The 57671-nt window shown below is 47.9% G+C and carries 57 protein-coding genes, 1 rRNA gene and 1 pseudogene (2 of these 59 running past the window's edge); 45 read left to right on the top strand and 14 right to left on the bottom strand.

Going from position 1 to position 57671, the window contains the following annotated elements; translation table 11 throughout:
- The 18 genes from CXL14_RS20680 to cyoE form a co-directional block, all read left to right on the top strand.
- Positions 1–76, top strand: the 3' portion of a protein-coding gene (locus CXL14_RS20680; protein WP_198555341.1) for a class III lanthipeptide. It extends 89 nt beyond the left edge of the window; the window shows 76 of its 165 coding nt (coding positions 90–165); the start codon falls outside the window, past its left edge; the stop codon is at positions 74–76.
- A 32-nt stretch (positions 77–108) separates the two neighbouring features.
- On the top strand, positions 109–390 hold the full coding sequence (locus CXL14_RS19350; protein ID WP_089072480.1) for a YfzA family protein: 282 nt from the start codon (positions 109–111) through the stop codon (positions 388–390).
- 885 nt (positions 391–1275) lie between these two features.
- Positions 1276–2259 carry a tRNA dihydrouridine synthase gene (locus tag CXL14_RS19340; RefSeq protein WP_007408522.1) on the top strand — a complete coding sequence of 328 codons (984 nt, stop codon included), beginning with the start codon at positions 1276–1278 and terminating at the stop codon, positions 2257–2259.
- A gap of 156 nt (positions 2260–2415) precedes the next feature.
- Positions 2416–2895 (top strand): DUF6884 domain-containing protein, encoded by a 480-nt coding sequence (locus CXL14_RS19335; RefSeq protein WP_101287905.1) that lies wholly within the window; start codon positions 2416–2418, stop codon positions 2893–2895.
- Positions 2896–3171: 276 nt separating this feature from the next.
- Positions 3172–4173 carry an acetoin:2,6-dichlorophenolindophenol oxidoreductase subunit alpha gene (acoA, locus tag CXL14_RS19330; RefSeq protein WP_014417214.1) on the top strand — a complete coding sequence of 334 codons (1002 nt, stop codon included), beginning with the start codon at positions 3172–3174 and terminating at the stop codon, positions 4171–4173.
- A gap of 1 nt (position 4174) precedes the next feature.
- Positions 4175–5203 (top strand): acetoin:2,6-dichlorophenolindophenol oxidoreductase subunit beta, encoded by a 1029-nt coding sequence (gene acoB / locus CXL14_RS19325; RefSeq protein WP_007408525.1) that lies wholly within the window; start codon positions 4175–4177, stop codon positions 5201–5203.
- A 14-nt stretch (positions 5204–5217) separates the two neighbouring features.
- On the top strand, positions 5218–6417 hold the full coding sequence (locus CXL14_RS19320) for a dihydrolipoamide acetyltransferase family protein (protein WP_014417215.1): 1200 nt from the start codon (positions 5218–5220) through the stop codon (positions 6415–6417).
- Positions 6418–6431: 14 nt separating this feature from the next.
- Positions 6432–7811: a dihydrolipoyl dehydrogenase gene (gene lpdA / locus CXL14_RS19315; RefSeq protein ID WP_014417216.1), complete on the top strand. Its 1380-nt coding sequence runs from the start codon at positions 6432–6434 to the stop codon at positions 7809–7811.
- Between the two features lie 106 nt (positions 7812–7917).
- The gene (locus tag CXL14_RS19310) at positions 7918–9726 is read left to right on the top strand and encodes a sigma-54-dependent Fis family transcriptional regulator (RefSeq protein WP_014417217.1); all 1809 of its coding nucleotides are present in this window, start codon (positions 7918–7920) and stop codon (positions 9724–9726) included.
- Positions 9727–9791: 65 nt separating this feature from the next.
- Positions 9792–9974: an H-type small acid-soluble spore protein gene (locus CXL14_RS19305; RefSeq protein ID WP_003155535.1), complete on the top strand. Its 183-nt coding sequence runs from the start codon at positions 9792–9794 to the stop codon at positions 9972–9974.
- 170 nt (positions 9975–10144) lie between these two features.
- On the top strand, positions 10145–11494 hold the full coding sequence (gene glvA, locus CXL14_RS19300; protein ID WP_014417218.1) for a maltose-6'-phosphate glucosidase: 1350 nt from the start codon (positions 10145–10147) through the stop codon (positions 11492–11494).
- A 68-nt stretch (positions 11495–11562) separates the two neighbouring features.
- The gene (locus tag CXL14_RS19295) at positions 11563–12324 is read left to right on the top strand and encodes a MurR/RpiR family transcriptional regulator (protein WP_014417219.1); all 762 of its coding nucleotides are present in this window, start codon (positions 11563–11565) and stop codon (positions 12322–12324) included.
- Between the two features lie 16 nt (positions 12325–12340).
- Positions 12341–13927 (top strand): alpha-glucoside-specific PTS transporter subunit IIBC, encoded by a 1587-nt coding sequence (locus tag CXL14_RS19290; RefSeq protein ID WP_061890500.1) that lies wholly within the window; start codon positions 12341–12343, stop codon positions 13925–13927.
- Positions 13928–14064: 137 nt separating this feature from the next.
- Complete coding sequence (locus tag CXL14_RS19285; RefSeq protein WP_017419135.1) at positions 14065–15798, top strand: ABC transporter ATP-binding protein; 1734 nt, start codon at positions 14065–14067, stop codon at positions 15796–15798.
- A complete protein-coding gene (locus tag CXL14_RS19280) occupies positions 15779–17596 on the top strand; it encodes an ABC transporter ATP-binding protein (RefSeq protein ID WP_101287903.1) in 1818 nt (605 codons plus the stop codon). The genes CXL14_RS19285 and CXL14_RS19280 overlap by 20 nt, the downstream gene beginning before the upstream one ends.
- Before the next feature lie 167 nt (positions 17597–17763).
- Complete coding sequence (locus CXL14_RS19275) at positions 17764–18162, top strand: DoxX family oxidoreductase CatD (protein ID WP_101287901.1); 399 nt, start codon at positions 17764–17766, stop codon at positions 18160–18162.
- Positions 18163–18184: 22 nt separating this feature from the next.
- Positions 18185–19042, top strand: a complete 858-nt coding sequence (locus CXL14_RS19270) for a catechol 2,3-dioxygenase (protein WP_032870709.1) — start codon at positions 18185–18187, stop codon at positions 19040–19042.
- 358 nt (positions 19043–19400) lie between these two features.
- Entirely contained in the window at positions 19401–20348 is a 948-nt protein-coding gene (gene cyoE / locus CXL14_RS19260) for a heme o synthase (RefSeq protein ID WP_101287898.1), read from the top strand.
- A 37-nt stretch (positions 20349–20385) separates the two neighbouring features.
- On the opposite strand, the gene CXL14_RS19255 is transcribed toward cyoE, so the two are convergent.
- The gene (locus CXL14_RS19255) at positions 20386–20937 is read right to left on the bottom strand and encodes a PadR family transcriptional regulator (RefSeq protein ID WP_014417225.1); all 552 of its coding nucleotides are present in this window, start codon (positions 20935–20937) and stop codon (positions 20386–20388) included.
- A gap of 233 nt (positions 20938–21170) precedes the next feature.
- On the opposite strand from CXL14_RS19255, the gene CXL14_RS19250 reads away from it, so the two are divergent.
- The 5 genes from CXL14_RS19250 to bstA all read left to right on the top strand — a co-directional run bounded on the left by CXL14_RS19250 (position 21171) and on the right by bstA (position 26448).
- Positions 21171–21773: an NAD(P)H-dependent oxidoreductase gene (locus CXL14_RS19250; protein ID WP_014417226.1), complete on the top strand. Its 603-nt coding sequence runs from the start codon at positions 21171–21173 to the stop codon at positions 21771–21773.
- Positions 21764–22852, top strand: a complete 1089-nt coding sequence (locus CXL14_RS19245; RefSeq protein ID WP_014417227.1) for an acyltransferase family protein — start codon at positions 21764–21766, stop codon at positions 22850–22852. Before CXL14_RS19250 ends, CXL14_RS19245 begins: the two co-directional genes overlap by 10 nt.
- Before the next feature lie 323 nt (positions 22853–23175).
- Positions 23176–25587: a PEP/pyruvate-binding domain-containing protein gene (locus CXL14_RS19235; RefSeq protein ID WP_014417228.1), complete on the top strand. Its 2412-nt coding sequence runs from the start codon at positions 23176–23178 to the stop codon at positions 25585–25587.
- A gap of 22 nt (positions 25588–25609) precedes the next feature.
- Positions 25610–25882 (top strand): ribonuclease inhibitor Barstar, encoded by a 273-nt coding sequence (locus CXL14_RS19230; RefSeq protein WP_007408543.1) that lies wholly within the window; start codon positions 25610–25612, stop codon positions 25880–25882.
- Positions 25883–25905: 23 nt separating this feature from the next.
- Entirely contained in the window at positions 25906–26448 is a 543-nt protein-coding gene (gene bstA, locus CXL14_RS19225; protein WP_014417229.1) for a bacillithiol transferase BstA, read from the top strand.
- On the opposite strand, the gene CXL14_RS19220 is transcribed toward bstA, so the two are convergent.
- Together CXL14_RS19220 and CXL14_RS19215 are read right to left on the bottom strand one after the other, a co-directional pair.
- Positions 26408–28000, bottom strand: a complete 1593-nt coding sequence (locus CXL14_RS19220; protein WP_014417230.1) for an MFS transporter — start codon at positions 27998–28000, stop codon at positions 26408–26410. The two genes, bstA and CXL14_RS19220, sit on opposite strands and share 41 nt — an antisense overlap.
- Positions 28001–28109: 109 nt before the next feature.
- Positions 28110–28592 (bottom strand): MarR family transcriptional regulator, encoded by a 483-nt coding sequence (locus CXL14_RS19215; protein ID WP_014417231.1) that lies wholly within the window; start codon positions 28590–28592, stop codon positions 28110–28112.
- A 168-nt stretch (positions 28593–28760) separates the two neighbouring features.
- Between CXL14_RS19215 and mprF the strand changes: the two genes are divergently transcribed.
- From mprF to CXL14_RS19200, 3 genes are all read left to right on the top strand, one after another.
- Positions 28761–31331, top strand: coding sequence for a bifunctional lysylphosphatidylglycerol flippase/synthetase MprF (gene mprF, locus CXL14_RS19210; RefSeq protein ID WP_014417232.1), 2571 nt, complete (start codon positions 28761–28763; stop codon positions 31329–31331).
- Between the two features lie 94 nt (positions 31332–31425).
- Positions 31426–32310 (top strand): PhzF family phenazine biosynthesis isomerase, encoded by an 885-nt coding sequence (locus tag CXL14_RS19205; RefSeq protein ID WP_014417233.1) that lies wholly within the window; start codon positions 31426–31428, stop codon positions 32308–32310.
- 76 nt (positions 32311–32386) lie between these two features.
- Positions 32387–32971: a nitroreductase family protein gene (locus CXL14_RS19200; RefSeq protein ID WP_007408549.1), complete on the top strand. Its 585-nt coding sequence runs from the start codon at positions 32387–32389 to the stop codon at positions 32969–32971.
- A 40-nt stretch (positions 32972–33011) separates the two neighbouring features.
- On the opposite strand, the gene CXL14_RS19195 is transcribed toward CXL14_RS19200, so the two are convergent.
- The 3 genes from CXL14_RS19195 to CXL14_RS19185 form a co-directional block, all read right to left on the bottom strand.
- Entirely contained in the window at positions 33012–33203 is a 192-nt protein-coding gene (locus CXL14_RS19195; protein ID WP_003155508.1) for a YfhD family protein, read from the bottom strand.
- 70 nt (positions 33204–33273) lie between these two features.
- Positions 33274–33384 (bottom strand): YfhE family protein, encoded by a 111-nt coding sequence (locus CXL14_RS19190; RefSeq protein WP_003155504.1) that lies wholly within the window; start codon positions 33382–33384, stop codon positions 33274–33276.
- Positions 33385–33441: 57 nt separating this feature from the next.
- Positions 33442–34341 carry a TIGR01777 family oxidoreductase gene (locus tag CXL14_RS19185; RefSeq protein ID WP_088056265.1) on the bottom strand — a complete coding sequence of 300 codons (900 nt, stop codon included), beginning with the start codon at positions 34339–34341 and terminating at the stop codon, positions 33442–33444.
- Positions 34342–34432: 91 nt separating this feature from the next.
- Between CXL14_RS19185 and recX the strand changes: the two genes are divergently transcribed.
- From recX to CXL14_RS19170, 3 genes are all read left to right on the top strand, one after another.
- Positions 34433–35224 (top strand): recombination regulator RecX, encoded by a 792-nt coding sequence (gene recX, locus CXL14_RS19180; protein ID WP_053285207.1) that lies wholly within the window; start codon positions 34433–34435, stop codon positions 35222–35224.
- Positions 35225–35230: 6 nt separating this feature from the next.
- A complete protein-coding gene (locus CXL14_RS19175; RefSeq protein WP_007408553.1) occupies positions 35231–35545 on the top strand; it encodes a YfhH family protein in 315 nt (104 codons plus the stop codon).
- Between the two features lie 145 nt (positions 35546–35690).
- A complete protein-coding gene (locus tag CXL14_RS19170) occupies positions 35691–36884 on the top strand; it encodes an MFS transporter (RefSeq protein WP_025284446.1) in 1194 nt (397 codons plus the stop codon).
- Positions 36885–36923: 39 nt separating this feature from the next.
- On the opposite strand, the gene CXL14_RS19165 is transcribed toward CXL14_RS19170, so the two are convergent.
- From CXL14_RS19165 to CXL14_RS19155, 3 genes are all read right to left on the bottom strand, one after another.
- On the bottom strand, positions 36924–37313 hold the full coding sequence (locus CXL14_RS19165; protein WP_053285206.1) for a DUF2606 family protein: 390 nt from the start codon (positions 37311–37313) through the stop codon (positions 36924–36926).
- Complete coding sequence (locus CXL14_RS19160; RefSeq protein ID WP_029973980.1) at positions 37276–38187, bottom strand: trypsin-like serine peptidase; 912 nt, start codon at positions 38185–38187, stop codon at positions 37276–37278. Before CXL14_RS19160 ends, CXL14_RS19165 begins: the two co-directional genes overlap by 38 nt.
- Positions 38188–38331: 144 nt before the next feature.
- Positions 38332–38484, bottom strand: a complete 153-nt coding sequence (locus CXL14_RS19155) for a small, acid-soluble spore protein K (RefSeq protein WP_003155495.1) — start codon at positions 38482–38484, stop codon at positions 38332–38334.
- 123 nt (positions 38485–38607) lie between these two features.
- On the opposite strand from CXL14_RS19155, the gene CXL14_RS19150 reads away from it, so the two are divergent.
- The 6 genes from CXL14_RS19150 (at position 38608) to CXL14_RS19125 (ending at position 44624) form a co-directional block, all read left to right on the top strand.
- Positions 38608–38877, top strand: coding sequence for a YfhJ family protein (locus tag CXL14_RS19150; RefSeq protein WP_003155492.1), 270 nt, complete (start codon positions 38608–38610; stop codon positions 38875–38877).
- Positions 38878–39008: 131 nt separating this feature from the next.
- Positions 39009–39536 (top strand): SH3 domain-containing protein, encoded by a 528-nt coding sequence (locus tag CXL14_RS19145; protein ID WP_053285205.1) that lies wholly within the window; start codon positions 39009–39011, stop codon positions 39534–39536.
- An 85-nt stretch (positions 39537–39621) separates the two neighbouring features.
- The gene (locus CXL14_RS19140) at positions 39622–39957 is read left to right on the top strand and encodes an SdpI family protein (protein ID WP_053285204.1); all 336 of its coding nucleotides are present in this window, start codon (positions 39622–39624) and stop codon (positions 39955–39957) included.
- The gene (locus tag CXL14_RS19135; RefSeq protein ID WP_053285203.1) at positions 39950–40810 is read left to right on the top strand and encodes an alpha/beta fold hydrolase; all 861 of its coding nucleotides are present in this window, start codon (positions 39950–39952) and stop codon (positions 40808–40810) included. Before CXL14_RS19140 ends, CXL14_RS19135 begins: the two co-directional genes overlap by 8 nt.
- A gap of 211 nt (positions 40811–41021) precedes the next feature.
- Positions 41022–42002 carry a glycosyltransferase family 2 protein gene (locus tag CXL14_RS19130; RefSeq protein WP_003155484.1) on the top strand — a complete coding sequence of 327 codons (981 nt, stop codon included), beginning with the start codon at positions 41022–41024 and terminating at the stop codon, positions 42000–42002.
- Positions 42003–42038: 36 nt separating this feature from the next.
- Entirely contained in the window at positions 42039–44624 is a 2586-nt protein-coding gene (locus CXL14_RS19125) for a YfhO family protein (protein WP_022552790.1), read from the top strand.
- Here the strand turns inward: CXL14_RS19125 and CXL14_RS19120 are convergent.
- Positions 44621–45604 (bottom strand): metal-dependent hydrolase, encoded by a 984-nt coding sequence (locus CXL14_RS19120; RefSeq protein ID WP_022552791.1) that lies wholly within the window; start codon positions 45602–45604, stop codon positions 44621–44623. The two genes, CXL14_RS19125 and CXL14_RS19120, sit on opposite strands and share 4 nt — an antisense overlap.
- A 225-nt stretch (positions 45605–45829) precedes the next feature.
- On the opposite strand from CXL14_RS19120, the gene mutY reads away from it, so the two are divergent.
- The gene (mutY, locus tag CXL14_RS19115) at positions 45830–46927 is read left to right on the top strand and encodes an A/G-specific adenine glycosylase (RefSeq protein WP_022552792.1); all 1098 of its coding nucleotides are present in this window, start codon (positions 45830–45832) and stop codon (positions 46925–46927) included.
- A gap of 6 nt (positions 46928–46933) precedes the next feature.
- On the opposite strand, the gene CXL14_RS19110 is transcribed toward mutY, so the two are convergent.
- The gene (locus CXL14_RS19110; protein ID WP_013351495.1) at positions 46934–47158 is read right to left on the bottom strand and encodes a hypothetical protein; all 225 of its coding nucleotides are present in this window, start codon (positions 47156–47158) and stop codon (positions 46934–46936) included.
- 81 nt (positions 47159–47239) lie between these two features.
- On the opposite strand from CXL14_RS19110, the gene fabL reads away from it, so the two are divergent.
- The 5 genes and pseudogenes from fabL (at position 47240) to CXL14_RS19085 (ending at position 51146) form a co-directional block, all read left to right on the top strand.
- Positions 47240–47992, top strand: a complete 753-nt coding sequence (gene fabL, locus CXL14_RS19105) for an enoyl-[acyl-carrier-protein] reductase FabL (protein ID WP_017419158.1) — start codon at positions 47240–47242, stop codon at positions 47990–47992.
- Positions 47993–48075: 83 nt separating this feature from the next.
- A pseudogene (locus CXL14_RS19100) lies at positions 48076–48228 on the top strand (gamma-type small acid-soluble spore protein); the annotation flags it as partial.
- 160 nt (positions 48229–48388) lie between these two features.
- Complete coding sequence (locus CXL14_RS19095) at positions 48389–48655, top strand: YgaB family protein (RefSeq protein ID WP_003155476.1); 267 nt, start codon at positions 48389–48391, stop codon at positions 48653–48655.
- Positions 48656–48790: 135 nt separating this feature from the next.
- Positions 48791–49321 carry a nucleoside tri-diphosphate phosphatase gene (gene ntdP / locus CXL14_RS19090; protein ID WP_003155475.1) on the top strand — a complete coding sequence of 177 codons (531 nt, stop codon included), beginning with the start codon at positions 48791–48793 and terminating at the stop codon, positions 49319–49321.
- A gap of 82 nt (positions 49322–49403) precedes the next feature.
- Positions 49404–51146, top strand: coding sequence for an ABC transporter ATP-binding protein (locus tag CXL14_RS19085; protein ID WP_017419159.1), 1743 nt, complete (start codon positions 49404–49406; stop codon positions 51144–51146).
- 79 nt (positions 51147–51225) lie between these two features.
- On the opposite strand, the gene CXL14_RS19080 is transcribed toward CXL14_RS19085, so the two are convergent.
- Together CXL14_RS19080 and CXL14_RS19075 are read right to left on the bottom strand one after the other, a co-directional pair.
- Complete coding sequence (locus CXL14_RS19080; RefSeq protein WP_007610190.1) at positions 51226–52290, bottom strand: aromatic acid exporter family protein; 1065 nt, start codon at positions 52288–52290, stop codon at positions 51226–51228.
- A gap of 209 nt (positions 52291–52499) precedes the next feature.
- Complete coding sequence (locus CXL14_RS19075) at positions 52500–53789, bottom strand: glutamate-1-semialdehyde 2,1-aminomutase (protein ID WP_007408567.1); 1290 nt, start codon at positions 53787–53789, stop codon at positions 52500–52502.
- A 157-nt stretch (positions 53790–53946) separates the two neighbouring features.
- Between CXL14_RS19075 and bcp the strand changes: the two genes are divergently transcribed.
- Positions 53947–54420 (top strand): thioredoxin-dependent thiol peroxidase, encoded by a 474-nt coding sequence (bcp, locus tag CXL14_RS19070; RefSeq protein WP_003155466.1) that lies wholly within the window; start codon positions 53947–53949, stop codon positions 54418–54420.
- Between the two features lie 124 nt (positions 54421–54544).
- The gene (gene perR, locus CXL14_RS19065; RefSeq protein ID WP_003155465.1) at positions 54545–54982 is read left to right on the top strand and encodes a peroxide-responsive transcriptional repressor PerR; all 438 of its coding nucleotides are present in this window, start codon (positions 54545–54547) and stop codon (positions 54980–54982) included.
- A gap of 34 nt (positions 54983–55016) precedes the next feature.
- On the opposite strand, the gene CXL14_RS19060 is transcribed toward perR, so the two are convergent.
- Positions 55017–55370: a YgzB family protein gene (locus CXL14_RS19060; protein WP_022552794.1), complete on the bottom strand. Its 354-nt coding sequence runs from the start codon at positions 55368–55370 to the stop codon at positions 55017–55019.
- A gap of 202 nt (positions 55371–55572) precedes the next feature.
- On the opposite strand from CXL14_RS19060, the gene CXL14_RS19055 reads away from it, so the two are divergent.
- Together CXL14_RS19055 and CXL14_RS19050 are read left to right on the top strand one after the other, a co-directional pair.
- Positions 55573–56457, top strand: a complete 885-nt coding sequence (locus CXL14_RS19055; RefSeq protein ID WP_014417244.1) for a nucleotidyltransferase-like protein — start codon at positions 55573–55575, stop codon at positions 56455–56457.
- A gap of 229 nt (positions 56458–56686) precedes the next feature.
- Positions 56687–57671: ribosomal RNA gene (locus CXL14_RS19050) — 16S ribosomal RNA — on the top strand (it continues 565 nt past the right edge of the window).

Genomic DNA, 57671 nt, shown 5'->3' with positions numbered 1-57671 from the left:
GGTTATATCCTTAATAAGTAATTATCGCGACAATCATGCTTCATCATATAATGATGTTAGATTGACACTTGGCTAAAAAGTATTGCAGAAAAGGAAATGGATAATGAAATGGGTAAAGTATATAAAAAAAGTTGGTTTCTCACGGTTTTGGCATTTTTAGTTTCACAGCTTTATTTTAATTTTGCAGAATTAACGGGATGGGGTCCTAATTATAGAGAAATGAATGGATTCCCAGCAAACATAGCTGAACTGAATTTCTTTCAAACATATCTTTCATTCTATGATAATCCATGGTTTAATATTGTCACTGTTTTCTTGGGGGTTTTCACTGTTATACAAATAATCACAGGCATAACAAAGGATATTCGAAATGAAAGCAATAACTTCTGATGCCTTATTTAATGATGAAAGAAAATGAACACTTTCTTATTAATCTTATGAGTGAGGACTGCGACACTTAGTCAGCAGTCTATTTTATCGGTTCTGGATCAGGATTACCGAATCGTAATCTTATACAAACATATATAGGTGATTGTATAAAGATATTAACATAAGGGGTTTGAAAGCCAATCGACCCTTAGTACATATACTGTATAGAGCCAGAAGCCACTTGTTGCGTTGGTTATTTCTAAACCATGAGCAAATCTCAAATGGTTCAGATTGAAGTTTTGAATTCTTTTAAGTTCGAGTTTATTTTCTCTTCCCATCCCCTTACTCCATACCATCCCCAACTCATTTTGCTTAATCATATTATTTCTTGAAATTCGTTTTCCGCAAATGATATTGAGATACGGATATGGTGCAGCGTTAAATATTTTATCTTCGATAACAGGACAAATATTTTGCATTGGTAATAGGGAGAACTCATATGATATTCTATTTAGGTTGGAATCCTTTTTGTCCAAAAAGAGCAAAAGTAAGGCCGCTAAGAAAGATGAAGGTCAGCGCTACTACTAATAAACCACAATATAAAAAAATAGGTGTAGATAATCATCACACTTTTTTCTCTCTCAAATCCTTTTAAAGGTTAAGGAGTTGACTGAGTTGATCAGAAATGAACGATATGGGGATAACTATAGCGATAGTCTATTACGTTAACTCAATTAAGGTGTTCTCTTTTCACTTTTTAACGAGTAAAAAGTGAAATGTTCAAAATTTACTATCGTTTGATAAGAAGTGCTGACACATGCTATAAGTGTAAAAGAAGCATGGTCAGTTTTTAATTTTGGGATAAAGGTTTGGCTGTATCCCATCATGAAAGGATTTGGATTTGTTATGACAGATAATTTCTGGCGTGAATTACCGCGGCCATTTTTTGTACTGGCACCAATGGAAGATGTGACGGATGTCGTTTTTCGCCATGTTGTGAGTGAAGCAGGCAGACCTGATGTGTTTTTCACAGAGTTTACAAACTCAGAAAGCTATTGTCACCCGGATGGGAAGGATAGTGTGCGCGGCCGTTTGACTTTCACGGAGGATGAACAGCCGATGGTTGCCCACATATGGGGAGATAAGCCTGAAAACTTTCGCCAAATGAGTATTGGGATGGCCGAATTAGGGTTTAAGGGCCTGGATATCAATATGGGCTGTCCTGTACCTAATGTGGCGGGGAATGGAAAGGGAAGCGGCCTGATTTGCCGTCCTGAAGTTGCAGCCGAATTAATACAGGCGGCGAAAGCAGGAGGTCTGCCGGTAAGTGTGAAGACCAGACTTGGCTACACGGATATAGACGAATGGCGCGGCTGGCTGACACACATACTGAAACAAGACATTGCGAATCTTTCCATTCATCTGCGTACAAGAGCGGAAATGAGTAAAGTAGATGCGCATTGGGAGCTCATCCCGGAAATCAAGAAACTTCGTGATGAGATAGCGCCGGATACCCTTTTGACGATCAATGGGGATATTCCTGACCGTGAAACCGGCTTGAAACTCGCTGAACAATACGGTGTTGACGGGATTATGATTGGACGAGGCATTTTTACTAATCCATTCGCCTTTGAAAAGGAGCCGAGAGAGCATAGCAGTAAGGAATTGCTTGATCTTTTGAGATTGCATCTGGATCTTCATGATGAATATTCAAAAGCAGAAGCTCGAGCATATAAACCGCTCCCCCGCTTTTTCAAGATATATCTCCGCGGATTCCGGGGAGCAAGTGAATTAAGAAATCAATGCATGAATACAAAGTCAACAGATGAAGTGCGTGCATTGCTCGATGACTTTGAGAGAAAGTATCTTGATGGGATGGAGCAAGAGTGACATAAACAACCTTCATCCGGCCCGGATTTCGATTTGAATTCCGGGTCTTTTTGTGTGCAGTTTTTACCCAGACAGATCCATGGCCAGTTTCGTCATGCAGAAATAAACGAATAATGGTACATTGATAGGAGATACATCATAAAGGGGGAGAGAAAAATGAAACGACTGTGCATCATCCCCTGCGGCAAGAAAAAAATTTGGGATGTCCATTCAGATACAGGTCCGGTAAGGGCGGAAGACGCTTATCTCAGCCCGTTGCATCAGGCGTGCGAGCGATATGCGAAAGCATTTTTCGATGAGTGGGTGATTTTGTCGGCGAAGCACGGATTCCTTTGTCCGGATGATATTGTTCCCGGAAATTACGATGTCACTTTTGGAACCGGTCATCCGGAGATCATGGCAGCGGACGAGCTGCGCCGTCAATTTCATGAAAAAGGCTTCTCCGACATCGAGGAGCTTGTCATGCTTGGCGGGAAAAAATACCGAAGCGTCCTAAACGCCGTCATCGGAGAGCATCAGCATATCACCTGGCCTTTGTCATCGTATAAAGGCATTGGCTACATGCTTCAAGCGCTGAATCGGGCTGTTGAAGAAAAGAATGAACTGCAGCACGTGGATATGAAAAAAAGAGTGTAACCACTCAAACGCCACGATAGACTGTATGCAGAAGAATGAAGCAGTTAAAAGATTTCCGAGGAAATAAATACGTCGATCATTGTCAAAGACAGGGTGATGCCCGGTCTTTTTTGTATGCCATAAAACGAGACAAAGGGAACAGATCGAGACAAAATGAGACACCTGTCTCAAACTGTCTCCATTGTAAAAATAAAAACATTCATTTTACGGGCTTCAAAGGCTGGCATGCTTCTTGCATTTATAAGTGTGAACCCTAAATAGAAGGAGGCGCACAAAATGGAATTGTTAAAACGAGAAGGCTTGTCATTAACTGAGGAGAAAGCGCTGTGGATGTACCAAAAGATGCTGGAAATCAGGGGCTTTGAAGACAAAGTGCATGAACTTTTCGCACAAGGAGTGCTTCCCGGATTCGTCCATTTGTATGCCGGTGAAGAAGCGGTAGCTGCGGGGGTGTGCGCTCATTTAGATGATGGCGACAGCATTACAAGCACACACAGGGGACATGGCCATTGTATCGCCAAAGGCTGTGATCTGGACGGCATGATGGCGGAAATATTCGGAAAAGCGACCGGACTGTGTAAAGGCAAAGGCGGTTCTATGCACATTGCGGATCTTGATAAAGGCATGTTAGGCGCAAATGGAATCGTCGGGGGCGGATTCACGCTCGCATGCGGATTAGCGCTCACGGCTAAATATAAACAAACTAAAAATGTAAGCGTTTGCTTTTTTGGGGACGGAGCCAATAACCAAGGGACTTTCCATGAAGGGCTGAACTTAGCGGCAGTATGGAACCTTCCTGTCGTGTTCATCGCCGAAAACAACGGCTACGGCGAAGCCACGACATTTGAGTACGCGTCAGCCTGTGATTCAATCGCCGATCGGGCGGCTTCCTATAACATGCCGGGGGTCACGGTGGACGGAAAAGATATTTTAGCGGTTTATCAGGCAGCCGGGGAAGCGATAGAAAGAGCAAGAAACGGCGGAGGCCCGTCTTTGATTGAATGTATGACTTACAGAAACTATGGACATTTCGAAGGAGATGCCCAAACTTATAAAACAAAGGATGAAAAGGCTGAGCATCTTGAAGAAAAAGATGCCATTCAGGGCTTTAAAAACTATCTTCTAAAAGAAACAGATGCAAATAAACTGTCAGACATCGAACAGCGTGTCAGCGAATCGATTGAAAAAGCCGTCTCGTTCAGCGAAAAGAGTCCATATCCGAAAGAGTCGGAGCTGTTGACAGACGTCTACGTGTCATATGAAAAAGGGGGAATGTGAGATGGCGAGAGTCATAAGCATGTCGGACGCGATCAATGAAGCAATGAAGCTTGCGATGAGAAAAGACGACAATGTGCTTGTAATCGGTGAAGATGTCGCCGGGGGAGCGGCGGTCGATCATTTGCAAGATGATGAAGCATGGGGCGGTGTACTGGGGGTCACAAAGGGGCTCGTACAGGAATTCGGGCGCAGCCGAGTGCTGGATACACCGATTTCTGAGGCGGGCTACATGGGTGCGGCCATGGCTGCGGCATCCACGGGGCTGAGACCGATTGCAGAACTGATGTTTAACGATTTTATCGGCACGTGCTTTGATCAGGTGATCAACCAAGGGGCGAAATTCCGCTATATGTTCGGCGGTAAAGCGCAAGTGCCGATCACCGTCCGCACCACATACGGAGCCGGGTTCCGGGCAGCCGCTCAGCATTCGCAGGCGCTGTATGGCCTGTTCACCAGCATCCCGGGTCTGAAGACGGTTGTGCCGTCCAATCCATATGACGCCAAAGGTTTGCTGCTTTCGGCAATAGAAGACAATGATCCGGTATTCTTTTTTGAAGATAAAACGTCCTACAACATGAAGGGCGAGGTGCCGGAAGATTATTATACAATCCCGCTCGGAAAAGCGGATATCAAACGCGAAGGCAGCGACATCACGCTGTTTGCGGTCGGCAAGCAGGTCAATACCGCGCTTGAAGCGGCTGCACAGCTTTCTGAGAAAGGCATCGACGCCGAGGTGCTTGATCCCCGGAGTCTGTCTCCTTTAGATGAGGAAGCGATTTTCACATCGTTAGAAAAAACAAACCGGCTGATCATCATTGACGAAGCCAATCCGCGCTGCAGCATCGCCACGGATATTGCTGCGATTGTCGCCGATAAGGGCTTTGATTTGCTTGATGCGCCGATTAAGCGGATTACAGCGCCGCATACACCGGTGCCGTTTTCGCCGGTGCTTGAAGATCAATATTTGCCGACACCAGACCAAATTGTCAGCGTCACGCTTGAATTGCTTGGCGAGCCGGCAATGAATTAAAGGAGGGATATAGAATGGCTGTAAAAGTAGTAATGCCGAAGCTGGGAATGGCGATGAAGAAAGGTGAAGTATCCGTCTGGAATAAAAAAGTCGGCGACCCGGTTGAAAAGGGAGAAAGCATCGCCAGCATCAACTCGGAAAAAATAGAAATGGAAATAGAAGCGCCTGAAAGCGGCACGCTTCTTCATATTAAAGTCAAAGAGGGAGAAGGAGTCCCGCCGGGAACGGCCATCTGTTATATCGGGGAAAACGGCGAAGAAGTGCGGGAGAAGGAGGCGCCGGCTCCTGAAAATGCGGGGAAACCGCAATCTGAACCTGAATCTGAACAGATTCCTGCTCCCAAAGCCGTGCAAAAGCGTAAACACCGCGTGAAAATATCTCCTGTTGCCCGAAAAATGGCGGAGAAAGCCGGGTTGAAAGTTGATACGCTGAACGGGACGGGACCCGGAGGCAGAATCGTAAAAGCTGACGTCATCAAGGCCATGAAGACGGAAGCTGAACCGCAGTCTTCGGTTCAGACGGCACAGCCGGAGGGAAAACCGGCTTCAGCGATGAGAAAAGTGATTGCAGACCGAATGCACAAAAGCCTGCAAAACAGCGCCCAGCTGACGCTGACTATGAAAGCGGACATTACGGAGCTTGTAAAATGGCAGCAGCAGCTCGCCGACAGCGTGAAAAAGCGGAGCGGTGTTAAACTGACGGTCACACATTTCGTATCCCGGGCCGCGGTGCTTGCGCTGAAACAGCATCCTGAGCTGAACAGCTCTTATCAAGAGGAGCGGATCATCACCTATCCATATGTCCACCTCGGGATGGCGGTTTCTCTTGAAAACGGTCTCGTCGTGCCGGTGATCCGGGATGCGGAAAAGCTTTCATTCCTTGAGCTTGCGGATCACATCAGCACATCGGCACGCCGGGCGCGGGAAGGCAATGCTTCCGGAGATGATCTGCGCGGATCGACATTTTCTATTACAAATCTCGGGGGTTACGGAATTGAGCATTTCACCCCGATTCTTAATCCGCCTGAAGCCGGTATTCTCGGAGTGGGCGCAAGCTATGAAACGCCGGCGTTTAAAGGAGATGAGCTTGTCAAAAGCACCATGCTGCCGCTGAGCCTTACCTTTGATCACAGAGTATGTGACGGCGCACCGGCTGCGGACTTCCTGAAAACGGTCAAAGCGCTGCTTGAAGAGCCGGCCGGATTGATTTTATAGAGAGGGTGAAGAGATTGACACTAGCCATTATCGGCGGCGGGCCTGCCGGATATGCAGCTGCCGTGACTGCCGCGCGGAGGGGAGAAGAAGTCGTTCTGATCGACAAAGGGCCGCTCGGAGGCACTTGTCTCAATGAGGGATGCATCCCGACAAAGTCGCTTTTGGAAAGCGCGAATGTGCTCGATAAAATCAGGCATGCAAATACATTCGGCATCGAACTGCCGCAAAACATTACACTCAATTGGGCCCGCATGCAGGGGCGCAAACGGCAAATCGTCAGCCGGCTCGTGCAGGGAATTCAATACTTAATGAAAGCAAATCAGATTAAAGTCATCAGCGGGACAGCTTCATTTCTCACAGAGCAGACATTGCTTGTTGAAGGAGAAGGAGGCGCAAAAGACATTCTGGAAGCGGATCGGATATTGATTGCATCCGGATCTGAACCGGCGGAGCTGCCGTTTGCCCCATTTGACGGCGATTGGGTGATCGACAGCAAAGATGCGCTTTCTTTACAGAAAATCCCTTCTTCTCTGCTTATTGTCGGGGGAGGTGTGATCGGCTGTGAATTTGCCTCTTTATTCAGCCGGTTTAAAACGAAAGTGACGGTGATTGAATCCGCTGACCGGCTGCTCCCGGCAGAAGACGGGGAAATCGCCGCCGTTTTCGAAGACTCTTTAAGAGACAGCGGGGCTGATATTCAGACAAAAGCCGCCCTTCAACGGATTGATAAAGAAAGGAAAACTGCCGTGTGGACAAAAGATGGCAAAGAAATTGAGGCGCAGGCTGATCACGTTTTGGTTGCAATCGGGAGAAAACCGCGTTTGCAAGAGCTGAATCTGGAGCAGGCCGGCATCCGGTATTCTCCGCGCGGCATTGAAGTCAATGACCATATGCAGACCAATGTGCCTCATATATACGCATGCGGCGATGCGGCCGGAGGAATGCAGCTCGCGCATGCCGCCATTCATGAAGGAATCACAGCCGCCGCGCATGCCACGGGAAAGGACAGCAAAGTCGATATGCGGGCGGTGCCCCGCTGTATTTATACATCGCCGGAAATGGCCGCTGTCGGGCTGACGGAAACACAGGCGAGAGAAACATACGGAGATGTGAAAATCGGAGAATGTTCATTTTCTGCTAACGGAAAAGCGTTAATTAAACATCAGCATGGCGGCAAAATGAAAATCATTGCCGAACCGGAATTCGGAGAAATCGTCGGCGTGTCAATGATCGGGCCGGACGTGACGGAATTGATCGGTCAGGCGGTCATGATGATGAACGGTGAAATGACGGCGGATATGTCGGAGCACTTTATCGCGGCGCATCCGACTCTGTCAGAAACGCTTCAGGAAGCCCTGCTGAATGTCACCGGACTTGCGGTGCATTCTGTATAACCGGAATACCCTTTCTCAGATGAGAAGGGGTATTTTTCGTTGAAAGCGCTTTATTTTTCCCCTACAATATATGAAAAGATGGTCTGAACAGGGGGGAGCGAATACAATGAATGTCATTCGGAATGATTTTAAAACCTGGAAGCGCTTTGTGAAAGAAGGCGTGCTTGATGAATCCCGTATTCAGAAGCGGGTGGCCGCCTCATGGCACCGCTGCAAAAAAGCCGACGTCAATCCTTATCTCGAAAAGGGGCCGAATGTAATGCCGGCAGATCATTTAGAAAGGCAGGCCGAAAAGCATGCGTTATTTTTAGCGGCCTCAACGCCGTATGCAGAAAGAATGAAAACGGCAATGCGGGAAATGGAAATGATGGTTCTCCTGATTGATTCAGACGGCGTTGTCCATTCAGTTGACGGCCACCCGCGCACCATTCATGAAGCGAACCGCATCAATTTCTTAAAAGGCGCCCGCTGGACGGAAACGGCCGTCGGCACGAATGCGATCGGGACGGCTCTTTATACAAATGAGCCGGTCATGATACACGGCTCTGAACATTATTCGCTCGCTTCTCATCAATGGAGCTGTTCCGCCGCGCCGATCCGTTATGAAGACGGACGGCTGGCGGGTGTCATTGATATTTCCTGCCCCGCCGCCCGCGCTCAGCCTTTTATGCTCGGAATTGCCTCCTCCATCGCTTATACGGCGGAACGGGAGCTTGCCCTAAAGATCAAAATGACAGAACTTGACATGATCAGCAAATTCGCCGGGCTTACCCGGTCTCACGATCCGATCGTGCTTTGCAATGAAATGAGCCGGGTTATCGCCGCAAGCCGTCCCGTTCAGCATTTTACCGGACATACGCTGCGCGAGCTTGAGGAACAGGGCTTTCACATCAAGCAGGCGAAGCGGGAGGAGAATGGCTACACGTGCATTTACTTATCCAAACGAGAAGAAAAGCCTTCTTTTTTATTCCATGGTGCGGCAGGCAAAAGCCCGTCATCCCGACATATGCTCCAGCAGCTGGAGCTTGTCGCCCGAACGGACGCAACCGTTTGTCTTACGGGAGAAACCGGGACGGGAAAGGAGATTGCCGCCCGGGCGATTCATAACAACAGCTCCAGGAAAAACGGCCCGTTTATCGCCGTCAATTGCGGAGCGGTCCCCGAAAAGCTGATTGAAAGCGAACTGTTCGGCTACTCGGAAGGCGCCTTCACCGGGGCCAAACGGAAAGGACATAACGGCGCTTTGCAAAAAGCCGATAAAGGCACGCTTTTCCTCGATGAAATCGGAGAAATATCACACTCCATGCAGGTCGCTCTGTTACGGGTGCTGCAGGAACGGAAAGTCACCCCGGTCGGCGGGACAAAAGAGATTCCCGTCGACATCAGAATCATCACTGCCACCCACACTGATCTGAGACAGCTTGTCGAATGCAAAAAGCTGAGAGAAGATTTATTTTACCGGCTTCACGTCTGTCCGATCCATCTCCCTCCATTAAGAGAACGCACCGAAGACATTCCCGGACTCTTCCTTGAATTTCAGCGAAATCGCGGCTGGCGGGGGGAGCTTCCTGATGACTTTTTAGACCTATTAAAGAGCCGGAAATGGCCGGGGAATATCAGGGAATTGTTTAATGTATTTGAACGTCTTTCCGTCATGTTCCCGGACGGGCGGCTGTCAGGGCGCCCCATCGCAGCCCTGCTTGAAGCGTCAGGTCTTAAAGAGGCGGCCGAGTCTTATGAACAGGAAGAAGCGTCCCCCGTCTCCATCCGGGAGCACATTCAGAAAAACATCATCGTAAACGCGCTTGAATCAGCGAAGGGGAATGTCACGCTGGCCGCCAAAATGGCCGGAATCCCGCGGAGCACGTTTTACAAACGCCTCAAAAAATTCAAACTCACCGCCGGACAATTGTAAGAAACAAGCATACTTCTCTTGGCTGCCGGACACGTTATGTGTGAGGCCTAAAGGAGGTTTGAAACGTGAATACACAGCGTGCGAAAGACATTTCGGAATCCGCCGCCATGGCGTATGTGACGTATGAAGGAGTCCCGATTTATATTCAGCATGTCAACGAAGACAAGGAAACAGCCAGAATTTTTCCGATCGGAAATCCGCAATTTGAGCAGGAAGTGCTGCTTTCTGATTTACAAGAGCATTTTTGAGAATGGGTCTGCTGATGACAGCAGGCCTCTTTCGTACCTGTGGGAACTTTCCCGCTTTTTGAGAAAAATAACTAAAAATGATTAAATGATCTAACTCCTCCAAACCCGGTACAGATCGGACCTTCTCATGATATAAATAAAATGTAAACGTTATCAGAGGAGGGCTTCACATGACAGACAAATCATTCTCAATCGTTATTGCAGGCGGCGGCAGCACATTTACCCCCGGAATTGTATTAATGCTTTTGAATCACCTGGAAGAGTTTCCGATCAGAAAGCTGAAACTTTATGACAATGATAAAGAAAGGCAGGAGCGGATTGCGGGTGCGTGTGAGGTATTCATAAAAGAAAAAGCGCCGGACATTGAATTTTTGGCGACTGATGACCCAGAGACGGCTTTTACGGATGTTGACTTCGTCATGGCGCATATCCGCGTCGGAAAATATGCGATGCGCGCGCTCGATGAACAAATCCCGCTGAAGTACGGCGTGGTCGGCCAGGAAACATGCGGGCCGGGCGGAATCGCATACGGCATGCGCTCTATCGGCGGTGTTCTGGAGATTCTTGATTATATGGAAACGTACTCGCCTGAGGCATGGATGCTGAATTACTCCAATCCGGCGGCGATTGTGGCTGAAGCTACACGGCGCCTCAGACCGAATTCAAAAATATTGAACATCTGCGACATGCCGGTCGGAATTGAGGATCGCATGGCGAACATCCTCGGATTATCTTCACGGAAAGAAATGAACGTCCGTTACTACGGCTTGAACCACTTTGGCTGGTGGACGTCCATCACAGACCGGCATGGCAATGATTTAATGCCGAAGCTGAAAGAGCATGTCCGTGAATACGGCTACGTTCCGAAGATGGAGGCCGAACAGACTGAAGCAAGCTGGAATGACACATTCAAAAAAGCGCGCGACGTTCAGGCGGCTGATCCGGATACGCTTCCGAACACATATCTGCAATATTACTTATTCCCGGATGATATGGTGAAAAAATCAAACCCGAACCATACGAGAGCCAACGAAGTCATGGAAGGGCGCGAAGCTTTCATTTTCAGCCAATGCGATATGATTACGCGCGAACAATCATCGGAGAACAGTGAAATTAAAATTGATGATCATGCTTCCTATATCGTCGACCTTGCCCGGGCCATCGCTTACAACACAGGGGAGAGAATGCTGTTAATCGTTGAAAATAACGGCGCGATCGCAAACTTTGATCCGTCAGCCATGGTTGAGATTCCTTGTCTCGTAGGTTCAAACGGACCTGAACCGCTCTCAATCGGGAGCATACCGCAATTTCAAAAAGGCCTGATGGAACAGCAGGTGTCTGTCGAAAAACTGACGGCTGAAGCGTGGGAAGAGCGGTCATTTCAAAAGCTGTGGCAGGCGCTGATTCTGTCAAAAACAGTGCCGAACGCCCGTGTGGCAAAACTGATTCTTGAAGATCTGATGGAGGCTAATAAGGACTACTGGCCTGAACTTGATGTAAGTCCGTCTCATATTTCTTGATGACAATCGTCCCCGTTTTCTTTATCTGTTATTCTATATAATAGAAAGAAAACGGGGGGATTTTTGGGATGAGTCTTGAAGAACTGGTTAACCAGCATTACGCGAAATTAAATGACAACGATTTTTATATTTTAAAATATATATTGAATCATAAACATACGTGCTACCATCTCGGTATCAATGACATGGCGAAAGCCTGCAATGTCTCTCGGTCTTCCATCCTGCGGCTCGCCCAAAAACTGGGCTTCAGCGGCTATAGTGAATTCCGGGTTTTTCTGAAATGGGAGGATCAGCCTGAAGAGGGCGAGAATATGACGTTTGAAAAGCTGCTGGATGATATTGAAGCCAATGTAAAATACGTGAAGTCAAAAGATATGACGGAGATGTGCCGGCTGATAGATGAAGCAAAACGGATTTTCGTTTACGGATCGGGGACGGCTCAGAGGGTGTGCGCCCGTGAGCTGCAGCGGATGTTTGTATCCCGGCGGAAGTATCTGATTTTAATTCAGGACATTATAGAGTTTGATATCATGTGTGATGATTTTAAGGTTGATGACGTATTCATCATTATTTCTTTATCCGGTGAAACACCCGAATTAATTCCGCAGGTAAGGACCCTGTCCGCAAAGGGAGTTCCGTTTATTTCAATCACCAATCTGAAAAACAACGTACTGGCGCAAACGACGCCGTATAATCTTTATGCGACCAGCAAGCCGGTGACGTTAAGCGATAAAACGGAAATCGTCGCATTTGCCCCGTTTTTTCTGGTGGGCGAAGCGTTATTCCGTGCATATGTTGATTATAAAGAGCTCGAAAATTTTGATAAATAGCGGGAGGTCACGTGAAATGATGCAAAAAGTCCAGCGCTTCGGCAGCGCGATGTTTGTGCCTGTTTTATTATTTGCATTTTCCGGTATTATTGTCGGTCTGAGTACGCTGTTTAAAAATAAAACGCTTATGGGGCCGCTGGCTGATCCTGACGGGCTTTGGTATCAATGCTGGTACGTCATTGAACAGGGCGGCTGGACCGTCTTTAATCAAATGCCGCTCCTGTTTGCGATCGGCATACCTGTCGCTTTAGCGAAAAAAGCGCAGGCACGAGCCTGTTTGGAAGCGCTTACAGTCTATCTGACATTCAATTACTTTATCAATGCGATTCTGACGGTTTGGGGCGGGGCTTTTCATGTCGATATGACTCAGGAAGCCGGCGGAACGAGCGGGCTGACGATGATCGCCGGCATCAAAACGCTTGATACGAATATTATCGGCGCCATCTTTATTTCATCTATTGTCGTGTATTTGCACAATCGTTATTTTGATAAAAAACTGCCGGATTTTCTGGGGATTTTTCAAGGATCTTCATACATCGTTATCATTTCTTTCTTTATTATGATACCGATTTCACTTGCGGTGGCATACGTATGGCCGATGGTTCAGTCCGGAATCGGATCGCTGCAAAGTTTTCTCGTTTCTTCCGGGGCGATCGGCGTGTGGATTTACACGTTCCTGGAGCGGATTTTAATCCCGACCGGTCTGCATCATTTTATTTACTCGCCGTTTATTTACGGTCCGGCTGTGGCTGAAGGCGGTATCGTCACCTATTGGGCGCAGCATCTCGGGGAATACTCTCAAAGCGTCAAACCGCTGAAAGAATTGTTCCCGCAGGGGGGATTCGCGCTTCACGGCAACTCGAAAATCTTCGGCATTCCGGGAATCGCGCTCGCTTTTTACGTCACGGCTTCAAAGGAAAAGAAAAAAATCGTCGCCGGCCTTTTGATTCCGGTCACCTTAACGTCCATTGTCGCGGGAATTACAGAGCCGATTGAATTTACATTCCTTTTTATCTCGCCGTTTTTATTTGCGGTTCATGCTTTGCTTGCCGCTTCCATGGCAACCGTCATGTATATGGCCGGCGTCGTCGGAAATATGGGAGGCGGTTTGATCGAAGCTGCGACCTTGAACTGGATCCCGCTGGCGTCAAGCCACGGCTTGACGTATGTATACCAGATCATCATCGGGTTGTGTTTTACCGCTATTTACTTTTTCGTCTTCCGTTTCCTCATTCTCAAATTCAACATCGCCACACCGGGCAGAGAAAAAGAGGAAGGGCAGGAAACAAAGCTCTATTCGAAAAAGGAGTACAGAGAACGGAAGCAGGCTTCAAAAGAAACAGCGGCGGCAGACGAAACACAGCGGGATACAGCCGCTTTGTATATTGAAGCGCTGGGCGGAAAAGACAATATTACGGAGGTCACCAACTGCGCCACCCGTCTCCGCGTCACTGTCGCTGATGAATCAAAGGTCAAAAGTGACGCCGATTTCAGAGAGCTGGGAGCCCACGGCGTCGTCAGAAAAGGCAGGGCGCTTCAGGTCATTGTCGGATTAGGCGTTCCGCAAATGCGGGAGCGTATTGAACAGCAATTGGATCAATAAGGTCAAAACCTTCCCCTCCCCGGGAAGGTTTTATCTTTTTCGCAGATTATTGAAAAAACGGCACACCAAATTTCTTTATTCATTTGCCGGAAAGGCATAAAATAATAATATTGAACAAAGGATTTGGAGGCTTACACATGTCAAAGGCTTTATCATATGTAAAACCGTATTCTCTTTTGGCGGGAATCGCTCTGTTTTTCATGCTCATCGAGCTTGCGGTAGAGCTGATACAGCCCCTGCTGATCGGGAAAATCATTGACGAAGGAATTTTAAAGCAGGATCTCGGTACGGTTTGGCTGTGGGGCGGCGTGATGATCGGACTGACCGCTGTTTCATTCGCATCGGGCATTTTAAATTCATTCTACTCCGCCCACATCAGCCAGAGCTATGCGTATGATACGCGAAAAGGGATTTTTCAAAAAATTCAATCCTTCTCTTATTCGACGTTTGCGCAATTCTCATCCACATCGTTTATCACCCGGCTGACAAACGATGTGACACAGGTCCAAAATATGCTTTTCATGAGTCTCCGGTTTATGCTTCGTGCGCCGTTAATGATCGCGGGCGGCATTATTCTCTCGCTGACCGTCAATGCGAAACTCGGGTTTTTTCTGCTGATCACGGTGCCGATTTTGCTTTTGTTTTTGCTGTGGGTGCTGAAAAGAGGCGGCGCGCTGTTTCGGTCTGTGCAAAAGCGGCTTGATCAGGTCAACACGATCATGCAGGAAAACCTGACGGCGATCAAACTGATTAAAGCGCTCCTCCGTGCAAACCACGAAGTGAAACGTTTTTTGAAATCGAATACGAAGCTGATGGAAAAAACGGTCTCCGCTTTTCGTCTCGTGGAAGCGGCGATGCCGATTTTAATGCTGCTGATGAACATTTGCATTTTGTTTATCTTATGGTTCGGCGCCAAAAGCATTGCTCAGGGCGGAGCGCAGGTCGGCGATGTCGTTTCCGTCATTAACTATGCGACGCGGATTACAGGCGCGCTGTCCGTCCTTCCTTTTCTCATCATGGTATTTTCCCGGGCGAAGGCTTCCGGAGAAAGAATCGGCGAGGTGCTGGAAACAGAAGGCGGCGAGGGAACGGGGCAGGACCCGGCACGGGCGCTTGCAGGCGGGATTGAGTTTCGCGAAGTGTCCTTCCGCTATCCGGGCATGGAAAAAGACGCGCTTCATCACGTGTCCTTTTCTGCCAGCCCGAAAGAAACGGTTGCCATTATGGGCGCGACAGGTTCAGGGAAATCAACGCTTTTTCAGCTGATTCCGCGCCTGTACACGGCTGATTCGGGCAGTATTTTCATAGACGGCAAACCGATCGGTGAATTCTCCGCTTGCGGGCTGCGCAGGGAAATCGGCTATGTGCCGCAGGAAGTGCTTCTGTTTTCGGGCACCATCCGTGAAAATATCGCCTGGGGGCGGGAGGATGCTTCACTAGATGAAGTAATGGAAGCGGCCAAAGACGCGCAAATCCATGACACGATTATGAAGCTGTCAAACGGATACAACACGGTGCTGGGACAGCGGGGCGTCAATTTGTCAGGCGGGCAGAAGCAGCGGATTTCCATCGCGCGCGCTTTTATCAGAAAGCCGTCCCTCCTGCTGTTAGATGACAGTACGAGCGCGCTCGATCTTCAGACGGAAGCAAAGCTTTTACAAGCGATCAGATCCTATGAATGCACGACACTGATTATTACGCAGAAAATAACGACTGCGATGAAGGCTGACACCATCTTATTGCTTGAAGACGGCGAACTGCTGGCCAAAGGCACGCACAAAGAGCTGATGGCACAGTCTCATCTGTACCGGCAGATTTATGAATCACAATTCGGAAAGGAGGGAGCTGACAATGCAAAAAGACATTCGTAAACCTTTCCGATATCCGAAAATACCGCTCAAATCAAATGAAGGCGGCAGAAAACGCGCGAAAGCAAAAGATACAAAAGGCACGCTGCGCAGAATCTGGTCTTATGTAGCCGAGAAAAAAGGGCTTTTAACCCTTGTGATCATCATGGTAGTCATAAGCGCCATATTCGGCCTGCTCGGACCGTTCGTCATCGGGAAAGCGATTGATCATTTTATCGTCGGACAGACGACAGACGGATTGGCGGGGGTGCTGTTCATCCTGTTTGTGATTTACCTCGTGCAATCATTGTCCTTATGGTTTCAAAACTATTGGATGATCAATATCTCGCAAAGCACCGTGTTTAAAATGCGGAGCGAGCTGTTTACCCATCTGCATGAGCTGCCGATTCCGTTTTTTGATAAACAGCGGCTCGGGGACTTAATGAGCCGGGTCACCAATGATATCGAAAATGTCAGCTCCACTTTAAATACATCCGTCATTCAAGTGCTGTCGAGCGTCATTACATTCGTCGGCACAATCGCCGTCATGCTGTACATGAGTCCGCTTTTAACATTGATCACGCTTTTGATTATTCCGATCATGCTTTTGAGCATTAAATGGATCACCAACCGGACGGGACTGCTGTTTAAACAGCAGCAGAAAAACCTCGGCGAGCTGAACGGTTTTATTGAAGAGTCGATATCAGGGGCGAAGGTCATTAAAGCCTATTCGAGGGAAGACCGCGTCATGGAACAATTTTTAGAAAAAAACGCAGCGTTACAATCATCGGGGTTTTGGGCGCAGACAATTTCGGGATTCATTCCGAAAGTCATGAACTCTTTAAACAATTTAAGCTTTACGATTATAGCGGCGGTCGGCGGGCTGTTTGCGCTGAAGGGATGGATCTCGATCGGTGCCATCGTCGTATTCGCCGAATACTCGCGGCAGTTCACGCGCCCTTTAAATGATTTAGCCAATCAGTTCAATACGATGTTATCGGCCATCGCCGGGGCTGAACGGGTGTTTGACGTGCTGGATGAAAAAGAGGAGCGGGAAGATGAAGAGCATGCGCTGTACCAGCCGATCAAAACGGGAGAAATTGAATTCCGAGATGTCTCCTTCGGCTATCAGGAAGACAGCTTGATCTTAAAACACCTGTCCTTCAGCGTTCCGAAAGGACAGTCAATCGCCTTCGTCGGACCGACCGGAGCGGGTAAAACAACCGTTACGAGCCTGATCGCCCGTTTTTACGAGCCGAATAACGGAAAAATCCTCATTGACGGAACGGACATCAAAAAACTGACGAGATCCAGTTTGAGAAAAAACATGGGGTTTGTCCTGCAGGATTCCTTTCTCTTTCAGGGCACCATCATGGAAAATATTCGTTACGGCCGTCTGGATGCATCTGATCAAGAGGTGGAGGCAGCCGCAAAAGCCGCCAATGCCCACGGATTCATCGAACGGCTCCCGAAAGGCTACGATACCGTCCTTACCCAAAACGGCGCGGGCATCAGCCAAGGACAAAAACAGCTTATTTCCATTGCGAGAGCTGTGCTGGCGGACCCTGTGCTGCTCATTTTGGATGAAGCGACGAGCAACATTGACACAGTGACCGAAGTGAAAATACAAGAAGCGCTCGGCCGTTTAATGGCGGGCAGAACAAGCGTCATCATCGCTCACAGGCTGAACACGATTCAAAAAGCCGATCAGATTCTTGTACTGAAAGACGGCGAAATGGCTGAAAAAGGTACCCATGCCGAACTTCTCAGCCAGAACGGGTTTTACCAAGAATTATATGAAAGCCAGTTCCGGGAATCATAGATAGGGAAAAAGACCTCCGACAGAGTGCGGAGGTCTTTTTTTAGCGAAGGCAAATAGTACTTTTAAGTTATTTTCGTTAAATGTAACAAAATTACTTGACGTAAATAAGTTATGTATATATACTAGCTTACATAAAGTAAGTGATAATAATTTTCAAGGAGGATTTTATGAATAAATCATTCGAATCAGGAACACTGCTTTTAAGGGTTGTAACAGGTATTATCTTTTTTGTTCACGGTTTATCCAAGTTTCAAGGGTTGGAAGGAACTGCGCAATTTTTCCAGAGCATCGGGATTCCGGCCTTTATGGTCTATGTCATTGCAACGATTGAGCTTGTCGGCGGGGTTCTGATCTTTTTCGGTTTGGCAACGCGCATTATCGGCGTTCTGTTTGCCGTCACATTAGTCGGCGCCATCTTCACGGCGAAGCTTTCCTCACCATTTATGGGCGGATCGGAATTTGATTTCATTTTACTGGTTGCGTCAATTCACTTAGCGCTTTCAGGAAGCCGTCTGCTTTCATTGGATCAGCTCCTTTTCAAATCAAAAAAGGGAGAAACTTTTTGAGCATAAGAAAGAAGGCGTTCAAATGACCGGCATTCATCAAGATACGGCAATCGGCTATGTCAAATTGACCATTAAAAATATGGAACGCTCGCTCGGCTTTTACCGGAATGTAATCGGCCTTCAAGTCATCTCGCAGACAGATCGTTCAGCAAGACTGTCAGCAGACGGAAAACGCGTCCTGCTGGTGCTTGAAGAAAATCCAAGCGCCGTCGTTCTGCCGGAGCGGTCTGTCACCGGCCTTTACCATTTCGCGATACTTCTGCCTGACCGGAAAGAACTCGGCATCGCATTGGCCAGGCTGATTGAAAACGGTATCGCGCTCGGTCAGGGGGATCACGCGGTCAGTGAGGCTCTTTACCTGTCTGATCCGGACGGCAACGGTATTGAAATATACGCCGATCGTCCCCGCAGCACGTGGCGCCGGGATGCAGAGGGCAATTATGTCATGCAAACGGCGCCCGTCGATGTGGACGGGCTTTTGGAAGAAGCCGGAGCTGAACGGAAAAGCCGTCTCCCAGAAGGAACTGTTATCGGCCACATCCATCTTCATGTGACGGACTTACAGGAAGCCAAAGCGTTTTACACCGATATTCTCGGTTTTGACATTGTCGGCAATTACGCGGGCATGTCCGCTCTGTTTGTTTCGGCGGGAGGGTATCATCATCACATCGGTCTGAATATATGGGCCGGAAAACATGCGCCGCCGAAACCGGGAAATGCAAGCGGGCTGGATTATTACACCATCGCGCTGCCGCATCAAAAAGAGCTGTCACGTGTGACAAAAGCGCTGACCGATGCCGGCTTTGAGATCGAAGAAAAAGAAGAGGGCGTATTCGTCAAAGACCCTGTATCAGGGGCGGATATCGCATTTACACTGTAAGAAACAACCCTTGCCGTCTAACCGGCAAGGGTTTTTATTTTTCTGAAGTTTTCTTGAAAAGGCTCGGGAAAGAACGTCTGTGACTGAAGAGAGCGAACATCTCAGTGAGGCGCAAAAATGACGCGGAGAGCCCGCCATCGCCGGCTCGAGCTCAGGGCATCCGCTGGATTGAAAACTGTATCCGTTCAGCAGATCGGGGTGCTGTATGGGCAGACTTTGAATAGAAAAAGGGAAAAGCCGCATCCGGACACAAGATGCGGCTTTTCACACAATTTACAATTGTGTGAAAAATGCCCAAAACAATTGTGCTTCCTGATTCTTCCTGATATGATAAGCCGAAAAAGGAGAACCTGAACAAATGAACTCAAATGCAGCACAGACGGAACAGTCTATGAAGCATAACGGAAACCGGATGACGGTCAAGGACTTTATCATTATTGCCAAACCGGGGATTATCATCTCAAATTCACTCGCCGCATTGGGCGGATTTTGGATCGCATGGCTTCAGTCGGAAAGGACGGGCGGAGGGCCCGGTATATTTGCCGCCATGGCGGTTGCTATGATCGGAACGGCGTTAGTCATGGCATCAAGCACTGTTTTTAATAACTTCTTTGACCGCGGCATGGACGCAAAAATGGCGCGAACCCGCACCCGCGCAAGCGTCACGGGGAGAATACCGCCGTCGGTCATGATCCTGTACGGCACATGCCTCGGCGCATGCGGATTCATCATGCTTGCTTCGCTTAATGTACTGACCGCCGTTCTTGGGCTGCTTGCCTTTTTGCTGTATGCCGTCGTTTATACGCTTTGGTTTAAAAGACAATCCGTCTGGAGCACATTTGTCGGCAGCTTTCCGGGGGCGGCTCCGCCTTTAATCGGTTATTGCGCGCTGACCGGGTACATTGATATGCCCGCGATTTTGTTATACGCGATTATGTTTTTGTGGCAGCCGCCGCATTTCTGGGCGATCGGAATCAGGCGAAAGGAAGAGTATCGTGCCGCCGGCATTCCGCTTTTGCCGATTATAAAAGGCAATCGCGTCACAAAAATAAAAATGCTGCGCTATATCGCCGTTCTGACTGCGGTTTCGCTGCTCGTTCCTCTTTATATAGACGTCAGCCCGTTTTATACCGCGTCCGCTCTCCTGCTCGGGGCCATCTGGCTGTACCGGAGCGTCAAAGGCTTTCAGGCGGCGGATGACACGCAATGGTCGAAGGGGATGTTTTTTTATTCGATTGTGTATTTCAGTCTGCTTTTTCTTATTTTAATGGCTGATTCGTTTATCAATGCGGTTCTCAGAACGTAAACAGGCGGCCTGCAGATACAGAGCCGCCCCGTTTTGTTTATGCTTTTTTGATGAGAGCCAAAATATCTTCAAGCCAGGAAATATAATTCCGTTCCCGCTCAAGCGCTTTTGTCAGCACGAGATAATGGCCGAAATCAGGAGAAGAAAAAGAATCCGCCTCCGCGGACGATGTCATCAGTTCTTGATAACTGTTTTCCAGATCGGACAATTTCTCCTTCCGCTTTACGAGCTGGTCGGTGAATAGCTCATCCGCTTCTTCCTGCGTCAAAGCTGAGATGAAATAAGCCTTCAGCATAAATTCATCCTTCACCGTTTCCGGAATCGGGTCTTTTTTCGTCAGCCAGGCAGCAAGCTCCAGCTCTCCCTTGCCAGTCAGCGTGTACATTTTTTTCTCAAGCTTCGTTCCTTGAATCGCAGTGCGAAACGTAATAAATCCCTCAGCCGTCAGTTTTTTTAATTCCGGATAAATCTGGCTGTGCTTTGCGCTCCAAAACTGGCCGAGCTCTTCCTTAAAATAGCTCGATATATCATATCCGCTCAATTCGCCTTTTCGCAAAAGCCCTAAAATCGCGTACTTTAAAATTCTCATGTTGTCCTCCAAGCCCATTCATTTGACAGCTAGTATACCATACCGCCGCTCAAAAACGCAGAAGTGCCGGATGCTTGTCATTGAATCTGCGGCGGCAAAATCAGCGAAAATATGCAGAAAGGGGTTATCGAAACGGCAGCGGAACCGGAAAAAGCCTTTCTCATGTCTTTGCCTCATTCATATGACATCATGATATAATCATTGTAAAAATTAATAAATATTGGGAGGGACATATGAAGACGGTGATTGTGTATGCAAACCCGGATGAGAACAGTTTCAATGCGACTCTCGTAAAATACGTCGTCATGGCTTTAAAGGACAGCGGCCGAAGCTATACGGTCATTGACTTATACGCCGACCAATTTGATCCCGTGCTGAAGTACGGCGGCGAAAAAAAGCGCTCTGACATGAACCGGGACGCTGAAACGAAGAAATACCGGAAACTGATGAAAGAAGCGGATCATCTCATTTTCATCTACCCGCTGTGGTGGGGAGGCGTTCCGGCGATTATGAAAGGCTTTTTTGACAGAGTGCTTGTCGCCGGAGAAGCCTACACATATGAAAACGGCCGCGTAAAAGGACTGCTCCGGGCAGAGACGGCACAGGTCTTTTATACGGCGGATTCCCCGGGCTGGTACTTAAAGTGGTTCCGGAAAAACTCGGACTGGATTACGCTGAAAAAAGGCATTCTGCAATTTTGCGGCATTCAAAAAGCCGAGCGGAACCTTTTTTCTGTCGTCAAAACGAGCACACCCGAGCTGCGGGAAAAATGGCTGCGCCAAGCATACGCTAAAGTCCGGCGCGCTTGTGAAAAAGGAGCGGCCGCATGCAGATAAAAGAAATTTTCGTGATTCGCTGCCTGTCCTGTTTAAGCGTCGTTCTGCTTCACACAGTTTCAATGGTGCTGATGATTCAGGAAGAGTCCTTAGCCAGTGCCGCCCATACGGTTGATGCTTTTCGGACCCTGCTGATGTTCAGCACGCCGGCGTTTATCTTTATTTCGGAATTTCTGCTTGCCAGGTCATACCCGGGAGGCGTTCCCGCGGGTTTTTTAAAGAAAAGGGGCAAAGTCATTTTCGTGCCGTTTCTGTTTATTGCCGCGGTGGATGCCATTTTAATGAAAAGCGTGGCGGAAGAAGGAGCCGGATTCATTTCAGTGATCGGTGAATTTTTAGAAAATGTGTTTTTAGGAAACTTCATCGGCTACTTCATTCTTGTGATCTTTCAATTTTACATTCTCCATATGCTGCTGCACCGCTGGCTGAACAACACATCTCCCGTGTGGGTGCTGTCTGTTTCGTTTATCATCAACGCCGTCTATCTGGCTTACTTTTCCATCTTTCATCCGCCGGCATCATCGGGGCTTGATTCTATTTTTCCGTTCTTTTGGGTTCCGTTTCCGGGCTGGGTGTTTTATTTCTGTCTGGCATTTTATTGCGGAAAGGAATATCCGCGTTTTTTAGCGCTCATCAATCAGTACCGTTATGCGGTTTACTTCAGTGCGGCCGTATCGGCAATATTGATTGTGGCCGTTTCATATATCAGCGGCGGCTCCATTTCCTCTAAGCGTCCGGATATTATGATTTACGCGGTCAGTATGATCTTTCTGTGTTTTCATCTGTTTTCAAAGCTCAAAAAAGTGCCCGCGATTGTGATGATGATCAGCAACTATTCGTTTTCAATCTATCTGCTGCACTCCTACTTTTTAATCAGCGGATATCTTCTGGAAGGCTATTTGCGGTCAATGCCTTTGCCGGCTGCTATCCTTCTTTTATTTTTGATCTGCACGCTCGGTCCCATTTTCGTATCTTGGGTGTGCAACCATTTCAGATACGGATACCTGTTTGTCGGGAAAGTGTATCAGCCGAAGCAGACCAAAAGAAATACGGCGGCGCATCATGGCCGCACAGTCTGAAAAAAAGGCGGCGTTTCGGCCGCCTTTTTGATACGGAAGTTGTACATAACCTGCAAACGAAACCCCACGCGGCAAGCCGGCAGCGAATGCCAGGTAAGCAGTATCGGGCAGCCTATCTCTAATTTTAATAGCGCTTTCACTGTAAGGCTGAAGACCCCCGCCTGCGGCCGTTTTGACGGATGCATTTATGACAAAATAACGCCATCGATTTTCTCCCTTGTGAAGACCGATATATTGTATACTTATAGGAAATACTTTCAAAAAAAGTGAAAAAGAGAAAAACTGTGAGCTTGGATGAACGACTAAAAAGGAGCGGGGACATTATGAATGACTGTGTCAAAACATTCGGAGAACTTCCGGCCGAACTTTATTCCTTTGCGGGGGGAAAAGGAAGCATTCTCTCTAAAATGTATCAAAGCGGGTATCCTGTGCCTGAAGGGTTTGTGATTTTGCCGTCAGCCTTTCAGGACGGACAGCTCCGCCATCAGGCGAGAGAGGCTATTGATCAATATGTGAATTCCATCCGCAGCCGCCATGCTTCTGCGTTGTTTGCCGTACGCTCATCCGCGCTGAGCGAGGATTCCGCTCAGGCTTCCTTTGCCGGAGAATTCGATACGGTGTTGAATGTCAAAACAGATCAAGACATGTCCAGGGCGATTGATGAAGTCCGCCGATCGGCACAGTCAGAAAGGGTAAAAGCGTACAGCGCCGTTCAGGGAATGGAAGATGAGCATGAAATCGCAATCGTCATCCAGCTGATGATACCGTGTGAGATATCCGGAGTGCTGTTTACCGCAGATCCGATTACGGGGAGCAGGCGGGAGATGACAGGCAATTACGTCTACGGTCTCGGGGAGCAGCTTGTTTCCGGGGAAGCTGATGCCTATTCTTTTAAACTGGCACGGCCCAAGAAAAAATATGACGGCCCCGCAGAATTTCGCAAATATGCGTCAAAGCTCTATAAACTGGCGAAAAAGCTGGAAAAAGATCTCGGAGGGCCGCAGGATATTGAATGGGCCGCCGCGGGCGGGACATTGTATATTCTTCAATCCCGCCCGATTACGACCTTACAAGCCGGAAATCTGGAAACCTATGAATGGAATGATTCTTTCAGCGGTGATTTTTTATGGACAAACACAAATATAGGAGAAGCGATTCCCGATGTGATGACGCCGCTGACATGGTCGCTCCTCCGGAATCTGGATGAAGAGTCGGGCATCATTCCGGGCTATTATGTCTGGTCCGGCAATATTTGCGGCAGAGCCTATAACAATATGAGCCAGCCTCTTTCCGTTCTCGCCGCTTTCGGTCTGAATCCGAAAGGCGGAAAAATAGGAAAAATGATGAGCGATACATTGGGAGAAATCCCGGCGGAAATGAAGATTCCTTTATATCCGTTCTCAAAGTATGAACTTTTGAAGATCATCTCGAAAAAACTGAAACCGTATCTGTCGAAAATGAAGCACGCGAAAAAAAACATGTCCTCCTATTTGGACGAATCGCCGGAGTGGTGCCGGAATATTGAGGAAAAGCTGAAACGTGCCGAAACGGAGCGGACATTATTAGCGATATGGAACAATGAGATCTATTCGTATTTATGCAACGCGTGGTTTGCGTTAATATCCGGCGGGCGTGATTCTGCGCAATCCTCTTCGTCGTTAACCTCTCAATTAACAAAACTCGCAGGAATAGAAGATGCGAATCTCCTGCTTTCCAATCTGAGGGGAAAAGGCGGACTGGCCAGCCTGGAGCCGATTATCGGCATTGATCAAGTCATGAAAGGCCGTATGAGCGAGGAAGAATATCTCAGGAACCAAGGCCACCGAGGCCCGCATGAATACGAACTTTCCATACCGCATCCCGGAGAAAACCGGGATTGGCTGACGAAGCAGATCAAAGAACACAAGGAGTCGGGTATTGATGCCGAACAACTGCTTTTGAAACAGCAGCAGGCGCATGAACAGGCCTTCCGAAGATTTGAAGAAAAGTTTCCTCATAAGGTCAAATGGCTCAAAGCCAAAATGGAAAAAGCGTCAGAATACGCGAATATTAGAGAAACAACCAGATCCGAATTTGTCAGGGTGTACCGGACAGCCAGAGCATTCGCGCTCAGAGCGGCGGAAATGACCGGCATGAAGGACGATATTTTCTTCTTGTATCTGCATGAAATAACCGATCTGCTCGCGGGGAAAGAGCCGGCGGTTGCGTCGATTCAAGCGAGAAAGCAAAACTATGAAACCTATAAAAAACTGCCGCCGTTCCCATCCGTTATTAACGGAAGATTCAATCCGTTTAAATGGGCTGAGGAGCCTGACAGAAGAGCGGATTATTACGATGCTTTTATGCCTGCGGAAACTGATGATGCGCATACTTTAAAAGGTTTCGCGGGAGCGGCCGGGAGAGTGGAGGGCATTGTCCGTGTCCTAGATGCTCCGGAAGACGGGGATTCTTTTGCGGCCGGGGAAATTTTAGTGACTTCGACAACCAATGTAGGCTGGACCCCGCTTTTTCCGAGAGCGGCTGCCATCATAACGGACGTCGGCGCCCCTTTGTCCCACGCGGCGATCGTCGCCCGGGAACTTGGGATTCCTGCCGTTGTAGGGTGCGGAAATGCAACGTCAAAACTGAAAACGGGGGACAGGGTGGCCGTTGACGGCGGGCAAGGCATCGTCCAGCTGGAACCGCGGCAGACTCCGGCCACTTCTGAAGAGGAAAATGGTAAACTGATAGAATAAAATCATGGGAAAGGAGCCGCGCATGAATAAAGCAGTTATTAACGGGGAGCAAATCAGAAGTATGAGCGACCTGCATCAGACATTGAAAAAGGAACTTGCCCTTCCTGAATACTACGGTGAAAACCTTGACGCTTTATGGGATTGTCTGACCGGCTGGGTGGAGTACCCGCTTGTTTTGGAATGGAGACAGTTTGAACAAAGCAAGCAGCTTACAGAAAATGGTGCCGAGAGTGTGCTTCAGGTCTTTCGTGAAGCGAAAGCGGAAGGCTGCGACATCACCATCATACTTTCATAATACGATCAACGGGAGAGACAAAAATGGAAAAACAAACCCTCAGCTATCCGATTGGAGAGTATCAGCCGGCTGAATCGATTTCGGCCGGACAGAAACAAGAATGGATCAATGCGCTCGAACACGCTCCGGCCAAACTGAAACAAGCTGTCAGAGCGATGTCGGACAGTCAGCTTGATACGCCGTACCGCGAAGGGGGATGGACTGTCCGCCAAGTGGTTCACCATCTGGCGGACAGCCACATGAACGGCTATAGCCGGTTTAAATTGAGCATAACGGAGAATGAACCGGAAATCCGTCCTTATGATGAAAAAGGCTGGGCTGATCTTCATGATTCCAAAACCGCCGCTTGCGGGGATGCGCTTGAGCTGTTAACGCTCCTGCACAGAAGATGGGCCGCTCTTTTGCGCTCCATGACGGAAGCCCAATTCAAACGGACATACTTCCATCCTGTATCTAAAGAGACGGTTACGCTGGAACAGGCGCTCGGACTATATGTCTGGCACTCTGAACATCACATCGCCCATATTACTGAGCTTTCCCGGCGGATGGGCTGGCATCTGTCTTAGAGGATGCCGGCTTCCGGAAAAACGCCAAAACAGCCGCAGACACAATCGTGCATAATGAAATGACGGCGGCTGCCGTATAAAGATGGTGGTAGCCGCTGGAAATGCCTGCTTCAATCGCATCAGAAACCGCTTTTTTGACGGCGGGAACGGGGATTCGGCTTACCTGCTCCTGCAACGAAGAAAGTCCGCCGCCGATATCGGGCGTTTGCGCCTGATCAGCGGGAATGCCGCTTTTCGCTAAACGGTTTTTGATGTCATCTCCGATCCGGTCAAAGCCCGCTGTAATGAAGCCGGCATATAAAGCCGGAGCGAGCGTCAGCCCGACCTGCCTTACGAGTGACAGCGTGCCGAGCGCTGTTCCTTTGTTTTGGCCCGCCGTTTCTGATACAAGCACATTCAGCGGAGCCCCGAGCAGAAATCCGAAACCGATCCCCGCAATGACACTCGCTGTGACAAATTCCCATTTATCCGTCACCCATAACGGAAACAGGCTGAAGCCGACAAATGCGATGGCGCCTGATACAACCGCGGAAAAGACCGGCCCTTTTTTATCCGTGATCGCCCCGCCGAGCCACGCTCCGATTCCTGACGCCAACGCGAGCGGCGTCATCCAATAACCCGCTTTCTCCGCCGATACGTGCAAATATTGCTCCGCATAAGAAGGAATAAAAATGACCGCAGCGAGCAGCCCTCCCGATAAAAATCCGATGACGAGCGTCCATTGAAACACTTTATTTTGCAGCAGCGAGTAGGCGAGAATCGGATCGCCCCCTCGGTTTTCAACCCGCTTTTCGACCTTAAGCAGCACCAGAAAGAGAAGTGCCGATCCCAAAAGATACCCGTACACCTTTACGTCCATTATGCTTTCTGACAGCTTCGCCCCATTGAGATTCGTGATACCGATCATGCAAGATAAGATCGCAAGAGACAGCAGCATTGTGCCGGCGAGGTCAAGCCGTTTCGCCCCAGGCTCTTTCGTTTCAGCGATAAACAAACCGCCGCACACAACCAAAGCGGCGGCAATCGGCAGGTTAATTAAGAACAGCCAATGCCACGACCCGGTTACATCAAGCAAAAAGCTCCCGATATTCGGTCCGAGGACGGCCGCCATACCGTTCATCGCCCCTAAAAGCCCGAGAGCTTTCCCCTGTTTCTCCTTCGGAAGCACGGCCAGCACATGCGAACTCCCGATTATAAAAATTCCGCCGCCGCCAAGCGCCTGAATGAGCCGTGCCGCCAAAAACATCGGGAAGCTCTGACTGAGTGCGACAAGCAAAGAGCCGAGTCCGAACAGCCCGACTTCAATCATAAACAGCTTTTTCCGCCCGTATCGGTCCGACAGCTTGCCGACAATCGGCACACTGACACTGAGTCCCAATGTGTAAAGGGTCACTCCCCACGATCCCCATGAAGGAGAAACATCAAAAGAGCTGTTAATCGTCGTCAGAGCAGCGGAAATAATTCCGTTGTCCAGCGCCGCCATGAACACACCGATCGTAAAGAGAGTGATGGCCCGGCTCTGGTTTTTTTCTGTTTGCAATGGCTCCGGCATACTGATCAATCCTTCCGTTTTTTAATTCACTTCGAATATATTATTCACTTCAAGTGAATTAAATGTCAAACAAAAAAAGGCCGCCGATACCGGCAGGCCTTTTTCATCTCTATCCCTGTTTGGAAGAATCAAGCGCTCTTGCCAAAATGGCAAGCCCTTGATTGACCGTTTGTTTTTCTTCAGCGGTCAGCGTTTCCAATGAACGCTTCAATTTTACATGTCCTTTTTGATAAAGGCTGCGGAAAATATCTTTCGCGTTTTCCGTTAATTGAACGACGACTGAACGGCGGTCTTCTTCTGACGGAGCGCGTGTAATGAAACATGATTTTTCTAAACGGTCAAGCAGCCCAGTCGTATTTGAAAGAGAAGCGCCCATTTTCTCCGCTATATCACTCACCTTAAGCGTCCCGTGGTTGTTCAGAAGCATCAGCACCTTCATTTGCGGCATGCTCATATCAAGCTTCATCCACTCCGACACATCGCCGAGCCCCGCCGATGTCATCACTTTCATGTACAGCACCCAAATATCCCGTTCCTCAGGAGAAAAAATATCGCCGCCTAATACCGTTGTATCATGCAGATTATAATCCATCGTCTCACTTCCTCATTCATACTCCTGCATACCATATTACTGATTTTAATCAGAGAAAGAAAGTTGCAGGCGAGTTTTGTTTGAATGTGAGGTGGTAGTGTATAATATGTTGGAGATTATTGGGGGAATTATAATAAATAAGCTATTTTATGATGATTGGAGAGAACATTGCTGACTAAAAAGAATGCCTTATCGATATTAAAAGTATTATTTCCTATTGCAGTTTTGCTTTTAGTCATTTATCAGTCCAAAAAGGAATTGACAGACCTTTCTTTTAAACGAACGCTGTACATTATTAACGGGATTGAGCGTTACGATTTATTTATTCTCGTTCTGCTCGGCCTTCTTGCCGTCAGCGCGATGTCCTTTTATGACTTTGTGCTGAAACGGACGCTTCGCCTCAACATTCCGAATTGGAAAGTATTCAGGGTCTCCTTTATCGCCAATTCCTTTAACAATGTCCTTGGATTCGGCGGTCTGGCGGGCGTCGGGCTGCGGACGATGCTTTACAAAGAACATACGAATGACGTAAAACGCCTCGTCGCAGGCATCGCCTGGCTTACGTCCTCAGCGCTGCTCGGGCTGTCCGTCTTCAGTATCCTGACCATCGCCCGGGTTCTGCCGGTTGGAGAGATTACAAGTGAGAAACCGTGGCTGTGGGCTGTTATCGCCGGAGTGGCGCTTATTGTGCCGGCAGCCTTAATCGCCGCTTGGATCAACAATAAAAAAGCTGGCGCAGAAGACGGTGAAGCAAAACCGAGGCATCCGGTTTTTTCTTACATCGGGGCATCGTTTGCCGAATGGTTTGCGGCGGCTGTCGTCATGTATTATTCTCTGTATGTCATGGGAATTCACGCGGATGTCCGCCATGTATTCGGGGTATTTGCCATTGCCGCTATCGGGGGAATCATCAGCCTTGTGCCGGGAGGATTCGGTTCGTTTGACCTTCTGTTTCTGCTCGGCATGCAGAATATGGGCTTTCCCCAGGAGGCGGTTGTGACATCCATCGTCATCTACCGGATTGTGTATTCATTTATTCCGTTTGTGTTCGGGCTGTTCTTTGCGGCCGGCGATTTAACGGAAAATACGCTGAAACGGCTGGAATCAAATCCGAAGATGGCGCCTGCCGTGGAAACGACGAACGTGCTTCTCGTATTCCAGCGCGCTATCTTAATCAGGGTGCTTTACGGTTCGCTGTCGCTTTTGGTTTTCGTGTCGGGAGTCGTCGTGCTTGCGTCCGTCGCCCTGCCGATCGACAGGGAGACGGTCATTCCGCACATTCCGCGCCCGGCGCTCCTTGCGTTTAACGGGTTATCGCTAAGCGCGGCTTTGATTCTATTAATTTTGCCGATTGAATTATACAAACGGACGAAACGTTCTTATTCAATGGCGGTTGCCGCGCTGGTCGGCGGTTTTGTGTTCAGTTTCTTAAAAGGAATGAATATCAGCGCGATCTTTATTCTGCCTGTCGTCATCGTATTGCTTGTGCTGTTAAAGCGGCAGTTTATCAGAGAGCAGGCATCGTATACGCTCGGCCAGATGATTTTTGCGGCCGCTCTGTTTATTATCGCCTTGTTTAACTACAATCTCATTGCCGGCTTTATTTGGGATAAAATGAATCGGCTGCTGCGCCACGACTATTTCGTCCATAACAATTCGCACATTACATATGCCACGATGACGGCCATTATTGTTGTGCCGCTGTTTTTCCTTGTGTTTACGTTCTTTTATCATAAAAGATCGAAGCCGATCGGAGAAGAGGCCGATCCTGAACGGCTGAAGTCCTTTTTGGCGGAAGAAGGCGGAAATGCCCTCAGCCATCTCGGCTTTCTCGGGGATAAGCGGTTTTATTTCTCAAGCGACGGCAAAGCGCTTTTATTGTTCAGCCAGATTTCCAGAAGGCTTGTCGTGCTCGGTGATCCGTCAGGACAGAGAGACTCTTTTCCGCTTGTGATTGAGGAATTTCTGAATGAAGCGCATAAGCAGGGGCTGAGTGTCATGTTTTATCAGATCGAACGTGAAGATCTGGCGCTGTACCATGACTTCGGCTATAACTTCTTCAAGCTTGGAGAAGAAGCGTTCGTGGATATGGAGGCATTTACGCTGTCAGGTAAGAAAAAAGCGGGGCTGCGGGCGATTAACAACAAATTTGACCGCGAAGGCTACACATTTCATGTCGGGGAACCGCCGTTTTCCTCCGAGTTTATCGCCAAGCTGAAAGACATTTCGGACGAATGGCTCGGTCCGAAAAAAGAGAAAGGTTTTTCCCTCGGTTTCTTCGACAGGGATTATCTGGAACAGGCGCCGATTGCTTACGTGAAAGACGCGGAAGGGGAGATCATCGCTTTTGCCAACCTGATGCCGATGTATCAGGAAGGCGAGATATCAGTCGACTTGATGCGTTATCGGAAAAGCGCGCCGAACGGTATTATGGACGCGCTTTTCATCCGTCTGTTTCTCTGGGCGCAGGAAAAAGGCTATACCACCTTCAATATGGGCATGGCGCCTTTGTCAAACGTAGGAACGGCTTTTACATCTTTCTGGTCGGAAAGAATCGCGGCCGTCATCTTCAACAACGTCCGGTATATGTACAGCTTCAGCGGGCTGCGGGCCTTTAAAGAAAAATACAAACCGGAGTGGCGCGGGAAATACTTGGCGTACCGCAAAAACAGATCGCTGTCCGTCACGATGATCCTCGTCACCCGCCTGATCGGAAAAACCAAAAAAAGACGCCGTTAAAAGGCGTCTTTTTTTTTGAATAATTGACTAAAAATTCTAATTTCACTCTGTTATACTGAATAACATGATCATAAGGTGAAAGGAAGGCTGATGAATGAAACAGGCAACCGTGTTTAAATATGAAGCGTTTTCCGATATTCCGGATTTGGGAAATCCCGCGGGAATCGTCTTTAACGGAGATGATTATTCAGATGAAGAGATGCAGATGATCGCCGAAATGGCAGGGTACAATGAAACCTCATTTCTCTGTAAAAGCGGAGAAGCCGATCTGCGCATCCGCTATTTTACACCCGGCCACGAAATGAATTTATGCGGACATGCTACCGTCGCCTCTCTCTACGCATTAATTGAAAAGGGAAGGCTTCAGGCTGATCAGACATATCAAATTGAAACAAAAGCCGGCATTCTTCCCGCAAAATCCGCTGAACGAAACGGCCGGGTATACATCACGCTCGAACAGGCTCCCCCGCAATTTCTGCCGTTTACGGGCGACAAAGAAAAGCTTGCGGCCTCGCTCGGGATTACGGCTGAGGATTTTCACAGCGAGCTGCCGATTGTTTACGGATCAACGGGGATCTGGACACTGATTGTTCCGCTGAGATCACTTAAAGCATCACGGAATATGGTGCCGGACAACGCACAATTCCCCGCTATTTTGCGCGATCTTCCGAAAGCGAGCGTTCATCCGTTTTCTCTGGAAACCGTTCATCCGGAAAGTGATCTGCACGGACGCCATTTTTCTTCCCCTTTCTCCGGTACGACCGAAGATCCCGTCACGGGAACCGCTTCAGGCGTCATGGCAGCCTATATGCGGCAATACGGAGGCTCCGAAGCCGAATGCCTCACGATTGAACAAGGCCAGGAAATCGGGAAAGACGGAAAAGTGGAAATCAGGATTACAGAAGATAACGAAAAGATGAACATCAAGATGACGGGAACGGCCGTGTATGCCGAAACAATTAATTTTCAGCTTCCGTAACGGTTTACAAAAGCCGGTCGTATCCGTTATATTATAAATGATAATCATTTTCATTTGGATAGGAAGGTGAATCGGCATGCCGAAAACCGAACAATTACAGCAAAACGAAAGTCTTGCACATACAATCAGAAACAGAAGATCCATCCGGTCGTTTAAACCGGAAACCGTGCCTTCTGAAGTCATATTAGATATGCTTGAAACGGCCGTTTACGCACCGAACCACAGACTGACGGAGCCGTGGCGTTTTATCTACGCAGCAAGCGAAGCGGGAAAAGCAAAGCTTGCGGACAGCTACGTCTCATTTTTCAAAAAGATAAAAGATGATTTCAACGAGGAAAAAGAGCGGAACATGAGAAAAAATCTCAGCGCCGTTCCGGGATTTTTGCTGGTCGTCTTAAAAGAAGATGAAAATGAATTTACGAGAAACGATGATTTCGCGGCGCTGAGCGGCATGATTCAAAACCTTCAGCTTCTCGCACATGAAAACGGCATCGGCATGGTCTGGAAAAGCGGCCGCATTATGTATGACAAACAAGTGCACCAAGACTTCGGCCTTGCTGACAATGAGCGCTTTGCCGCCATCATTCAAACGGGCTATCCGGATGAACAGCCTAAGGCGAAAGAACGGACGCCGGCAAAAAGCCTGTTTACCGAACTGTAAAAAAAATCCCCGTCTCTATACAGAGGCGGGGATTTCGTATTTAGCGGGTTTTGCTTTTAGCTCTGTTGTCAGCGGCTTTCATCCGCGCCTGCGCTTCACGGTCAGCGGAATCAGCAAGCTCGCTTGAATATTCCTCATATGTGCCGTCTGTTTCGCGTTTCAAAGCATCCGGAACTTGAGGAAGTTTTTGTTTGTTTTTATCACGGTTTTTGTGAGTATGATTTCTGCCCATATCAATCGCCCCCTGAAAAAAGTGATATCAAACAAACATAGTATCTGCCCGGTCCCGATCTTTATTCAGTTTATTTCCGTTTGGCTGCTCTTTCCGCTTTTTTGAATTCACCGGAATAAAGGACTTCCTGCATTTTTTTCAGATTGGCTCCCTGTTGATGTTTTTCGCGCTTCTTTTCCATAAAAGAAGACCCTCCTTCAAAACAGAATACCAATAGGATTGGCTTTTATTTCCGTTTTTATGCAGATAAGAGATCCTTTAAAGCGAAATCAAGCTCTTCATACGTAAATTGAAAACCGGATGTCAGCGCCTGCTTAGGCAGGGCGCGCTGGCCTTTTACGATCAGCAGGCTCATTTCTCCCAAGGCCTTCTCCAGAAAAAGTTCCGGTACGGGAATCCAATGGGGGCGGTGCAGGACGCCTGCGATCGTCTTTCCGAATTGCTTCATTTCTACGGGGTTCGGCGATGTCACATTCATGGGACCGGACAAGTCATCATGCTCCACCGCAAAAGCAATAAGTTCCGCGGCGTCATCCACATGAACCCATGACAGCCATTGCCGTCCAGAGCCGATGGTGCCGCCGGCTAACAGCTTATAAGGGAGAACCATGAGCGGCAGGGCGCCTTTTTCACCGAGCATCACCCCGAATCTGGCATATACCGTCCGGATGCCGAGCGCTTCAATTTTCTGGCCTTCACGTTCCCACATATGAGCCGTATGACTGAGAAAATCTTCATTTGACGTATCTGACTGTTCGGTGAACGTTTTCTCTGTGCTTGTGCCGTAAATGCCGACGGCGCTGGCCTGAATCAAAGCCCGGGGTTTTTTCGGCTGCTGCTTCATAATCCGTCTGACTTCTCTCGTCGCTTCTATTCTGCTTGAGATGATTTGTTCCTTCGTTGTGTCCGTCCAGCGGTCAAAGATGGATTTGCCGGCGAGGTTCACCCATACATCAATAGGGGGAAGCTCGCGCTCAGGCGCCGCGTTTTCGGCCAGCCATTGAACATATGTCACATTTTTTTGTTCGGTTTCTCTCTGTTTTCTTGATAAAATATAGACATGATGTCCCCGGCGGGTCAACACACCTGTCAGATGCCGGCCCAGAAAACCGGTGCCGCCTGTCATCGCGATATTCATATCCATCTCTCCTTACACGTTGATATATATACTGTACCTCATTTGCCAAAAAGAAAAACGCCTGAACATCGGGGCGGGAAAGGAGACCGGGATGCCGTTTATTACAAAAATATCGACCCAAAAGAAAAATACCGAGCGCTTCAACATCTTTCTTGATGAGAAATATGCATTCAGCGTCGACGCCGACGTGCTTGTGCGTTTTGACCTGAAAAAAGGGAAAGAACTCGACGAGCTTGACATTCTTGAAATCCAGCACGGCGATGACGTGAAAAAAGCCTTTAACCGCGCCGTAGAATTTTTATCATACCGGATGCGCTCTGAAAAAGAAGTCCGGGATCATCTGAAGAAAAAAGAAACACCGGATATGGTCATTTCTGAAGTCATCCATAAACTGTACGATTACAGCTACTTAAATGACAAAGAATTTGCGGAAGCTTATGCGAGCACCCACAAAAAAACAAACGGCAAAGGCCCTGACGTCCTGTTCCGCGAGCTGAAAGCGAAAGGAATAGACGACGATACCATCAAGGAGACGCTCAGCGCGTTTACATTTGATGAGCAAATACAAGAAGCGCTGAAACATATCGGCAAAATCCTCAAAAAAGACAAAAAGCTGTCCACAAAAGAGATCAGACAGCGGGCGCAGATGCAGCTTCAGCGAAAAGGTTTCCCTTTCGACGTCATCAATGCCGCTCTGGAACAGACGGAGTATGAAAATGATGATGAAGCCGAGATGGAAGCTCTGAAGGCTCATGCGGAAAAAGCGATCAGGAAATACCGCTATGACGGCAGTTATGAAAGCGGAATGAAGGTCAAACAGTACTTATTCAGAAAAGGATTCTCGATTGACGATATTGATCAATTCTTGCAGGAAGAGGAGTAAACTGAAATGGACAAACGATACAGTCAAATGACGCCTCATGAACTACAGACCGAAATTGCGGGGCTGACGGAAAAAGCGCGAAAGGCGGAACAGATGGGCATTGTAAATGAACTGGCCGTGCTTGAACGGAAAATTACGATGGCCAAAGCTTACATGCTGAACCCGGAAGACTTTCGGCCCGGCGGGGTGTATCAGATAGAAGGTTCTGATGACACTTTCCGCATTGATTACATCAACGGCGTATTCGCCTGGGGACACAGATCTTCCCCGTCTGACGGGGAAGAAGCACTGCCGATTTCCGTTTTAAAAGAAAAAAAATAACAAAAGAGGCCGGTTCCGGCCTCTTTTTCTTTTCGGGCACATTCGTTTCAACCTTTCAGTAAAAAATGATTGAATTCATTTTTGATATCTTTTAAGATGGAATTCGTTGTTTTTTTTAATAAAAAGGAGGCGATTCGCGTTGAATATCAAAATGAAACAGCCATCTGTGAAATTAATGATTTTTGTTTTAATGATTTGCACATTTTCCATCGGGTATACGGAATATGCTGTCATGGGTATTCTGACGTCGATTGCCGATGACTTTCATATACATGTATCTTCAGCGGGCATGCTTGTTACGGCGTACGCGGCAAGCGTCTGCCTGACGGGCCCGATCGTAACCATTATCGCGGTTAAGCTGCCGAGAAAGCCGGTGCTGCTAGGGTTGATGGGCATCTTCGTCCTTGCCAACCTGATGAGCGTCTTTGCGCCAAACTTCGCCGTGCTGGCGATTTCCAGAATTTTATCCGCATCCATCCACGGAGCTTTTTTTGCGATCGCCATGGTGTTTGCGAGTGAAATGGTGCCGCCTGAAAAACGTTCCGCCGCCGCGGCTTCCATGAACGGCGGATTAACCGTGGCGCTGATGCTCGGTGTCCCGTTCGGCTCTTATTTAGGGGATGCCCTTAACTGGCGGGCCGTCTTTTTCATTATTTCCGTTTTAGGCATGATCGGGCTGATCGGACTGATGCTGGTCGTGCCGAACCGGAAACCGAAAGTGATCCCGATGCTGATGAATGAATGGAGTGTCTTTAAGCATAAACAAGTGATTTTTTCCTTTGCGATCACCATTCTCGGCTACTCAGGCGTATTTATCGCTTACACGTTTATTGAGCCGATTTTAAGAGATTCAGCGGGGTTCGGCACAGTCGGCATTACAGGCGCATTATTTGCCTACGGTCTCGGCGGAGTGGCGGGGAATTTTTTCGCGGGCAAAGTGCCGCTCAAACTGCTGACGCGCACGATGATCGGTGTGATGATCGGCTTGATCGGCGTCTTGGCGATTTTCCCTTATATCGCCGTTTTTCCAGCCGCCGCCGTTTCAGCGACATTTTTATTCGGCGCATGTGCGTTCGGCACGCCGCCGCTTTTGCAGACCAAGGTTATTTCTTCCTCTGAAAACGGCACGACAATCGCCGCTGCGGTGAGCGTTTCCGCCTTTAACCTGGCAAACGCGCTCGGCGCCTGGATCGGCGGGTTGATTCTCGGGGGAACGGGATCTTACTCATGGCTGTTTGCCGGCGGTGCGCTGATGACGGCTCTCGGCCTTGTGCTTTCCACGTTCGCTCATCTGTCTGAGAAGAAAGATGTCTATGAATACCAAGTGCATAAAGGATAACAAAAAGCTTGCAGGGGATATTCCGCCTGCAAGCTTTTTTCAGTGTTTCAATGTAATGCTGATCACCGTATGTTTATCACTCTCAGCTAAGGAAATATTCCGGGTTTCCGGTACCCCGTCTTTTTCAAAAACGACGGCATAGGTTCCTTTCGCGCCGCTTTTCCATGCAATATCGCCGTGGTGATCAGTCTTGCCTATTATCTCTCCGCGGTCTATATTCGGCTGATGATCTGACTCCGCCGCTTTCATCACGGTGACCGTCACACCGGCCGCCGGTGAACCGTCTGCATCCTCAACATGGAGCGTAACGGGCAGTGCTTTTTTGGCGGCGGAATCATCCGCTTTGCCGCATCCGCATAAAACGGCCGCGGCGAGCAAGAAAACAAAAGCTTTATTGATTTGACCAATATTGAATGTTGTCGAATACACTGTTTGTCACCCTTGTTCCCAGATTATAAGACGACCCGCCGTTTGTATGAATGGCAATGGCGGTCTGGCCGGTGTCGCTGTAATTGCGGTAAACGGGCGATCCGCTCTGGCAGCCGAACGTATCTGTCGTGTAGGTGAGTTTATATGTCTCGGCAGAACGTATCGGCTTGCTGTCCGACCACATGGAACCGGACACTTTGTCGCACGGATACCCTGTCACGGTTGAGGAAAGCCCGGCCGGACTGGAACTGTTGGTCGTCCGGTAGCCGTACCAGCCGACAGTATTCCCGGGCGACCCGTTTACTTTGATTGCGCCGTAGTCGTAGTTTGTGTCACCGTTTTCTGTCCACCCTTTGACGCTGTAGAATGTCTTGCCTGAATAAGAGCCGTACGGGTACGATGACCCGTTGCGGCCGGGAGCTGCCGTAATTTTCGATGCCCAGCCGTTTTTCTGATCATACACGCAATGTCCCGCCGTAACGATCGTGTCGGCATTGACAAAAAAACCGGTGCATCCGTAAGTGCTTGTGCTGCCGCTGTATGTAACGGTCAGCTGTGCTGTCGCGCGATATGGAAATGATGTTGTAGGAGAAATTCTGATTCGTTCGTCTGTCCCAATAATACTGGAAGGCTTTAATGACTTGATGTCAGCTTTGCTGTTTTGTGCAAGCTGTCTTTTGGTGAGGCCCGTTCCTTCATAAGCGGGGGATGTCTGTGTTGTTTGTACAGGCTGATTCAGATGTGCGTCAAACTCCTCACCGCTGTTTGATACAGATGTCTGCGGACTGCCCTCTGCTTCTGCTGAAACAGCAAATAATGAAACTGACAGTAAGAATGCGGTAAGGCTCAGCAATCGTTTTGAAACTGTCTTCATTTTATAAAACCCCTCCTTTTTTGTCTACCGGCTTTCGGTTGAACATTTAACATATTATGGAATTTATTTAGCGTTATGACCTCAAAAGAATGTTTTTCTCCGCAAAAAAGAGACCGGATCATTCCCGGTCTCTTACGGTGTGTGTTATCGTCTGCCTGAAGCTCTCATGCGCTCTTGCGGGTGCGAATTAATTGAACCGTCCGCCCGTTTAGAAGCGTAGTCATCCTTTGCACGCGGTTCGCCTTCAAACTTATTATTGTTCTGATTAGGAAATCCTTTTGCCTTGTTCCGGACCATTTGTTTTCCCCCTCGGCCAATATCAAAAGGTTGCGCCTTCTGGACTGAAGACGTAAAGTTAGTATATGCCTGTGACAAGCTGCGTAAAAGCAGCAGGTTTTCCCAAGGAAAGGAGACAGAGACATGAATACATATATCGACAAACTGACGAATTTGCTGCTTGAGAAAAATGACATGCTCAGCTATTTGCAAGCGCGAACTTGGGTTGAGCTTTTATGGGGAGATTTCGAAGCGACTTACGCAAAAGCCGGCCGCCCGTATCAAGGAGAGCAAATGACGGAACGCGTCGTCAAGGAATGGATCGAATCATACGGCAGCAAGCTCCATATGTTCCAGAGCGTTCGGGAAGACGTTTCTCATTATTTGGATCAAAGCAGGGGCCTCCTGCATTAACATAGCAGTGCGCCCGCCGGATATATTCCGGCGGTTTTTTCTTTTTATAAAAGAAATGGGAAAATCATGTTTGACGACCCGCGGAATGTGGAAATGTGTAATAACTTATAAAATAGCGGGGAGGAACCACAATGAACATGAAAAAGGGGTTAACCGCATTTATTCCGGCCGCAGGACTTTGCTTATTTTTAGCCGCAGGCACCGTTTTTTTCGATCCGGCAGCGAATGCCGCAGCAGTTCACCAGACAAAAATAGACACCGCAGCAGATACATATATCGTGAAAGCAGGAGAACTTAACGTCCGCAAAGAACCAAATAAACAAGGGGCGATTATCGGCACGCTTCGTTCAGAGGATTCCGTAAAGGTTAAACGGCTTCAAGGAGCAGATTGGGCTGAGATTGACTACAAAGGTCACAAAGCCTATATCTCCACACATTTTCTGATGAAGCAGCCGGTGAAGGCGGTGACGGCGAAACAAACCGCTTTTTATACGCCGACTTTGGAAACCGGCAAACAAAGGTCCGTTAAAGCGGGTGAAACCGTCAATGTGCTCGGCTGGGGGTTCAGCCATGACGGAGGGTTTGACCGTAAATGGGCGTACGTCACATACGGCGGGAAAGCAGGTTATGTGAAAACGGCCGACTTAACTCAAAAATAAAGATTCAGGCAGGCGAATGAGCCTGCTTTTTTTCTGAAACCTTCCGCCTTTCCTTTCGTAAAAGATGAAAAGGAGAGTGAGGGATATGATAATGGTGATCGGCGGCCTTCTGATGGCTGCAGCCGGCATTTCAGTCACATTTTTTCCGCCGAAGTCGATCAACAGCCTGTACGGATATCGGACGAAGCGCTCTATGGCGGATGAGTCGCAGTGGAGAGAAGGCAATCGATTCAGTGCGCTCCTCATGATTTTGTTCGGCCTTATTTCGGCGGCAGCTGGATTTGCGGGCAGCCTGCTTATCCGGCTGACTCAGCCGTTCGCCCTGATCGTTCAGGCCGTATTGTTGATTGCGATCAGCGTACTGATCATCGTCTTAACAGAAAGAAGATTGAAACAAACGGGGAGGAGAATCGATGAATGACATTACGTTTCACATGATCGAAACAAACGGAGTGACGCTGCACACGGCTTCAGCCGGTCCGAAAGACGGTCCTTTGGCGGTGCTGCTGCACGGGTTTCCGGAATTCTGGTACGGCTGGAAGAGCCAGATCAAACCGCTGGCGGATGCCGGATATCATGTTGTCGTGCCTGATCAGCGCGGCTATAATCTCAGTGACAAACCGGAGGGCATTGAAAACTATACCATTGATACGCTCAGAGACGACATTATCGGGCTGATCACGCATTTTACAGATGAAAAAGCCGTCGTCATCGGCCACGATTGGGGAGGAGCCGTGGCCTGGCATTTGGCATCCACGCGGCCGCAATACGTTGAAAAATTGATCACGGTCAATATCCCGCATCCGGCGGTTATGCGGAAGGTTACACCGTTCTACCCGCCGCAGTGGAAGAAAAGCTCTTATATCGCGTTCTTTCAGCTTCCGGAAAAGCCGGAACGGAGATTGTCTGAAGACGATTACCGCGTATTGGATCACGCGATCGGCTTATCCGAACGCCCGGCGCTTTTTTCACGGGAAGATATCGGCAGCTACAAAGAAGCATGGGGCAGAAAAGGAGCGCTCACGGCGATGCTGAACTGGTACCGGGCGATCAGAGCCGGCGGTTTAGGCCCTGCCGTTCCGCTTAAAATGCCCGTTCCGTACCGATTAATATGGGGCGTCAATGACCGCGCGCTGAGCAAAAAGCTTGCCAAGGAAACAAAACGGATGATTCCAAACGGCGACTTAATCTTTATAGACGATGCCTCACATTGGGTCATTCACGAAAAACCGCGCATCGTCAGTCATTTGATTCACGAATACCTTCAGCAATAAAGTCTGTCCCGCGTACAGACTTTTTCTTTTTTTTCTCATATCTGCCGAAAAACATGACAAAATATAAACCATATGCAGAAAAAAATTTTCTTTCCCTGTAACAAAAAAAGGGTTTAAACGTCATTAAAAAAAGGAAAAGCCTTACTGAAGTTTTGCGGACAATTCCTTTAAGGACGTCCTAAAAAAAGAATAATACAAAGAAGGTGCCTTCATGAAACAAAGGTTAATCTCAATTATTATTCCGTCTTACAATGAAGGGAACAATGTCAAGCTCATCCATGAATCTTTAAAAAAAGAGTTTCAGACGATTCATTATGACTATGAAATTTTCTACATCAATGACGGAAGCGCGGATGACACCCTTCAGCAGATTAAAGAACTGGCCGCCAGAAACCATCGCGTCAAATACATATCTTTTTCCCGCAACTTCGGGAAAGAAGCGGCCATTTTGGCAGGATTTGAACACGTGCAGGGCGAAGCGGTAATCGTGATGGACGCCGATCTGCAGCATCCGACCCATCTGCTGAAAGACTTCATTCAAGGCTATGAAGAAGGGTATGACCAAGTCATCGCGCAGCGCAACCGAAAAGGGGACAGCCCCGTGCGTTCCGTGCTTTCTTCCCTGTATTATAAATTTATCAACAAAGCCGTCGAAGTGGACCTGCGTGACGGGGTCGGAGATTTCCGCCTGCTGAGCCGGCAGGCCGTTGATGCCCTTTTGAAGCTGAGTGAAGGGAACCGTTTCTCGAAAGGGCTGTTCTGCTGGATCGGGTTTGACCAGAAAATCGTATTTTATGAAAATGTCGAAAGGAAGAACGGCACGTCCAAATGGTCATTCAGCAATCTGTTCAACTACGGAATGGACGGGGTCGTCTCCTTCAACAACAAGCCCCTGAGGGTATGCTTTTTCACCGGTATTCTGATATTGCTTCTGTCGATGGTTTATATTGTAACGACCTTTGTTCATATTCTGACACACGGCGTGTCCGTACCCGGATACTTCACCATTATTTCCGCCGTGCTGTTTTTAGGGGGCATCCAGCTTTTGAGTCTCGGCATCATCGGAGAATACATCGGCCGGATTTACTATGAAACAAAAAAACGCCCGCACTACTTAATTAAAGAAGCGAATATAACGTATGGAGAACAAAATGAAACGAATTATACAAAAAAGCGCAAGTGGAACCATTAAACAGCCGCCGCTGTGCGCAGGGTCTGGGGACGTTGTATGAAAAAAAATAAATGGATCTTGCCGGCAGCCTGTGTGCTGGCTGCGGCAGCCGCTCATATTTTTTTCTTAAAAGAGTGGTCGGCAGGCCGCTATATGACGGGGTCTGGAGACGGGATCGCCCAAATGGCGGTCTTCAAAAAGCTGCTGTTTGATCAATATATGAACGGCAGGCTGTTTTACAGCTATTCGTTCGGACTGGGCGGGGGAGTGTACAGTCAGCTCGGCTATTATTTCTCTACTTCTTTTCTATTCCTGTTTATCTCCGCCGCTGTCCGCTTTTTGCAGCTTATTCAGCTGACGGGCGAGGCTGATGCGCTGTTCTGGGCGCAGGCCTCCGTTTTTATCAGCATCGCCAAGCAGAGTTTTATCATATTCACGGCGGCGTGTGTGTTCCGTTATTTCGTCAAACGGACGGTGCCTGCTTTTGCCGGCGCCGTGTTGTACGGGGTCTCGATTATCTACTTCCGGCATGAGGTATATTGGGACTTTTTCACTGACAGTATGGTGTGGCTGCCGCTGCTCGTGCTCGGCGCGGAAAAAATCATCAGGGAAAAAAAGCCGGCGTGGTTTATCTTCGCCTGTGCGCTGACATTGATCAACAACTTTTATTTTGCGTATATTAATTTGATTTTCATCGGCATTTATATCTTATTCAGGTGGGTGATCCCCCTTGAAGGCAATGAGGCGAAAAGACTCACTCAATGCAGGATATTTATTCTGTCGGGTCTTCTCGGGTTCGGCATAAGCGCAGTTTCCTTTATTCCTGTCGTATACGGATACCTTCATAATCTGCGGCCGCCGTATTCAGAGCATATTGCATGGCTTGATTTTTCCGACAACATTTTATTTTCAAGCCGGATTATCATCCTGCCGGCGGCTTTTTTGCTCTTTCTATTTACATTTTCTTTATACAAAAACCGCTTGTTCCGGCTGTTTGCGGGAATCAGTCTGCTGTATATTGTGTTTCACTTCAGTCCGTTTGCGGCAAGTGCCTTTAACGGTTTTTCAGCTCCGCAGAACAGGTTTGAATACGTCCTGTGCTTCACGATTGCCGGAACGGTTTCAGCCGGGCTTTCTAGGCTTTCAGGCATCAGCATGAAGAGTATGCTGATGTCCGCCGTACTCGTCGTTCTGCTCTATTGGAGCCAGGTGAGGCGGTACAGTCTGGATATTTCTGATCACGCCAATCTGCCCGTCATTCTTCTTCTGGTGCTGACCATAGCCGCTTTCTTCGCAGCAAAGACAAGACTGAAAGGCGCGGTGCCCGCCGTCTATGCCGTCATTTTGCTTACGGCGGTGCTTACGGCTAATACATATGAAAAATATGCTTTATCAGAAGGCGGGAAGATTTATACGGTATCGCATACATTTATGACGGGTGCTGACTATAAAGGCAAAGAGCAATCAGAGCTCATTCAGCGTCTGAAAGAAAAAGACCCTGATCCGTTTGCCCGTTTAGATTGGATGAACGGTGTTTTCAATAACACCCCGATCATATACGGATTCAACGGATTCAGCGTATACTCAAGCATACTGAACCGCAATCTGCTGTCCTTTTACTGGAACGACCTCCGGATTGACATGGGCAGAGAAAGCGTCAGCCGCTATGCGACATTAGGAAACAGGGCTAATTTATACAGCCTGCTTTACGGAAAATATTATATGACGGAAAAAACAAACGAGGCCGGCGTGCCGTACGGGTTCAAAAAAATCATGGAATCATCCCATTATGCGGTTTATCAAAATCAATATATGCTTCCGTTCGTACGGACAGCCGATCGCGTATATAACGAGGGCGGTCTGAAAAAAGCGCCCGCCCTTGCCAGGGAACGGGCAATGCTTGACGGGATCGTCATGGAATCAAGCACAACCAACACGAAAAAAGCGCCTGAGGCGAAAAATATGATCCGCCATGCAGAGGTAGCGGCCGAACATGGCGATTATCATAACGGCATCCTGACGGTAAACGAAGACGGCGGCGGCCTGATCATTAAGCCGCAAGCCGCTAAGATGGACGGCGGCGATTATTACGTCAGCTTTTATTTGAAGAATAAAGCGAAGGACCAGGGCTTTACATTAAAAGTGAACGATTACACGACAACGAGAAAATCGAATCAATCCATTTACAAAACAGGTGTCAACGATCTTACTGTGAGAGTGCCGAAAACAAAAAACATCCAAATCCGTCTGCCGAAAGGATCGTATCAGCTTGACAGACTGGCGCTTTATGAAGAACGGTACGATACGCTGAAAAGCGCATACCGAAAAGCGGAAAAAGAACCGCCGGCCGATCTCAGCTGGCGCGGAAATACGCTTCATATCTCGTATGATAACAAAACCCGCGCGCCGTATATCATGCTTCCGATTCCATATGAAAAAGGCTGGGAGCTGAAGATAAACGGCAGAAAAGAGCAGATTGAAAAAGCGGATTATTCCTTTATCGGATTTAAAGCGCAAAAAGGAAAAAACGATATTCAATTAACGTATTACCCGCCGTTTTTTAAACCCGCGGCCGCTCTATCGGTGATCAGCCTCGTGTTTGCCGCTATATATGTGAGAAGACAAAAAAAGCCCGGCTCTTAAACAGAGCCGAGCTTTAATTTTTTCTGCAGTTTTTCCTCGCTGAAAATCCAGCCCGTGTAAGAAGAGAGAAGCTCTAAATCATGACTGAGGTGGACGATGGCGACAAAAGGATAGTGGCCTTTGCTCCGGTAGCGCAAATCAATAAAGCGCACCTCATAATGATCTTTAAAGGTATCGACCTCCCACCTGTAAACAGGGGAAAAGGAAAGAAAGGCCGCAATATTTTCGTCCTGTTTCGCGGCCTTCATCACATCGGTTTCCGGAACGGGCACGCGGTTGAATGTATCCAATATCACGACATGGCCGTCAAGGCTTCTGCCGACATAAAAGGCATGCGCCGTTGTCACGGCGATACGCCACTGCCTGAATTTCATCGTCGGCGAAATAATGATGGTTTCAATCTCCTCTTCAATCATCTCGCGCAGCCTTCGCTTTATCCGCAGCTGCATCAAAAACCGGACGGCGTAATATCCTGCGAGGATGATATAAAGCATCAGAAATGTCACGCCCGGATGACCTCCGAGATACCACACGGCAATCGCGGCCAAATGGCTGACGAAAATAAACGGATCAAAGGTATTGATTAAACCGAGAGCGATCCATTTTCTCGAAAACGGGCGGATGGCCTGCGTGCCGTACGCGTTAAAAATGTCAACAAACACATGCAAAACGACAGCGAGAAGCGTCCACAGCCACAGGTGCAAAAAGTTCGCTTCCGGATAAAACATAAACAAAATACCCGGAATCAGAACGGACCAAAATAAAACGGCGGGAATGGAGTGCGTGAACCCTCTATGATTTCGAATATAAACGGCATTATTTTTCAGCTTCAATATGGTATCAATATCAGGTGCCTGAGAGCCGGCAAGAGCGGCGATCATAACTGCCTGAGACATGGGGGTGTGCATGCCGACGGCAGGATCAAGAGTTGCGATTCCGCCAAGCGCGATACCCATGACAACGTGAGTGCCAGTATCCATTGTTGACCTCCTAGCAGGCGTTAAAAATCAGTCGCCCGCATATTTCGCATTATAAGATATTCCCCATTTTCTGTTTGCCCAATCATGGCGTTTATCCGCCGTTCTCATATGTTTCCGCTTTTTCTTTATCACTATTTAATGTAACATATTATCGTAACGTGCCCTAAGTTTACACCAAAATACGGTGTCAAGAAAAGCGGAACCCGAAACATCTGAGGAGAAGATATGAACGCACTTGAAGAAAAAATGAAACAAAAAGATATAGACAAATTTCGCGAGGACTTAATTACATGGTTCGAAAGAGAACAGAGAATTCTGCCGTGGAGAGAAAATCAGGACCCGTATCGGGTGTGGGTATCAGAGGTGATGCTGCAGCAGACGCGCGTAGAAACCGTCATTCCTTATTTCCGGCGGTTTGTTGAGCAATTTCCGACCGTTTCGGCGCTCGCGGAAGCCGATGAGGAAAAAGTGCTCAAAGCCTGGGAAGGGCTAGGTTATTACTCCCGTGTAAGAAATCTGCAAAGTGCCGTAAAAGAAGTGCATGAGCGGTACGGGGGAGTCGTCCCTGCCGAGGAAAAGGAATTTGGCGGACTGAAAGGCGTCGGCCCTTATACAAAAGGCGCCGTGCTCAGCATCGCATACAACAAACCGATTCCCGCCGTAGACGGCAATGTGATGCGTGTCATGTCGAGAATTCTTTCCATATGGGACGATATCGCAAAACCTAAAACGAGAACTATTTTCGAACAGGCGGTATCCGCTTTCATTTCTCATGAAAAACCATCTGAATTCAATCAGGGTTTAATGGAGCTCGGCGCGATCATCTGCACCCCGAAATCGCCGTCCTGCCTGCTTTGCCCCGTACAAAAGCACTGTTCGGCATTTGCGGAAGGGACAGAGCGGGAGCTGCCCGTTAAAAGCAAAAAGAAAAAGCCCGGAATAAAAACAATGGCAGCCGTTGTGCTGACAGACGATCAAGGCGATGTCTATATTCATAAACGGCCGCCAAAAGGCTTGCTCGCCAACTTGTGGGAGTTTCCGAATACCGAAACCCAGAAAGGAATCAAAACCGAGAGAGAGCAGCTTGAAACCTATTTAGAAAAAGAGATGGGAACAACCGCTGAAATCGGGGAGCTGGAAGGCATCGTAGAGCATGTTTTCACCCATCTCGTCTGGAATATTTCGGTCTTTTTCGGTAAAGTAAAACAAGTGTCGGATACAACGGAATTCATACGGGTCACAAAAGAGGAGCTCGAGGAATACGCATTTCCCGTTTCCCATCAAAAGATATGGAAAATGGCGGAAGAAAGCGGCCGCCTGTAAAAAGCGTCAGTCATAGCTGACGCGAGTGCCGTGGCCGTAATCCGCTTCATTCCGTTTCAGTCCGCCGCGGGCTTCGATTTCCTGAATCAGTTCCCGGTATTTGGACTGGCCTTCTTCGTTTAAATACGGCATAATTTGCTGGAAGGCATGATGGAAATAGGCGAGCTCTGAATCTTTCCAATCTTTTTTGGGCATCATGGCCAATTCGCCCATATCACGTCCGACATACATATAAAAGACCCCTTTCAACACATATTGCTTTTATTGTTTGTTGAATGAAAAGAACTATACACAGCAAGGAGCTGAGGAAAAATGGAACAAAATAAATGCGCACTGGTCACGGGAAGCAGCCGCGGTGTCGGGAAAGCAGCCGCCATCAGACTCGCGGAAAAAGGATACAACATCGTCATCAATTACGCCCGCAGTAAAAAAGCGGCATTAGAAACCGCCGAAGAAATTGAAAAACTCGGCGTTAAAACGCTCGTCATTAAAGCCAATGTCGGCCAGCCGGCAAAAATCAAAGACATGTTCCGCCAGATTGACGAAACATTCGGCAGACTGGACGTGTTCGTCAATAATGCGGCTTCAGGCGTGCTGAGACCGGTTATGGAACTCGAAGAAACACACTGGGACTGGACGATGAATATCAATGCGAAAGCATTGCTTTTCTGCGCCCAGGAAGCGGCAAAGATGATGGAGAAAAACGGAGGCGGCCACATCGTCAGCATCAGCTCGCTCGGCAGCATCCGCTATCTTGAAAACTATACGACGGTCGGTGTCTCAAAAGCCGCTTTAGAATCGTTAACCCGTTATCTGGCGGTTGAGCTGTCTCCGAAAAATATCATCGTAAACGCGGTGTCAGGCGGAGCGATTGATACGGACGCGCTGAAGCATTTCCCTAACAGAGATGAACTGCTGGAAGATGCCCGCCAAAATACGCCGGCCGGCAGAATGGTCGAAATTAAAGATATGATCGATACGGTGGAGTTTTTAGTTTCTTCAAAAGCGGACATGATCCGCGGTCAGACCATCATAATTGACGGCGGACGCTCTCTGCTCGTATAAGTTTTAAAAAAGATGAATAGCCTTATCGTCTCCTGCGCATTCTATAGTGCGTGGAGGTGATAACAATGGCAAACTCAAAATTCAGCAAAACAGACGTTCAGCAGGTGAAAAGACAAAACCAGCAATCAGCTTCCGGTCAGGGTCAATTCGGCACTGAATTCGGCAGTGAAACTGATGCGCAGCAGGTTAGAAAGCAAAACCAATCTGCTGAACAAAACAAACAGCAAAACAGCTAATCACTGAAACGAAAAAGCACTTCATCTTCGGATGGAAGTGCTTTTTTCTGTTGCTGAAACGACAAAACTTGTGATTCCTCTACAGAATGAGTCAAAGGGTTTTCCCGCGGAAAATCGAAATGGTAAGGAGTATCAACCTAAAAGCCTAAGGAGGAACCCGATGTCAGAGTTTGAAAAGCTTGTAAGTGAACAGATGAAAATCATGGATCAGCTTCTCGAGCTGCAGTCAGAACTTGACCGCTGCCGCCAGGTGGAAGCGGAACTCATCAGTCTTGAAAGAGATGCAAAGCTGGACAATGTACAGGACGAAATTGCGACAAAGCGAAAAGACCTGGCCGGCATACAGGAGTTATTCCAAAGGCAGACAGAGCAAGTCATCCAGTCTTATCGCAGCACGGAAAAGCCGTCTTCCTATGTGCAGAAATGAATGTGCCATTCCGGAAGCGGAGTGGTTCTTTTATTTTCATTTTTTAATTCGTAACGTTATAATAGTGAAAAGACTTGTCGGAAAGCAATTGCGGCTGCATTGACTGCAGGGCTTTACAGAAAGTAGGGGAGAAATATGGGATATCCCAAGGAAGGAGAAACCATTCAAATTCACAGCTATAAGCATAACGGGCTGCTTCATCGAATTTGGAATGAAACGACGATTTTAAAAAGTACGGAATTGTGTATCATCGGAGCCAACGACCGGACAATGGTGACGGAATCCGACGGACGGACGTGGGTGACGAGAGAGCCGGCGATCTGCTACTTTCATGCCCGTCAGTGGTTTAACGTCATCGGAATGCTGAGAGATGACGGGGTACACTATTATTGCAACATCAGCTCGCCGTTCGCTTATGACGGAGAGGCCATCAAATATATTGATTACGATTTGGATGTCAAGGTGTTTCCGGATATGACGTATAACATTCTTGACGAGGATGAATACGATGACCACCGCAAATCAATGAATTACCCTAAAGAGATCGACAGCATTCTGAAGGAGTATCTGAATACGCTGCTGCACTGGATTCATCAGCGGAAAGGACCGTTTGCTCCGGAATTTGTTGATATGTGGTATGAACGGTATCTGCGCTATACAAAATAAAGAATACAATAAAAAACCTGTTGGGGTGTCAACAGGTTTTTCACATGGGCTCACACGCCTTAAAGAGAGAGGGGGATAAAGTGTGGGCGTAATCAGACGCTATATGCAATTTGTAAAACCTTATAAAAAACAAATTTTTATCACAGTGTTAATCGGCATCATAAAATTCTCCATCCCGCTGGCTCTCCCGCTTCTGTTAAAATACGTGGTCGATGACATTATTCAAGGGAGCGGAACGGCAAGCGCTAAAACATTATCGCTATTTACGATAATGGGTATCATGTTCGTGCTGTTTTTAATTCTGCGTCCCCCGGTAGAGTACTATCGGCAATACTTCGCGCAATGGACGGGCAGCCGGGTGCTCTACGATATCAGGGGGGTATTGTTTGATCATATTCAAAAATTGAGCCTGAGGTTTTATGCCAACACGAGAACGGGCGAAGTCATTTCCCGGGTGATAAATGATGTCGAACAGACAAAAGACTTTGTCATAACGGGACTGATGAATATCTGGCTTGATATGATGACGGTGCTGATCGTCATCTGTATTATGTTTACACTCGATGTCAAGCTGACATTGATATCTGTCATTTTGTTTCCGTTATACGGAATTTCAGTGAAATACTTTTACGGCCGCCTCCGAAAACTGACACGTGAGCGTTCTCAGGCACTCGCCCAAGTTCAGGGACATTTGCACGAAAGAGTTCAGGGGATGCCCGTTATCAGAAGTTTTGCCATTGAAGATTATGAACAAGCCAATTTTGATGAAAAAAACGGACATTTTCTGGACAGAGCGATCCGTCATACGAATTGGAACGCAAAAACGTTTGCAGTCGTGAATACCATTACGGATTTGGCGCCGCTGCTTGTTATCGCGTTTGCGGGTTATTTTGTCATAAACGGTCCCCTGACGGTAGGGACGATGGTTGCGTTCGTCGGCTACATTGACAGAATGTACAATCCGGTCAGAAGATTGATCAACTCATCGACGACGCTGACCCAGTCGATCGCTTCGATGGACCGCATATTTGAATTTATCGACGAGCCGTATGAACTGACTGATAAACCGAATGCAGTAAAAGCTGACGGCATTAAGGGCGAAGTTGAATTCCGAAATGTCTCGTTCCGTTATGAGGAAGGAAAAGAAACGATTTTGCAGGACGTTTCCTTAAAGGTGACAAAAGGGGAAACCGTCGCGCTCGTCGGGATGAGCGGCGGCGGAAAATCGACGCTTGTCAGCCTCATACCGCGTTTTTATGATGTATCCGGCGGCAGCCTGCTGATTGACGGCACAGATATTCGCGATTATGAAGCGAGAAGCCTCCGCAATCAAGTCGGAATGGTGCTTCAGGATACGTTTCTGTTCAGTGAGACAATTCGTGAAAATATCGCCATCGGTAAACCGGGAGCGTCTCTGGATGAGGTGGTTGCGGCAGCGAAAGCGGCAAATGCCCATGAATTTATTATGAACTTCCCCGAAGGCTACGAAACCAAAGTCGGCGAACGGGGCGTCAAATTGTCAGGCGGGCAGAAACAGCGGATTTCTATCGCGCGTGTATTCTTAAAAAATCCGCCGCTGTTAATCTTGGATGAAGCGACATCGGCTCTTGATCTTGAAAGTGAACACTACATTCAGGAAGCGATGGAAAAGCTTGCGAAAAACCGGACGACTTTTATCGTCGCCCACAGGCTGTCCACGATTACGCATGCGGATAAAATTGTCGTCATGGAAAACGGCGCCGTCGTCGAAACCGGCACGCACGAGGAATTAATGGCCCAAGGCGGCCAGTACAGACACTTATTTACGATTCAGAATTTGAACTGATACAAAAACGTATGCCGTCCGAATGGGCGGCATACGTTTTTTTGAATGCAAAAAAACCCGGTTTTACGGAAGCACCGGGTTACTCTTCGTCTGTTTCTAATTCGCTGTCTTTCGGGTGGTATGTCTGAAAACTCGTAATTAATGTATCGAGATGCTCCAGCTGCTCGCGGTATTCCGCAACCGCAGCCATAATGCTGAGCATATTGTAATCAAGCAGTTCATCCTCGCAGTTCTGCTGATTTTTCAAGAAAGACTTCGTCAAAAGCTGTTTATATCTTATGCTTTCTTCAGCATCGTCATCATGCGGCTTGATCTTGCCGACCGTCCGCATCAGAATCCTTTCGTGCCAATGAAGCAGATAATCAATTTCTTCTGTCAGCGTCTCCTGAAATTCCTCCGGCATATGATAAATCTCGTTTTCATAGCGGTGCAGCTTTTTCAGCGTATCAAGCGCCCGATTCGCCGTAATAATCGCCTGTCTGAATAAAACAAGCTTGCGCGACTTTACATACGTCGTTTTCTTAAAGTAGCTTCTCTCCTCTTTATAAAGAAGGTACGTATGATCAAGCTTCATCATCTTTTCTTTCAGCTTCTCAATATCCTCTTTCAATATCGAGTGTTCCGTGGACTGGCGCATCGTCAGCCTGATCCATTTCATGATCTCATCGGTATATTCAACCGTATGATGAGTCAGCTTCGTTTCGTATTTCGGCGGAAGAAACACAAGGTTCACAATAAAAGAAGACAGCACGCCTAAAATAACGGTGCTTGTTCGTATCAGAGCGAACGTCAGGAAGCTGTTTCCCGGTGTTTCTAAAATCGCGATAACCGTCACGAGCGCAATCGAAATGGTGTGTTCAATTTTCAGTTTTAACATGATCGTGATGACAATCACTGCGGTCAATCCGATCATAATCGGACTCGGTCCGAAAATCAGTCCGAATGCCGTAGCGATGACAGCGCCGATGATATTTGCCTGAACCTGATCAATAATGATAAGAAAAGACCTGTAAATAGAGGGCTGTATGGCAAATATAGCTGCAATCCCGGCAAAGATCGGCGACGGAAGTCCGATCCATGATGCTAAGTAGAGCGCGAGCGTAATCGCAATCCCTGTTTTAAAAATGCGGGCACCAAGTTTCATTGGTTTGTGCGTGCATTCCTTTCTCTAATAAATTATGTGCCGAACGAACGGCTGACACTTACATTTCCCTGTCGGCTGATTTGCTAAACAATAAAGTAATATACAGGGATCATACCAATTATTCAAGGTCTTTTTTTGAAAAAACCATTATCTCACAAATCGGACAAAAAGAAAAAGCGGAAGCCCCGGGCTCCCGCTTGTTTCAGCAGTTATTTTTTCATATGTCTGAACGCATCTTCAACGGCTTGTAAAGTGGCGTCGATATCCTCTTCAGTATGTGCGGTTGTGATAAACCAAGCTTCATACTTCGATGGAGCGAGATTGATGCCGCGCTCAAGCATCAGCTTGAAGAACTTGGCGAATGCTTCTCCGTCCGTATTTTCCGCCTGCTCGTAATTGACGATCTTTTCATCAGTGAAGTAAACCGTGAGCGCGCCTTTTAAACGGTTGACGGTGATGGTAATGCCGTGTGTCTCCGCATGGGCGAGAATGCCTTGCTCAAGTCTGGCGCCGAGCTCATCAAGCCGCTCATAAACGCCTTCTTCCTTCAGCACTTCCAGGCAGGCGATGCCAGATAGGATAGATGCCGGGTTTCCGGCCATCGTACCGGCTTGATATGCCGGGCCGAGCGGAGCAACCTGCTCCATGATCTCTTTTTTGCCTCCGTAAGCGCCGATCGGCAAGCCGCCCCCGATAATTTTACCGAGCGCCGTTAAATCAGGCTTCACTTGAAGAAGATCCTGCGCGCCTCCGTACATAAAACGGAACGCCGTGATCACTTCATCATAAATGACGAGCGCGCCCGCTTTATGGGTCAATTCATTTACCTGTTCTAAAAATCCTTCTTCAGGTTCAACGATGCCGAAGTTGCCGACGATCGGCTCGACGAGAACCGCTGCAATTTCCGAACCCCATTTATCCAGCGCGGCTTTGTAGCTTTCAATGTCATTGAAAGGAACGGTAATCACCTCATTGGCGATGCTTTTCGGCACGCCGGCGGAATCGGGGGTGCCGAGCGTAGACGGGCCGGAACCCGCAGCGACAAGCACGAGATCAGAGTGGCCGTGATAGCAGCCGGCGAATTTAATGATTTTTGTCCGGCCTGTATAAGCGCGTGCAACCCGGATCGTTGTCATTACCGCTTCAGTGCCTGAGTTTACGAATCGTACTTTATCAAGTGAAGGAATGGCCTCCTTCAGCATTTTGGCGAAAGTGACCTCATGTTTGGTCGGCGTCCCGTACAGCACGCCGTTTTCAGCCGCTGTTTTAATCGCTTCAGTAATATGCGGATGGGCATGTCCGGTAATAATCGGGCCGTAAGCCGCTAAATAATCGATATACTGATTCCCGTCTACATCCCAGAAATAAGCGCCGTTCGCTTTTTCCATCGCAACGGGTGAACCGCCGCCTACCGCTTTATAGGATCTGGACGGGCTGTTCACGCCTCCGACGATATGCTCTAACGCTTCCTTATGAAGTTCAACTGATTTTGTATACAAAAAATGACCCTCCTAATATCTCCTTACATCATGTTCTATTGTAGCATGCTTCATTGCGAGCACAACGGTTCATGCTTCCAGAAAAGAGCGGGAGGATAACGGTTGTAATCTTAACGTGAATTGGATACGCTTAATAAAAAACCCGGAGGTATAAGAAATGACGATTGAAATCGGACAAACAGCACCGGATATGAAATTAGTGAATGACAGCGGGGAAGAAGTAGCATTGACGGATTTTAAAGGGAAGTACGTCGTTCTCTATTTTTATCCGAAAGACATGACACCCGGATGCACGACGGAAGCATGTGATTTCCGTGATCAGCACGAAAGTTTCGCGGGACTTGATGCGGTTATCATCGGAGTAAGCCCTGACAGCCGTGATAAACATGAAAAATTTAAGCAAAAACACGATCTTCCTTTCCAGCTCCTCGTTGACGATGAGCACAAACTGGCGGAAGCTTTTGATGTGTGGAAGCTGAAGAAGAATTTTGGGAAAGAATATATGGGTATCGAGCGATCCACTTTTTTGTTAGACAAAGAAGGCCGTCTTGTGAAGGAGTGGAGAAAGGTAAAAGTGAAAGATCACGTTGCCGAGGCGCTTCGCGAATTGGAACAAATTGCGTCTAATTAATGGACAAATGCTGAACTCACGGGGTTTTCTTCAGATTACATTTGACAGGAGACCGGAAAAAGATGTACACTAATTATAAACATTATAAAGTAAGAATCTTTTTTAGAAGAGAGGTGCATGACGGATGGCTGCACATGAATTAAAAGAAGCCTTAGACACGTTGAAGGATACGGGAGTCCGGATTACTCCTCAACGTCATGCCATTCTGGAATATCTCGTGGATTCTATGGCACATCCGACAGCGGACGATATATATAAAGCCTTGGAAGGGAAATTCCCTAATATGAGTGTTGCGACAGTGTATAACAATTTGCGTGTATTCCGGGAAGCGGGGCTTGTAAAGGAACTGACGTACGGAGATGCGTCCAGCAGATTTGACTTTGTCACCTCTGACCATTATCACGCCATTTGTGAAAGCTGCGGAAAAATCGTAGACTTCCATTATCCCGGGCTTGACGAAGTGGAACAGCTTGCGGCTCACGTCACGGGGTTTAAGGTAAGCCACCACCGTTTGGAGATTTACGGCGTCTGCCAAGAATGTTCCAAAAAAGAAAACCACTAAACGAAGCTGACCGCTTTGATACGGTCAGCTTCGTTTATTTTACACTGTTTTTTCTGTTATAAGACTCATCGAACGCTTTGCCTTCCAATCCTTTATCCAATGTAAGCGGCTCTCTGCAATGCATGCACATATCCACTCTGCCCAGAATCTTCGTTTCTTTCTCGCAAGCGGGGCACATCACCCGGACCGCTTTTGTGGACAGCATGCCGATCCAAAAATAAACGGCGGTGCTGAGCCCGATCGACAGCAGGCCGAGAACCATAAACAAGCTGGCAAGCAAAACAGACTGCTTAAAGAACAGCCCGATGTACATAATGATAAACCCAACGAAAACCAAACTTAACGCAAACGTTCTGATCTTATTAATTTTGCTCGAGTATTTCGCCATGTCCATCCCCCTCTCGTTTAACTATAGCACAAAACAGATGGCATATTCTTCATGTTTTCGTAAGAAAAGGGAAGAATAAATATGGCACCTGAAAGGAAATTTGTTATAATAGTGCAATGTGTTTAGAAAAAAGGACTTTCATGTTTTATCATAGAAATGTAGAAACAATAGCTAGTGAAACAATCGCATTGGAGGAATCGTAATGGACAATCTTCTCCGTCCAATTTACCAAGAAAGAGCAAGTCATCCCGATACGCTGGCCGTCCTTATGATTGAGAGAAGGAGTAAAGCATCATCCATCACGGATAACTTTGATGCGGTCATGCTTGTCATTGTCAAACAGGCTGATGAACCTCTTTTTATAAAGCATTATGAATTCGAACAAAAAACCGCTTCTTTACATATTGTAACGGATGCTCTGCTTCAGGAATGGATTCTGCTTGGGACAAATAGAAGAGTCATAGATTGGATCATCAACGGCAAAGTGCTGTTTGACCGCAATGAATATATATCTGAACTCAATGACCGGCTCAGCACTTTTCCTTTCGCCGAGCGGAAATTAAAGATCGGAATGGAATACGGCAAGCTGATCAGAAGATTTGTAGAAGGAAAAGCGTTTTTTGAAGCTGATCATTTTCTGGATGCATATTATGCGGTAGTGCATGCTCTTCACCACTTGGCCCGCATAGAAGTGATTGACCGGGGGTTTTATCCCGAAACGACAGTCTGGAACCAGGTCCGTCACATTGAGCCGCAGGTATATAAGTTATATTCCGAACTTGTCGAGAGTCACGAAAGTTTGGAGAAAAGGCTCGAATTATTATTCTTAGCAAATGATTTTCTCATCCATTCAAAAGCTGAAATCGGTTCTGCGCACCTTTTTCAAGTGATGAAAGAAAAAGAAATGTGGCAGTTTGGAGAATTGCTACAGCACCCTGAACTGCTGCACTTCACCCAAGATCTTGGTGTCATGCTTGATTACCTGACGGAAAAAGGCTTTGTTGAAGTATCTCAAATAGAGACCAAAGGGCAGGAAGTATATCATCGAGGATATTCTTTCAAAAAAAGTGTTGACGCTGAATCATAGGCATGGTATATTATTAAACGTCGCTGATGCGCTTCAACAAAAAGCTCACAGCGGCGGAGAAATAAAAACAAAAAAACATTTGACAGCAACTTTCTGAAATGTTATACTGAAAAAGTCGCCTCAAGATGAGGTTGAGATGATCTTTGAAAACTAAACAAGACAAAACGTACCTGTTAATTCAAAGTTTTAAATAAATCGCACAGCGATGTGCGTAGTCAGTCAAACTACTTTATCGGAGAGTTTGATCCTGGCTCAGGACGAACGCTGGCGGCGTGCCTAATACATGCAAGTCGAGCGGACAGATGGGAGCTTGCTCCCTGATGTTAGCGGCGGACGGGTGAGTAACACGTGGGTAACCTGCCTGTAAGACTGGGATAACTCCGGGAAACCGGGGCTAATACCGGATGGTTGTTTGAACCGCATGGTTCAGACATAAAAGGTGGCTTCGGCTACCACTTACAGATGGACCCGCGGCGCATTAGCTAGTTGGTGAGGTAACGGCTCACCAAGGCGACGATGCGTAGCCGACCTGAGAGGGTGATCGGCCACACTGGGACTGAGACACGGCCCAGACTCCTACGGGAGGCAGCAGTAGGGAATCTTCCGCAATGGACGAAAGTCTGACGGAGCAACGCCGCGTGAGTGATGAAGGTTTTCGGATCGTAAAGCTCTGTTGTTAGGGAAGAACAAGTGCCGTTCAAATAGGGCGGCACCTTGACGGTACCTAACCAGAAAGCCACGGCTAACTACGTGCCAGCAGCCGCGGTAATACGTAGGTGGCAAGCGTTGTCCGGAATTATTGGGCGTAAAGGGCTCGCAGGCGGTTTCTTAAGTCTGATGTGAAAGCCCCCGGCTCAACCGGGGAGGGTCATTGGAAACTGGGGAACTTGAGTGCAGAAGAGGAGAGTGGAATTCCACGTGTAGCGGTGAAATGCGTAGAGATGTGGAGGAACACCAGTGGCGAAGGCGACTCTCTGGTCTGTAACTGACGCTGAGGAGCGAAAGCGTGGGGAGCGAACAGGATTAGATACCCTGGTAGTCCACGCCGTAAACGATGAGTGCTAAGTGTTAGGGGGTTTCCGCCCCTTAGTGCTGCAGCTAACGCATTAAGCACTCCGCCTGGGGAGTACGGTCGCAAGACTGAAACTCAAAGGAATTGACGGGGGCCCGCACAAGCGGTGGAGCATGTGGTTTAATTCGAAGCAACGCGAAGA

The sequence above is a fragment of the Bacillus sp. SJ-10 genome (assembly GCF_002843505.1).
In the GTDB taxonomy this organism is placed as follows: Bacteria; Bacillota; Bacilli; order Bacillales; family Bacillaceae; genus Bacillus; species Bacillus velezensis.
The sequence above is the reverse complement of the archived record's forward strand: the minus strand, read 5'-3'. Positions and strand labels throughout refer to the sequence as shown.

Excerpts from the sequence above, each read along its gene's own strand:
- CXL14_RS19350 (WP_089072480.1), top strand. The coding sequence starts at position 109 with ATGGGTAAAGTATATAAAAAAAGTTGGTTTCTCACGGTTTTGGCATTT.
- CXL14_RS19340 (WP_007408522.1), top strand. The coding sequence starts at position 1,276 with ATGACAGATAATTTCTGGCGTGAATTACCGCGGCCATTTTTTGTACTG.
- CXL14_RS19335 (WP_101287905.1), top strand. The coding sequence starts at position 2,416 with ATGAAACGACTGTGCATCATCCCCTGCGGCAAGAAAAAAATTTGGGAT.
- acoA (WP_014417214.1), top strand. The coding sequence starts at position 3,172 with ATGGAATTGTTAAAACGAGAAGGCTTGTCATTAACTGAGGAGAAAGCG.
- acoB (WP_007408525.1), top strand. The coding sequence starts at position 4,175 with ATGGCGAGAGTCATAAGCATGTCGGACGCGATCAATGAAGCAATGAAG.
- CXL14_RS19320 (WP_014417215.1), top strand. The coding sequence starts at position 5,218 with ATGGCTGTAAAAGTAGTAATGCCGAAGCTGGGAATGGCGATGAAGAAA.
- CXL14_RS19310 (WP_014417217.1), top strand. The coding sequence starts at position 7,918 with ATGAATGTCATTCGGAATGATTTTAAAACCTGGAAGCGCTTTGTGAAA.
- glvA (WP_014417218.1), top strand. The coding sequence starts at position 10,145 with ATGACAGACAAATCATTCTCAATCGTTATTGCAGGCGGCGGCAGCACA.
- CXL14_RS19295 (WP_014417219.1), top strand. The coding sequence starts at position 11,563 with ATGAGTCTTGAAGAACTGGTTAACCAGCATTACGCGAAATTAAATGAC.
- CXL14_RS19290 (WP_061890500.1), top strand. The coding sequence starts at position 12,341 with ATGATGCAAAAAGTCCAGCGCTTCGGCAGCGCGATGTTTGTGCCTGTT.
- CXL14_RS19285 (WP_017419135.1), top strand. The coding sequence starts at position 14,065 with ATGTCAAAGGCTTTATCATATGTAAAACCGTATTCTCTTTTGGCGGGA.
- CXL14_RS19280 (WP_101287903.1), top strand. The coding sequence starts at position 15,779 with ATGCAAAAAGACATTCGTAAACCTTTCCGATATCCGAAAATACCGCTC.
- CXL14_RS19275 (WP_101287901.1), top strand. The coding sequence starts at position 17,764 with ATGAATAAATCATTCGAATCAGGAACACTGCTTTTAAGGGTTGTAACA.
- CXL14_RS19270 (WP_032870709.1), top strand. The coding sequence starts at position 18,185 with ATGACCGGCATTCATCAAGATACGGCAATCGGCTATGTCAAATTGACC.
- cyoE (WP_101287898.1), top strand. The coding sequence starts at position 19,401 with ATGAACTCAAATGCAGCACAGACGGAACAGTCTATGAAGCATAACGGA.
- CXL14_RS19255 (WP_014417225.1), bottom strand. The coding sequence starts at position 20,937 with ATGAGAATTTTAAAGTACGCGATTTTAGGGCTTTTGCGAAAAGGCGAA.
- CXL14_RS19250 (WP_014417226.1), top strand. The coding sequence starts at position 21,171 with ATGAAGACGGTGATTGTGTATGCAAACCCGGATGAGAACAGTTTCAAT.
- CXL14_RS19245 (WP_014417227.1), top strand. The coding sequence starts at position 21,764 with ATGCAGATAAAAGAAATTTTCGTGATTCGCTGCCTGTCCTGTTTAAGC.
- CXL14_RS19235 (WP_014417228.1), top strand. The coding sequence starts at position 23,176 with ATGAATGACTGTGTCAAAACATTCGGAGAACTTCCGGCCGAACTTTAT.
- CXL14_RS19230 (WP_007408543.1), top strand. The coding sequence starts at position 25,610 with ATGAATAAAGCAGTTATTAACGGGGAGCAAATCAGAAGTATGAGCGAC.
- bstA (WP_014417229.1), top strand. The coding sequence starts at position 25,906 with ATGGAAAAACAAACCCTCAGCTATCCGATTGGAGAGTATCAGCCGGCT.
- CXL14_RS19220 (WP_014417230.1), bottom strand. The coding sequence starts at position 28,000 with ATGCCGGAGCCATTGCAAACAGAAAAAAACCAGAGCCGGGCCATCACT.
- CXL14_RS19215 (WP_014417231.1), bottom strand. The coding sequence starts at position 28,592 with ATGGATTATAATCTGCATGATACAACGGTATTAGGCGGCGATATTTTT.
- CXL14_RS19205 (WP_014417233.1), top strand. The coding sequence starts at position 31,426 with ATGAAACAGGCAACCGTGTTTAAATATGAAGCGTTTTCCGATATTCCG.
- CXL14_RS19200 (WP_007408549.1), top strand. The coding sequence starts at position 32,387 with ATGCCGAAAACCGAACAATTACAGCAAAACGAAAGTCTTGCACATACA.
- CXL14_RS19195 (WP_003155508.1), bottom strand. The coding sequence starts at position 33,203 with ATGGGCAGAAATCATACTCACAAAAACCGTGATAAAAACAAACAAAAA.
- CXL14_RS19190 (WP_003155504.1), bottom strand. The coding sequence starts at position 33,384 with ATGGAAAAGAAGCGCGAAAAACATCAACAGGGAGCCAATCTGAAAAAA.
- CXL14_RS19185 (WP_088056265.1), bottom strand. The coding sequence starts at position 34,341 with ATGAATATCGCGATGACAGGCGGCACCGGTTTTCTGGGCCGGCATCTG.
- recX (WP_053285207.1), top strand. The coding sequence starts at position 34,433 with ATGCCGTTTATTACAAAAATATCGACCCAAAAGAAAAATACCGAGCGC.
- CXL14_RS19175 (WP_007408553.1), top strand. The coding sequence starts at position 35,231 with ATGGACAAACGATACAGTCAAATGACGCCTCATGAACTACAGACCGAA.
- CXL14_RS19160 (WP_029973980.1), bottom strand. The coding sequence starts at position 38,187 with ATGAAGACAGTTTCAAAACGATTGCTGAGCCTTACCGCATTCTTACTG.
- CXL14_RS19155 (WP_003155495.1), bottom strand. The coding sequence starts at position 38,484 with ATGGTCCGGAACAAGGCAAAAGGATTTCCTAATCAGAACAATAATAAG.
- CXL14_RS19150 (WP_003155492.1), top strand. The coding sequence starts at position 38,608 with ATGAATACATATATCGACAAACTGACGAATTTGCTGCTTGAGAAAAAT.
- CXL14_RS19145 (WP_053285205.1), top strand. The coding sequence starts at position 39,009 with ATGAACATGAAAAAGGGGTTAACCGCATTTATTCCGGCCGCAGGACTT.
- CXL14_RS19140 (WP_053285204.1), top strand. The coding sequence starts at position 39,622 with ATGATAATGGTGATCGGCGGCCTTCTGATGGCTGCAGCCGGCATTTCA.
- CXL14_RS19135 (WP_053285203.1), top strand. The coding sequence starts at position 39,950 with ATGAATGACATTACGTTTCACATGATCGAAACAAACGGAGTGACGCTG.
- CXL14_RS19130 (WP_003155484.1), top strand. The coding sequence starts at position 41,022 with ATGAAACAAAGGTTAATCTCAATTATTATTCCGTCTTACAATGAAGGG.
- CXL14_RS19125 (WP_022552790.1), top strand. The coding sequence starts at position 42,039 with ATGAAAAAAAATAAATGGATCTTGCCGGCAGCCTGTGTGCTGGCTGCG.
- CXL14_RS19120 (WP_022552791.1), bottom strand. The coding sequence starts at position 45,604 with ATGGATACTGGCACTCACGTTGTCATGGGTATCGCGCTTGGCGGAATC.
- mutY (WP_022552792.1), top strand. The coding sequence starts at position 45,830 with ATGAACGCACTTGAAGAAAAAATGAAACAAAAAGATATAGACAAATTT.
- CXL14_RS19110 (WP_013351495.1), bottom strand. The coding sequence starts at position 47,158 with ATGTATGTCGGACGTGATATGGGCGAATTGGCCATGATGCCCAAAAAA.
- fabL (WP_017419158.1), top strand. The coding sequence starts at position 47,240 with ATGGAACAAAATAAATGCGCACTGGTCACGGGAAGCAGCCGCGGTGTC.
- CXL14_RS19095 (WP_003155476.1), top strand. The coding sequence starts at position 48,389 with ATGTCAGAGTTTGAAAAGCTTGTAAGTGAACAGATGAAAATCATGGAT.
- ntdP (WP_003155475.1), top strand. The coding sequence starts at position 48,791 with ATGGGATATCCCAAGGAAGGAGAAACCATTCAAATTCACAGCTATAAG.
- CXL14_RS19080 (WP_007610190.1), bottom strand. The coding sequence starts at position 52,290 with ATGAAACTTGGTGCCCGCATTTTTAAAACAGGGATTGCGATTACGCTC.
- bcp (WP_003155466.1), top strand. The coding sequence starts at position 53,947 with ATGACGATTGAAATCGGACAAACAGCACCGGATATGAAATTAGTGAAT.
- perR (WP_003155465.1), top strand. The coding sequence starts at position 54,545 with ATGGCTGCACATGAATTAAAAGAAGCCTTAGACACGTTGAAGGATACG.
- CXL14_RS19060 (WP_022552794.1), bottom strand. The coding sequence starts at position 55,370 with ATGGCGAAATACTCGAGCAAAATTAATAAGATCAGAACGTTTGCGTTA.
- CXL14_RS19055 (WP_014417244.1), top strand. The coding sequence starts at position 55,573 with ATGGACAATCTTCTCCGTCCAATTTACCAAGAAAGAGCAAGTCATCCC.